Source organism: Brumimicrobium oceani (assembly GCF_003143775.1).
GTDB lineage: Bacteria > Bacteroidota > Bacteroidia > Flavobacteriales_D > Crocinitomicaceae > Brumimicrobium > Brumimicrobium oceani.
This window is the reverse complement of record NZ_QFRJ01000013.1, coordinates 57,672-99,458: the sequence shown is the minus strand read 5'-3', so window position 1 is coordinate 99,458 and position 41,787 is coordinate 57,672. Positions and strand designations below refer to the sequence as shown.

General features: G+C 35.7%; 33 protein-coding genes. 20 read left to right on the top strand and 13 right to left on the bottom strand.

Annotated features, from left to right (window positions below; translation table 11 throughout):
- Positions 1-137: 137 nt before the first annotated feature.
- The 4 genes from DIT68_RS13850 to xerA form a co-directional block, all read right to left on the bottom strand.
- Complete coding sequence (locus DIT68_RS13850) at positions 138-749, bottom strand: hypothetical protein (protein WP_109360414.1); 612 nt, start codon at positions 747-749, stop codon at positions 138-140.
- A 106-nt stretch (positions 750-855) separates the two neighbouring features.
- Complete coding sequence (locus DIT68_RS13845; RefSeq protein ID WP_199223427.1) at positions 856-3,573, bottom strand: ATP-dependent helicase; 2,718 nt, start codon at positions 3,571-3,573, stop codon at positions 856-858.
- A 111-nt stretch (positions 3,574-3,684) separates the two neighbouring features.
- Positions 3,685-4,929, bottom strand: coding sequence for a S28 family serine protease (locus tag DIT68_RS13840; RefSeq protein ID WP_158276195.1), 1,245 nt, complete (start codon positions 4,927-4,929; stop codon positions 3,685-3,687).
- 80 nt (positions 4,930-5,009) lie between these two features.
- Positions 5,010-6,158 (bottom strand): site-specific tyrosine recombinase/integron integrase, encoded by a 1,149-nt coding sequence (xerA, locus tag DIT68_RS13835; protein ID WP_109360412.1) that lies wholly within the window; start codon positions 6,156-6,158, stop codon positions 5,010-5,012.
- An 82-nt stretch (positions 6,159-6,240) separates the two neighbouring features.
- On the opposite strand from xerA, the gene DIT68_RS13830 reads away from it, so the two are divergent.
- The 4 genes from DIT68_RS13830 to nadD all read left to right on the top strand — a co-directional run bounded on the left by DIT68_RS13830 (position 6,241) and on the right by nadD (position 9,060).
- Positions 6,241-6,612, top strand: coding sequence for a hypothetical protein (locus tag DIT68_RS13830; RefSeq protein WP_109360411.1), 372 nt, complete (start codon positions 6,241-6,243; stop codon positions 6,610-6,612).
- 370 nt (positions 6,613-6,982) lie between these two features.
- A complete protein-coding gene (locus DIT68_RS13825) occupies positions 6,983-7,849 on the top strand; it encodes a YicC/YloC family endoribonuclease (protein WP_109360410.1) in 867 nt (288 codons plus the stop codon).
- 15 nt (positions 7,850-7,864) lie between these two features.
- On the top strand, positions 7,865-8,449 hold the full coding sequence (gene gmk, locus DIT68_RS13820) for a guanylate kinase (protein ID WP_109360409.1): 585 nt from the start codon (positions 7,865-7,867) through the stop codon (positions 8,447-8,449).
- Positions 8,446-9,060, top strand: coding sequence for a nicotinate (nicotinamide) nucleotide adenylyltransferase (gene nadD, locus DIT68_RS13815; protein WP_109360408.1), 615 nt, complete (start codon positions 8,446-8,448; stop codon positions 9,058-9,060). The genes gmk and nadD overlap by 4 nt, the downstream gene beginning before the upstream one ends.
- A gap of 543 nt (positions 9,061-9,603) precedes the next feature.
- Here nadD and DIT68_RS13810 read toward each other — a convergent pair.
- Entirely contained in the window at positions 9,604-12,867 is a 3,264-nt protein-coding gene (locus tag DIT68_RS13810; RefSeq protein WP_109360407.1) for a TraB/GumN family protein, read from the bottom strand.
- Positions 12,868-12,891: 24 nt separating this feature from the next.
- The gene (hutI, locus tag DIT68_RS13805) at positions 12,892-14,157 is read right to left on the bottom strand and encodes an imidazolonepropionase (protein ID WP_109360406.1); all 1,266 of its coding nucleotides are present in this window, start codon (positions 14,155-14,157) and stop codon (positions 12,892-12,894) included.
- A 228-nt stretch (positions 14,158-14,385) separates the two neighbouring features.
- On the opposite strand from hutI, the gene DIT68_RS13800 reads away from it, so the two are divergent.
- From DIT68_RS13800 to DIT68_RS13790, 3 genes are all read left to right on the top strand, one after another.
- On the top strand, positions 14,386-15,324 hold the full coding sequence (locus DIT68_RS13800) for a ribose-phosphate pyrophosphokinase (protein ID WP_109360405.1): 939 nt from the start codon (positions 14,386-14,388) through the stop codon (positions 15,322-15,324).
- Positions 15,325-15,337: 13 nt separating this feature from the next.
- On the top strand, positions 15,338-15,946 hold the full coding sequence (locus tag DIT68_RS13795; protein ID WP_109360404.1) for a 50S ribosomal protein L25: 609 nt from the start codon (positions 15,338-15,340) through the stop codon (positions 15,944-15,946).
- 455 nt (positions 15,947-16,401) lie between these two features.
- Entirely contained in the window at positions 16,402-19,737 is a 3,336-nt protein-coding gene (locus DIT68_RS13790) for a CotH kinase family protein (RefSeq protein ID WP_109360403.1), read from the top strand.
- Between the two features lie 448 nt (positions 19,738-20,185).
- On the opposite strand, the gene ahcY is transcribed toward DIT68_RS13790, so the two are convergent.
- Positions 20,186-21,496, bottom strand: a complete 1,311-nt coding sequence (gene ahcY, locus DIT68_RS13785; protein WP_109360402.1) for an adenosylhomocysteinase — start codon at positions 21,494-21,496, stop codon at positions 20,186-20,188.
- Between the two features lie 882 nt (positions 21,497-22,378).
- Between ahcY and nirK the strand changes: the two genes are divergently transcribed.
- Genes nirK through DIT68_RS13770 form a run of 3 tightly spaced genes read left to right on the top strand, consistent with a single transcriptional unit; the run spans position 22,379 to position 25,297 of the window.
- Positions 22,379-23,857, top strand: a complete 1,479-nt coding sequence (gene nirK, locus DIT68_RS13780) for a copper-containing nitrite reductase (protein ID WP_109360401.1) — start codon at positions 22,379-22,381, stop codon at positions 23,855-23,857.
- Between the two features lie 34 nt (positions 23,858-23,891).
- Entirely contained in the window at positions 23,892-24,659 is a 768-nt protein-coding gene (locus tag DIT68_RS13775) for a formylglycine-generating enzyme family protein (RefSeq protein WP_233244200.1), read from the top strand.
- Between the two features lie 5 nt (positions 24,660-24,664).
- Positions 24,665-25,297 carry an SCO family protein gene (locus tag DIT68_RS13770; RefSeq protein WP_109360400.1) on the top strand — a complete coding sequence of 211 codons (633 nt, stop codon included), beginning with the start codon at positions 24,665-24,667 and terminating at the stop codon, positions 25,295-25,297.
- 142 nt (positions 25,298-25,439) lie between these two features.
- Here the strand turns inward: DIT68_RS13770 and DIT68_RS13765 are convergent, their stop codons facing one another.
- Both DIT68_RS13765 and DIT68_RS16205 read right to left on the bottom strand, forming a co-directional pair.
- The gene (locus DIT68_RS13765; protein ID WP_109360399.1) at positions 25,440-27,116 is read right to left on the bottom strand and encodes a DUF6909 family protein; all 1,677 of its coding nucleotides are present in this window, start codon (positions 27,114-27,116) and stop codon (positions 25,440-25,442) included.
- Between the two features lie 106 nt (positions 27,117-27,222).
- Positions 27,223-27,408 carry a hypothetical protein gene (locus DIT68_RS16205; protein ID WP_146194230.1) on the bottom strand — a complete coding sequence of 62 codons (186 nt, stop codon included), beginning with the start codon at positions 27,406-27,408 and terminating at the stop codon, positions 27,223-27,225.
- Positions 27,409-27,805: 397 nt separating this feature from the next.
- On the opposite strand from DIT68_RS16205, the gene asnS reads away from it, so the two are divergent.
- From asnS to pyk, 8 genes are all read left to right on the top strand, one after another.
- Positions 27,806-29,245, top strand: a complete 1,440-nt coding sequence (asnS, locus tag DIT68_RS13755; RefSeq protein ID WP_109360397.1) for an asparagine--tRNA ligase — start codon at positions 27,806-27,808, stop codon at positions 29,243-29,245.
- 332 nt (positions 29,246-29,577) lie between these two features.
- Positions 29,578-31,023, top strand: coding sequence for an RNA polymerase factor sigma-54 (rpoN, locus tag DIT68_RS13750; protein ID WP_109360396.1), 1,446 nt, complete (start codon positions 29,578-29,580; stop codon positions 31,021-31,023).
- Positions 31,023-31,670, top strand: a complete 648-nt coding sequence (locus tag DIT68_RS13745) for a hypothetical protein (RefSeq protein WP_146194229.1) — start codon at positions 31,023-31,025, stop codon at positions 31,668-31,670. Before rpoN ends, DIT68_RS13745 begins: the two co-directional genes overlap by 1 nt.
- A 13-nt stretch (positions 31,671-31,683) precedes the next feature.
- Positions 31,684-32,484, top strand: coding sequence for a M48 family metalloprotease (locus DIT68_RS13740; protein WP_109360394.1), 801 nt, complete (start codon positions 31,684-31,686; stop codon positions 32,482-32,484).
- A 79-nt stretch (positions 32,485-32,563) separates the two neighbouring features.
- The gene (locus DIT68_RS13735; RefSeq protein WP_109360393.1) at positions 32,564-33,301 is read left to right on the top strand and encodes a cyclase family protein; all 738 of its coding nucleotides are present in this window, start codon (positions 32,564-32,566) and stop codon (positions 33,299-33,301) included.
- A gap of 150 nt (positions 33,302-33,451) precedes the next feature.
- A complete protein-coding gene (locus DIT68_RS13730) occupies positions 33,452-35,527 on the top strand; it encodes a hypothetical protein (RefSeq protein ID WP_146194228.1) in 2,076 nt (691 codons plus the stop codon).
- Positions 35,528-35,856: 329 nt separating this feature from the next.
- On the top strand, positions 35,857-36,276 hold the full coding sequence (locus DIT68_RS13725) for an IPExxxVDY family protein (RefSeq protein WP_109360391.1): 420 nt from the start codon (positions 35,857-35,859) through the stop codon (positions 36,274-36,276).
- A 45-nt stretch (positions 36,277-36,321) separates the two neighbouring features.
- Positions 36,322-37,740 (top strand): pyruvate kinase, encoded by a 1,419-nt coding sequence (pyk, locus tag DIT68_RS13720; protein ID WP_109360390.1) that lies wholly within the window; start codon positions 36,322-36,324, stop codon positions 37,738-37,740.
- A gap of 89 nt (positions 37,741-37,829) precedes the next feature.
- Here pyk and DIT68_RS13715 read toward each other — a convergent pair whose 3' ends face one another.
- Positions 37,830-38,330, bottom strand: a complete 501-nt coding sequence (locus tag DIT68_RS13715) for a hypothetical protein (RefSeq protein ID WP_146194227.1) — start codon at positions 38,328-38,330, stop codon at positions 37,830-37,832.
- A 159-nt stretch (positions 38,331-38,489) separates the two neighbouring features.
- Here DIT68_RS13715 and DIT68_RS13710 point away from each other — a divergent pair, with 159 nt between their 5' ends.
- Together DIT68_RS13710 and DIT68_RS13705 are read left to right on the top strand one after the other, a co-directional pair.
- Complete coding sequence (locus tag DIT68_RS13710) at positions 38,490-39,176, top strand: response regulator transcription factor (RefSeq protein WP_109360388.1); 687 nt, start codon at positions 38,490-38,492, stop codon at positions 39,174-39,176.
- Between the two features lie 189 nt (positions 39,177-39,365).
- A complete protein-coding gene (locus DIT68_RS13705; RefSeq protein ID WP_109360387.1) occupies positions 39,366-39,740 on the top strand; it encodes a hypothetical protein in 375 nt (124 codons plus the stop codon).
- Here DIT68_RS13705 and DIT68_RS13700 read toward each other — a convergent pair.
- Genes DIT68_RS13700 through DIT68_RS13690 form a run of 3 tightly spaced genes read right to left on the bottom strand, consistent with a single transcriptional unit; the run spans position 39,737 to position 41,640 of the window.
- Positions 39,737-39,985, bottom strand: coding sequence for a hypothetical protein (locus DIT68_RS13700; protein WP_109360386.1), 249 nt, complete (start codon positions 39,983-39,985; stop codon positions 39,737-39,739). The genes DIT68_RS13705 and DIT68_RS13700 overlap by 4 nt on opposite strands.
- A complete protein-coding gene (locus DIT68_RS13695; RefSeq protein ID WP_109360385.1) occupies positions 39,985-40,398 on the bottom strand; it encodes a SufE family protein in 414 nt (137 codons plus the stop codon). Before DIT68_RS13695 ends, DIT68_RS13700 begins: the two co-directional genes overlap by 1 nt.
- 27 nt (positions 40,399-40,425) lie before the next feature.
- Positions 40,426-41,640 carry an aminotransferase class V-fold PLP-dependent enzyme gene (locus DIT68_RS13690; protein ID WP_109360384.1) on the bottom strand — a complete coding sequence of 405 codons (1,215 nt, stop codon included), beginning with the start codon at positions 41,638-41,640 and terminating at the stop codon, positions 40,426-40,428.
- Positions 41,641-41,787: the final 147 nt, after the last annotated feature.

Below are 41,787 nucleotides of genomic sequence, written 5' to 3'. Positions count from 1 at the left end.
AATGCGTAGACCACCAAATCAAGCTTTCAAAAATAAGGTGTTAAATCGTTTTCCCCATAAGGAGAAACCGGATTCGTCAACAGGGTATTCAGCTTTGGCCTATCGGCAAGCCGAATACTTAGTTGTTAGCACACGTTTTATTTTTTTTTAAAATACTTTTTCTTATTGTGAGTATTTAAATATATGTAAAAAAGTTTTTTTCCTTTAATTAGAAAAGGTTGATTTTCAAAGTTTTCTGTATCTGCTATATTAACATTAAAATAAGTAATAATAATGTGGTTTTGATTTTCTTTATCTGCTTGATATTTTATTATTTTTTGATTTTCAACTCTTATTGAATCAATAGTATTTGTATTAAGGTCAATATAACCTAAAGTATCAGTATTTTTGTTTATAGTTTTACCATTTATATAAGCAGTAATTGAAGTGAAATAAGCAATGTTATTATTCAAGTCAGTCAGTGTAATTCTATAAGAATTTAGGTCCGTTTTTTTTTGTTTAATACTTATTATACTATCATAGCCAGCTTTTGGGAAAGTGTTTAGTCTTAAAGTATCATTCGATATATTCCAATTTCCTTTTGCAGTAATTAAATGATAACATTCGAAAGATTTATAATTGAAAATATTTCCTTCAACTAGTATCAGTTCTGAACCCCAAGGTGTATTATATGTTCCATTTAATCTACTTTGAGCAGTTAGAATACTTGCAAACAGTAGAAATATCAGTATAGGTATAATTTTTTTCAAGTTATGTGTGCTAACGGCCTAAAATAAGCAAATTAGCGCAAACCTTGAACCCTATCGGCGCTATTTTGTTTATTTGTTGTTGTGTTTAGTTTTTCATTCCGTTAAATTACTTTTCTTCTCCCGATACAAGCTTCTCATAAAAATACACCTGCATTTTGAAATCTTCAGGCCATTCTTCTTCAGCCCTTTTTGCGAAATCCCTGTGTTCGAATTCTATCATCTGATTTTTTGCTTCAAGTTGTTCTTCATAAACATGCTGTTGCATTGTGAAGTCAGAAGGCCATTCTTTTTTCGCGTACTTGTTTAACTTCTTATCAGACACGTTTTTCATGAAATTTTTTGATACTATATTCTTCTCATAGACATGCTTTTGCATTGTAAAATCTTCAGGCCAGTCTTTAATAGCAATATTCTTTACTTGCTTATCTTTAACGTTGTCCATGAATTTGAAATCTTCTAGCTGATTACTAAAAACATAGTCTTGCATTTCTTTGTCTTTAGGATATTCTTTTGAAGCAAACTGTCTTATTTGTGCTCTAATGTCTGATTCTATTGATTTAAAATCATTTTCTTTCTGAAGTGATTTGGCAAGATCTTCGGTCTCAGATATTTCACTATCAGATTTTTTAATTGTGACTTCTTCTGCGGTATCTTCAACAATATCTTCACTAGTTTTACTTTCAATTAGAGTCAACCCTTTGAATTCAAAATTTATTGGCTTTTTACTATCGATTAAGCTGAAATAGATTAGATATTCTCCTTTTTCACGATTCACTTCAATAACCTCTCCTTCATCCCATACTTTGTGTTCTATAATGTCCCCAACTTTAAATTCTTGATCAATCGGGATACCAGTTAATCGAGATGGCATTCTTAAGTGAGAGTCATCTACATCTTTTCGAAATTCACCTTTACGCACTAGAAAATTTTCATTGATTTCAAATAAAAATCTTGAAGGCTGCTTGTTCTGACCAGTGCTGAAATTATATCCTTCAGATTCAGTTAAGTAAAGAGCTTTTTCCGCTCTTGTAATTGCTACATATGTAAGTCTTCTTTCTTCTTCAATAGCTTTAGCTCTCCTTTCTTTAATTGACATTGCGCTTGGGAGAATACCTTCATTGAAGCCACACAAAAAGACAAAGGGGAACTCCAATCCTTTGGACGTATGGATAGTCATTAATTTGACTTTATCTCCCTGATCCTCTTCTAAGTCGACATCAGAATAAAGAGTGATCTCTTGAAGAAACTCATCAAGAGATATATCCTCATCTTCTGATTCAAATGCGATTATCGAGTTCTGCAATTCTATAAGGTTATCCAGACGATCAGTGTCTCCATCAGTTCTGAACAATTCAGTCAGGCCACTTTGATCAAGGATGATTTTTATTAGATCAGAGATTTTCTTCTTTGATCTTAATTTCTGGAATTCTTCAATTAAATCTATAAAATCTTTTGCTCCTTTCCGATTTAAGCCGTCTGATGCTATGTTTTTTTGGAGCGCAGAATATAATGATATGTTGTCATTTTCAGCAATCATAGAAACTTCTTCTATGAATTTTTTGCCAAGACCGCGACTTGGAGTGTTTATAATTCTTAGGAATGAAATGTCATCTTCAAATTCAACCATTCTTAAATAGGATAGAATGTCTTTAATCTCTTTCCTTTCAAAAAATCTAATTCCACCGAAAATTGTGTATGGAATGTTCTTTTTGACTAAGGCTTGTTCTATGCTTCTAGAAATATGATTTGCTCTATAAAGAATTGCGAAATCTGAGAAATTACAGACCTCTTTTGATACAAGTCTGGATATTTCTTCAGCAATCCAGTTACCTTCTTCACTTTCGTTTTTCGCGTGAAAATGGACTACCTCAACCCCTTGAGGGTTTTGAGTGAACATATCCTTATCAACTCTGACCTTATTATTCTTAATAATATGATTACCTAGTGTCAGGATATTAGGTGTTGAACGATAATTTTGATTCATTAAAATGGTCTTTGAACTTGGAAATTGTTGATTAAAGTCAACTAAAAATTCTGGCCTCGCTCCGCGCCATTCATAAATTGTTTGATCAGGGTCACCGACAACAAAGAGGTTTTTATGTGTTTCTGATAACATTGAAACTAGCCTGAATTGTTTTTCAGAACTATCCTGCATTTCATCAACTTGAATATAATGAAGTCTCTGCTTCCACTTTTCAAAAACTACTTTATCTGTCAGGAAAATATATAATGTAAAGTTGATTAAATCATCAAAATCTAAAGCGAAATTCCTTTGCTGTTTTTGCAGGTATCTATAGAAAATCTTATCAAGATCATTTTTTGGTTCTTTTTTGGTTGGATTAATAATATAATCCAAATATTCTTGAGAGCTTTTTCTTCTACTTATATGCCTCAATACTTGTTTGAAAGTAATCAGCTTTGAGGTGATTCCAAATTCGTTGTAAATGTCGCGAAGAATGGTTTTCTGATCTTCAACGTCCATAATCACAAAATTCTTCGGATAACCAATCTTATTAATATCTTCCCTCAGCACTCTCACGCAAAAGCCATGGTAAGTTGTAATATAACTCAAGTCATGTTGATCTCCTATTAACTTTTTTACTCGTAATCTCATTTCTCTAGAAGCCTTATTAGTAAAGGTTACGCAGAGAATATTTGAAGCACTGATACCAAGCGTCTCAACAATGTATGCGTATCGTGAAGTAAGGGCCTTAGTTTTACCTGAACCGGCACCTGCAATTACTCGGACATACCCTTCTGTAGAAGTTACAGCTTCCAATTGCTGTTCATTTAAGTTTTTTATGTGCTTCTCAATGGAATCCATTTTTGATATGTCGATTAATTAAACACAACGTTCTTCAGCTAAGCCTTCGAGCCGCTACCACGAATGTACGTAAAAGGCTTGAGGCTTAGGTGATGTTAGCTCCTGTTTTTACTATTCTATCCAATTAATAATTAATGACTTTATTTCGTCGTAAGTTGCCGAATCAATATAATAATTATATACTTCATTGTGATTCTTCCCTTCGAGAAGAAAGCTTTTGGCATTGACTCCTTCTAAAGGAACAATTCTATATTTTGAATAAGGGTCATTTCCACCTGAGATATAAATAACTCTATTTCCTTTTGTTATCGCCCACTTTTTAATCTGAGTCATTAGTTCATTTGAATAAGATATTTTAACACCTTCTATTGGATGCACTGGAGTTAGTTTTTCAAAATCAGATTCAAGTAAATTTGAAAATCTAGTAACAGGATAGCAGTAGTAACCTAATTCAGTCAATGCCTGAATATGATAAGAATTAATTCTAGTGAAAACTTCATCGGTCATAAACCAACCATTTAAGCTTTTTCTCATCTCGTTAAATAAACTTTTAGGATCATAAACGCTGAAATCGATCGTTTGGCATCCTTTACCATTCTGCCAGATTGAAAAAGGAATCTCTAAAACGGCAATTTCATAGATAGTTGTAAGCCCTAAATGATCGAAGCTTTTACCCCGCTGAATCAGGTAATCGTTAAGATATGGTATTATGTTGTCTTTTTCTTTCAATAAAAGTCGCTGAAAAGAATCTAGTTCATCTTTGCAGCCTTGATTGGAATTTAGACTATCAATAAAATTAAAAAAACTTGAATCACATTCTGAGGTTTTTACAGATGTTGAAAGCGCTATTGTAGCATCTATATCATCAGGATAGAAATATTTATATGATAGTGCTGTTAGCCCCCCTTTACTGACTCCAACACTAACCCAGCCATTTTGATAAATTTGAGAAAAAGCCATTTTGATACAATGTAAATCTGAAACAGAGTTCAACATATTCAAATGTTCGTAATTCATCTTTTTTGGTTTCGATTCCCCAAAATATCTATGCTCAACATATATCTGGTTGGCATCTAACGAATGGGTCCAATCACTTATTCTATTCGAAGAGGACACGTAACCATTTACATTTAAAACCATCGGTTTATCTATGCTCTTATGCGATAAATACATTTTTTGATAAAAAAAACCTTCTGAAGTATCAGAATGATTTACGGGTTGCCTAAACATGATTTCGAAACATTTTGAAAAACCATCTTTAGTACTTATCTCAGCTATTGCAATATTATCTATTTTACTTATTCTTTCCGTAATAGACGGCTGAGCTATTAAGTTCAAGCAGATAAATAGTGCCATTATAGTGGTTCTCAAAGTCGTCATATTATAATTGGAGCTAACAGGTCGATATACGCATTGCGCATATCCACCCTGTATTTTCAACTCAAATTTAATAATTCAATCGGACTTTTAATGTTTTTTAGATGATTTGTTGCTACTTGAGTATATATTTCCGTCGTTTTACTACTGCTGTGGCCCATTAAAGATTGAATATATCTTAAATCTGTTCCGTTTTCTAAAAGATGCGTCGCAAAGCTATGCCTTAAAATGTGTGGACTAACGCTTTTATTAATACCTGCTTTTTTGGCTGATTTATTAATAATACTCAAAACACTTGTTGCACTATATTTGTTGCCATTCTTACCTTCAAATAGATATTTTTTTGGTTTCCATTTCTTATAGTAAACCCTTAAATCTTTCAGCACATTTTCACTTAACATGGTTAATCTATCTTTGCCGCCTTTGCTATTTTTAATCAGGATAGTCATTCTTTTACTATCAATATCTTTTAATGTTAAGTTCAGTAGTTCCGATCTTCTTAATCCAGCAGAGTATAGTAAACTCACAATACACTTATGCTTGATGTTATTCGTGTTTAAAATAATTCCTTGAACCTCTTCTAAACTTATCACTTTTGGTAGAGGGTCTTTTTTTCTGGGTCTTTCTATACTATAGAATCGATTGGGCATTCCTTTCACTAATTCATAGTAGAACTTGATGCTATTGATCATTTGGTTGACATAACTATCAGAGTATCCTTTTTGAATAAGCTTTTGCAGATAACTTCTAATTTCTCTTTCATCAATTCTCATATAATCAGTTTCCTCATGTGCGTTAATGAATCTCTCAAAACAATTTACGTAAGTTTTTACTGTATTGTTCGCATAACATTTTAATTCTAGTTTTAGAAGATACTCCTCCGGGCAAACCTTATAGCCAGGTGCTACTTTCCGATTCCTAAACCATTCTACGTTTATGGGTTCGTTTTGATTAAAAACTCTTTTTTTACTAAAAAAGTAATTCCCATTTACCCAAGCTACTCCTTTAAATTTTTGGAATATGAGTTTGATGTTTAATTTGTTGTTGGGAATATAAGCCATACCAAACTCTTTGCTCCACTTGATGTTTGGCAATTCCTTTAATAGAGCCTGCACTACTTTATCAGACTGAAACTGTATTCCAATCTGCTTTTCCTCGTTAATCAAGAGGTTTTTTAAGGTTATCGATTTGTTGTTATTTGCTTTCATAGTGCGAAAATGGTTGATTTATAGTAGCTAAAGGAAAATAGCAGTATAATTATCCGTATATTATTCGTATAATTATACTATTATGAGAAAGTGCCTAAATTGTAAAGCCGAAGTTTTTGGTCGATCAGACAAGTTGTTTTGTGATGTTTATTGCAAATCTTCTTTTCAGTATAAAAAGAAAAAAGAAGAAGAGAAATCGCTCTTTGAAACTATTGATAAACAATTAAAACAGAATAGGAAGCTACTAAAATCATTCAATAAAGCTGGAAAAAGTACTGTTCGCAAAGAAAAACTTTTAGCTGAAGGATTTAATCCAAAATATTTTACCCACTATTGGAAAACCAAAAAAGGAACGGTTTATCTGTTTTGCTATGAATTCGGATTTCTTTCTATAACAGAAAACGGAAAGTCAAAATACGTTTTGGTGAAGTGGCAAGAGTATATGGGTGGTTGAAAAAACACAGCAATTACAATTTTAATAAGGCTTGCTTAAAATTGCTTTATCTATTCAATCAACAACTTTAATTAGCATTTAATCTTCTCGCATTAGGGATTACTCGTGACTTTCTATAAATGGAACTCGTGAATCTTTCGCATTAGGGATAGCAGCGGCATCCTCTGACGTTTGGGTCAGAGATATAGCGGATAGCCCGACCCAGACGTTTTTAAAAGCGAAGTGGTGAAAAACCGTCTGGGTAATGTCCAAATAAACAACTTTGAAAAACGCTTAAAGATTGTGTCCTATCCTCACCTCAAAAACTTTATTTCCCTACAAATCACCGCTAATTCCCTTCAAATTTCTACTTTTGCCAAAAGATTAAACTATGTTGCAATCAATGACAGGTTACGGAAAGGCATTTGGAACTTTTTTTAATAAGAAAGTTACCGTAGAAATGCGCTCTCTGAATAGTAAAGGAACAGATGTTCATTTGAAAATTCCAAATACTTATAAAGCGTATGAATTGCCCATTCGTAAAATGATTGGAAATGCGTTAGAACGCGGCAAAGTGGAGTGTTTAATTACCGAAGAAAGTATTGAAGGAAAGGCGAAAGTGAGTATCAATACGGATTTGGTGGTGGCTTATTACAGTGAAATGAAAGCTTTGGCGAATGAAGTAGGTGAGGAGTCAAAGGATTTTTTGACCACAATTATGCGCATGCCAGAAGTTTTACAAGCGCAAGAATCTGAAATTTCCGAAGAAGAGTGGCAGAAGCTTAAAGCCTTGATTGAAGAAGCATTGAAAAATATCACAACTTTTAGAGAAGAGGAAGGTCAATCTTTAATTACAGATTTTTCTTCGTCAATAAATGAGATTGAAAGATTGTTGCAAGAAGTTCCTAAATACGAACAAGTACGAATAGATATTATTCGTGAACGTATGCGAAAAGGCCTTGAAAAATTAACTGATGGAGTAGATGAAAATCGTTTTGAACAAGAATTGATATATTACATCGAAAAGCTAGACGTTTCTGAAGAAAAAACACGTTTGCAACATCATTTAGATTATTTCAGAACTACAATGAATGCATCTGGTGCGATGGGGAAAAAACTAGGATTTATTTCACAAGAAATGGGAAGAGAAATCAACACATTGGGAAGTAAAGCTTACCATGCAGATTTGCAAAAGATAGTAGTAGAAATGAAAGATTATCTTGAAAAAATAAAAGAACAAGTATTGAATACACTTTAATGCACATTAAAAGCAATGGAAAACAATCAACAACAAACCGGGAAATGCATTATTTTTTCAGCACCTTCTGGAGCTGGTAAAACAACGATTGTGCGTGCTTTATTGGCAAGAATGGACGAACTTGCTTTTTCTATTTCGGCTTGTTCTAGAGCCCCACGTGCAAATGAAATTCACAAAGAGGATTATTATTTTCTTGGAGTGGATTTGTTTAAGGAAGAAATCGCTGATGGTTCCTTTATTGAGTGGGAAGAAGTCTACAAAGATCATTTCTATGGAACCTTAAAACATGAAGTAGATCGACTTTGGGCAGAGAACAAAGTAGTGGTTTTTGATGTTGATGTTTATGGAGGAATTAATTTGAAGAAATACTTTGGCGATTCTGCTTTAAGTGTTTTCATTCAACCTCCATCAATTGAAGTGTTGGAAGAGCGATTGAGAAATCGTAAAACAGAGACAGAGGATAAAATTAAAACCCGTATGGAAAAAGCAGGTGAAGAGTTGTCAAAAAGTGTGCATTTCGATAAGGTGGTCGTTAATAATGACCTGGAATTGACCATAGCAGAAGTGGAAGGAATGATAAAAGAATACATTAAAGAATGAAAGTAGGATTGTACTTCGGAACCTTTAACCCTATACATATTGGACATTTAATTATTTCCAATTACATGGCGGATTATACTGATTTGGATGAGGTTTGGCTAGTGGTTTCGCCACAAAACCCTCTAAAAAAGAAGAAATCGCTGCTGGAAGATTATCACCGTTTGGCAATTGTTAGGGTAGCCATAGAAGACAACGACAATTTACGTGAAAGTGACATTGAATTTAAAATGCCACGTCCTTCCTACACTTCAGATACTTTAGCTTATTTGAAAGATAAACATCCTAAAAATGAATTTCATCTCATTATGGGAGAAGATAATTTAAGAACGCTCCACAAATGGAAAAACTTCGAAAATATCTTAGAAAACCATAAAATATTTGTTTACCCTAGGGTTTTAACGATTCAAGAAGAACAAGAGGTAGAACAAATTGGTTATTTGCCAGAAAATGAATTGCAAAACCACAAAAACATCATTATGTGCGACGATGCTCCAGTAATGAAAGTGAGTTCTAGTTTTATTCGCCAAGCCATTAAAGATAAGCACGATGTACGTTATTTATTGACTGCTCCTGTTCAGAAATATATCGAGGAAATGAATTTTTATAAATAATTTTTGATTGAAAACGTCAAATACTGCGTTATGCTTGTTTATAATTACATTCATCCCGACGTTATCAGTCGGGACTTTGAATTAGAACCTTCACAAGCCTTGTCTTTGACGTCTTCATTCCAAAAATGGGTTTTGGCCTTTTATTTAATGAAAAATTTAAAATGAAGAATGAAAAAATTGTAGGGCGTATATTAGGGCGTGCGTGCAGGGTTTGAAACTTTGTTGTTTTTTTGTCACAATAATATTTATGAATCATTGTTAGAAATACACCGAATTTATATTTGTAAAACGTAAACGTTTTTTCGCAACGTGAATATTTATCCATTGCGTATTGTTTCCCATAACGTAGAGCCACACGGCCGTGTGGCTCTACGTTATGGGAAACACGTTATGGGGAAACACATTATAAAAAATCCCGTTTCAAAAACACCACAAAAAAAATCCGTGAAAATCCGCGTTGCTTGCAGTTCTGCTGAGCTTGTCGATGCATCCGTTTTGCGGTGACTTGTCGAAGGCCCGCGTGCCATTACAGCGCAACCACCATCACCCCTCAATTTTCTTCACCAATTCCTCTTCAATTACCTTGGGTTGATATTCTTCGCTTCCGTAAATAAAAAAGGTATTGCTTCCAAATCCGCCGTAAGACGGTAAAAGCTTGTCTTTTGGGATTTCTCTGGCCATAAAATAAGTTTTGTCATTTTCCACTACTTTAAAAATGGCAAAGTTTACTTTTTCTTCTTTCACTGTAATCGTTCTGTTTTCTATGTAACTCAAAGATTTATCCTTATCAAAATAGGCGTCTTTATAGTGGTCAAAAGCGATGTAGCCAATCATTTCTTCGTAGCTTAGCAATTCAAAAACAGGAGTTTCAGATACCGCCATCACTTTCGAATAAGAAATAGCCACAGCCGCATCTTTTTTGATTAATCGCTTTTCTTTTCTCGATATTTTTTCTCCAATAATGGTTTTCCATGCAGCAATACTGCCTGTTTTATGATCGTTTTTTGTTTCGCCCCATTTCTTCAAAAGCCTAGAAAATTGAACTCTCGGAATTCCATGTTCATACATGATTTCGAAGTAGCGAAACGCCGCCCAAGGAGGTTGACTTTCTTTTAAAACAGCATTGCTGAACTGCTCACTGGTGAAATAATCTTGATAAAACTCAGTTTCCAATAGTTGGGGCAGCATAAAACTGAAATTCCACGACAAACTGTCTTCTAGTAATTCAGCGTAAGCAGGCCAAACTTGACTCAAGAAATCAGTGTCTGCATTCCTGGTCATCAATAATCTATACAAATCAATTTGTGCTGTTTCCTTATTTTTTGCTTCTTCTATCACGGATAAATAGCCTTCAGGATCTTGAGCTTCTTGTAAAGTGTATAATGTAGAAACCGTTAACAACTCCTTTTGTGCATGGCTACTTTCTTTCCAATAATTGATTACAGTTTTGTCTGACAAATTCCAGTTGTATGAAACAATTACGGCAGATAACAAAGCCCCTTGTTCGTCAAAGCTATTCCAAAATTGAGGTGACCAATCTAGCATTACTTTAAGAATGCTGTCATTTAAGTGACCATCAAAAATCAGATTTTCAACTGCCTCACCACCATTTACCATAATTTCATTTTTTAGCATAGGAATGTTCATTTCAGAAATTAAGTTTTGATTGTTTGCAGTGAATTTCATACTGTCTAGAAAAGCCAAATCCTCATATTGTACCTCGGCGGCTTTAGGATAAGTTAAGCTCGCAATTACAATCGTTTTTCCAACTAAAGTAGCTTTCCCTTTGAACAAGTTTTCAGTATCTGGGTAATAAAGGCTAAAATCTAAATGAGGTGTAGAGGAATTCAGCGTAAAAACCGAATCTATTTCATATGCGCCTCCATCAAGCGGCCATTGAAGTTGATCAATTAAAAGTGTTTTGATGTCCTTTTGCGAAAAAGCCCAAGAATTAAACTTCTTGATGAGCACATGATGAGAAATACCAGTTTCCACGTCTGTTGCAGAATATACTTTTATATCCCTGTAGTTTTGCTCATCATTTTTAACGGTATCTAACTGAAGGTTTTTTGTGGTGGATACGGTCTCAAAATCTGCGTTGCTTAAGCTTAGCTCTTCTTTTACTGCTGGAAATGCGTGCAAAGTATCAAAACTACTTAGAAAAAGTGCTCTTCGGGATTTGTCATTGCCTATGTATTCAATAAATTGAATCATGTTTCCCACTTGCCGAATTTTCCCGTAAACAGTATATCCGTTTAATTGAGCAGTGTAAGATTTTAAATGATATTTACCTATTTCACGTTTTTCTTCTTCAATTTTAACGCTGTCTGCAGGATATTTGCTCAAAATATATGTTCCAAATTCTTTATTTGTATAACTTATTGAATTGTCAGTCATTATACTTTCATGGGCATAGAGAAACTCACGAGCGTTAGGATTGTCCCACTTGGCTTCCCAAATATGATCGTATTCTAAAGTTCTTGTTTCTGAAAAATAATGTTTTGGAAATTTTAAATGCATGGTTTTCGATGTGCTCATCACATTTTCCGATAAGCTTTCGTCTGTTTTTCTGTTTAAAAATTGAAAGCCATTAAAAAAGCTAAGGTGTCGATTTGAATTCATAAAACGATATCCTCCCTCGGCCGAAAGATTGTAGAGTACATTTCCTTTCTTTATAATGCGCACCCATTTATCGTTGCCTTCATCAGACTTTAATAATCCTTGATAAGCTTTTATGTTGCCTATTAGTAAACTGTCGAAATGCGTAATTGTAAGGTTAGGGTTTGAAAAGTAATCCTTCAGGTGTTTTGTTAAATTAACTTCCACACCGTAATTGTAAATCGAAAGGGAATAGGTATTTCCTTGACCTAATTCTTGATATCGAATCAAGCGGTCGGCATTTCCCAATTCTTTTAATGCTGGTTTTCCGCCAAATTTTAATGAAACAGCATAACGTTCATCTTTATAATTGTATTGATTGCATTGCTGTAAGTCAATCTCTGCTTGCGATTTGTTTTTAGAGAATTCAGATTTAACAACTTTCAAAGTGTAGCCTTTTTGCCTAAGTAAAGGAACGATTCCTTGAGGACCCAATAAATGCGACGCCCCAACTGCTATAAAAGAAGACTTGTGTTGATGAATTAAAGTATCAATTCCCGCTGTCATTTTAATGTTGCGGTCAACAATTAGGTCTTTGTACAAATCGATGTATTCTAAGGTCGAATTGCGTGTGTACTTGTGTATATCGCTAGCATTTCCCTCTAGGTATTTTTGCTTTAGTTCTTCCCTAGAAATTAACTTAATATTCTTCTGGGCATTGGGATCTACTTCATTTAGCAGTCCAATTTTCATCTGATCTTCCAAGGTTTCAAGAGGGTGGAAGACTTTGTTACAGTTGTCTGCTACTTGTTTGAAGTACATATCAATAAACTGCGGCCTTCCTTCATCAGATCCATAGGCCGTATAAGTGACTTTGTCTGTTGCCCTTGCGGGCACTACCCATTGTAAAAGGTTCGATTTTTCATATCCCACATCAGGAACTACAGTGGATTCTTCTAACATGAAGTCGGTGATGTCTGTTTCTAGAATTACGGCTTCGGCATTCAGTAAAGCCGGATACAATTCATCAGGAAAATCGAAAACGTCACTATCATTACTGTGATAAGTACCAAATAAGTAGGCCTTAGCTTCAGAATCACCGCGCGTTATTTCCCAAAACAATTGATAGTTTGACCGATCAATATCCTTTTGCTGAGCTAAGGAATGAAAGGACAATAAGGCAATAAAGAAGATAAGGCTTTTACGCATAAATAGTTTGAATGAAAATACGAGTTAGTTTTTTAAATGACTATGAAAAATTTCACCATTCAAAATCACAGTTTCAATATTGTTTTCTCCAAAAGAATAAGGAATTCTAGCCAATGATGAAATTTGTTTCGTAATCATAATGTTTGCCTTTTTTCCTACTGTAATTGAACCATGTGTGTCGGAAATTCCCATGGCATAAGCAGTGTTTAATGTGGTGGCATTTAATGTTTCAAATGGCGTCATGTTCATTTTAGCGCAAGCTACAGAAGTTAAAAGCTGCATGTTTCCGCTTGGTGCCGACCCTGGATTAAAGTCAGAAGCCAAAGCCAGCGGTAAATCGGCGCAAATCACTTGTCTTGCTTTTCCATAAGGAATAGACAAAAAGAAAGAACAACCAGGTAAGAATGTTGGCATGGTATCACTTCCCTTCAGTGCTTTAATGTCGTCTTCGTTCAATTCTTCTAGGTGGTCTACAGATAAAGCGCCGTGTTCAACAGCTGCCTGAATTCCTCCCATGATAGAAAATTGATTTACGTGCACTTTTGGAACCAGATTATATTTTGCACCTTCCTTTAATAAGCGTGTCATTTGTGCAACAGTAAAGTAGTTGCGTTCACAAAAGCAATCGATATAATCTGCTAAACCCTCTTCAGCAATTTTAGGCAACATTTCATCGATCATCAATTTCATATAGCCTTCATGATTTTCTTTGTACTCCTTAGGAAAAGCATGTGCACCCAAAAAAGTAGCTTTTATTGCCATTGGCGAAGCGGCTTTCAGTCTTTTTATAACGCGCAACATTTTCAATTCCCCTTCAACAGAAAGTCCATATCCCGATTTTATTTCAATTGCTCCTGTTCCATATTCTGCTAAACCATGAATTCTTTCTAGCGCTTCTTCAAACAAAGTATCTTCGTCCATTTCTTGAAGTCGACCAGCAGAATTTAAAATTCCACCACCTTTCAATGCAATTTCTTCATAAGACAATCCTTTTATTCTGTCTTCGAATTCTTCTTCTCTTGTGGCAGCAAAAACAGCATGCGTATGCGAATCACAAAAAGTGGGTAAAACATATTTTCCTTCGGCATCAATAACCTCCAAGTCTCTCCAATCGGTAATCCCTCCCCAATCTTCCATTTTTCCAAAGGCAATAATTTCATCGTCCTCAAGCGCTAAAAAGGCATTTTCAATGAGGTCTCCATCGTCCATTTGACTCCCTTTTTTGTATTTTGGTAATTCATTACCTGCTTGAAATAATCCTTTGATGTTTTTGATCAATACTTTTGCCATTTCGCTGTGTTCTATTTTTATTACAGCTCAAATTTAAGGGAATGTGTGCTTATTCCAAATCTTTGACTGTGGATTAATTATTTAAAACTTAAAATTCTAAGATTTACAGACCAGAACCATGATTTTAAAGTCTGTGGAAGGACTCAAATAAAAGCTCATTCTATTTTTAAGATATGATGCTTAGACAATTTATTTATGTAACTTTGTGCCCTTGAAAACTATCAAGTGATGTCAAAAGAAGTAAAAATATTTGCCGGAAGAGCCACACAGAAGTTGGCGAAAGAAATAGCTGCAGAATTTGGAGCTCCCCTTGGAAAAGTGGATGTTGCCGAGTTTAGCGATGGTGAATTTCAGCCTTCATTCGAAGAAACGGTTCGTGGAAAAGATGTATTTATTGTTCAATCAACTACACCACCTTCAGATAATTTAATGGAATTGTTATTGATGGTAGACGCGGCGAAACGCGCTTCTGCGAGAAAAATAATTGCCGTTATTCCTTATTTTGGTTTGGCACGTCAGGATAGAAAAGATAAACCAAGAGTTGCTATTGGAGCAAAATTGGTAGCCAATATGTTGATGGCGGCCGGGGTGAGTCGTGTGATGACGATGGATTTACATGCCGACCAAATTCAAGGATTCTTTGAAGTTCCTGTAGATCATTTGTATGCATCAACGGTGTTCTTCCCAGAAATTCAAGAAATGGCAAAAAGCGGAAATGCCGTTATGGCTGCTCCAGATGTTGGAGGTGCAAAACGCGCTAACTCTTATGCTAAAAAGTTAGATTTAGGCCTTTGTATTTGTCACAAGCAAAGAAAAAAAGCCAATGTAATTTCTGAAATGACTGTAATTGGTGATGTAGTAGGAAAAGATGTTGTGCTAGTGGATGACATGATAGATACTGCTGGAACTTTAACCAGAGCCGCAGATTTATTGATGGAACAAGGTGCAAATAGTGTTCGTGCATATTGTACGCATGCTGTGCTTTCTGGTCCTGCTTATGACAGAATTGAAGCTTCTAAAATTACGGAATTGATTGTGACAGATACAATTCCTTTAAAGAAACAAAGCGATAAGATTCGTGTAGTTTCTGTTGCTGCCTTGTTTGGAGATATAATTCAAAAAATGGTGCACAACGAATCAATCAGTAAACATTTTATTATATCATAATTAAAACAAAAAGATGAAAATAGTACAATTGAGCGGTTCGCTTAGAGCGAACGTAGGAAAGAAGGCAACAAAAGCTGTTCGTAAGGAAGGCGGAGTTCCTTGTGTACTTTACGGATCAGGAGAGCAAACTTGCTTCTCTGTTCGTTCAGTAGATATGGAGAAATTAATTTTCTCTCCAGATGTATACCAAATTGAATTGGATATTGACGGAACAAAGAAAATGGCGATTATTCAAGCAAAACAAATGCACCCGCTTACAGATAAGCCAACGCATGTTGATTTCCTTGAATTAGCTGATGACAGACCAGTAAAAGTGGGTATTCCAATCCGTGTTACAGGTCGTTCTAAAGGTGTTATGAATGGTGGTCGTTTAATGACTATCTTCCGTACATTGAAAGTAGAAGGTTTACCAAAAGATCTTCCAGATTTCGTAGAAATCGACATTACACCTCTTCGTATTGGTCAGTCAATTCGCGTTAGAGATATCGAAATCCCAGGTGTTAAAACATTGGAAAATGAAAGTGCAGTTGTAGTTTCAGTGAAAATGTCTCGTGGTGCTGTTGATGTGGACGACGACGAAGAAGAGGGAGCAGAAGACGCTGCAGAAGCAACCGAAGAGTAAAAATAAAGAATACCATAAAATGTTTAGAAGCCCAGACGAAATTGTCTGGGCTTTTTTTATTGTGGAAATGGTGGGGGTAATAGTTCGATAGAGCTAGTCATTTAAATCGAAATAACCACTATTGTTTAACCCTATTTGTCTTTCTTGTATCAACAAATAAAAAACTCAATTTTTTATTTTCCGGAGGAACTGATATGATTTATTCCAGTTGATTTTCCGAGGACAATGCTTTTGATTATCAATACAGAATTTAAATTTCGCAGGGAAGAAAATTGGCTTTTATAATCTGCGACTTAAAAGGGTGGCGCTATTGTTTAATACTAATGTGTTGGGTTAAGTCGATCTCCCTTTATTTTCTGCAAATTATTTTTTTAATTCGGCTTATTATTTGTCTTATATTTGTAGCAACTAGGGCTTTGGGATAGCTCTGTATTGCTAAACAAATTTTATCAACCATGAAAATTGAAAATTACTTTAAACTTTACTTGTCTTTCTTTACCATTTTGTTTTTCTCGAGTCAAGTTGCTCTAGCTCAAGATGTTGCTATCAACGAAGTGATGAGCTCTAATAATACCGTAATCGATGATGAAGACGGCGATTATGAAGACTGGATAGAAATTTATAATTACGGAAGTTCTCCAGTTAACTTAGCTGGTTATGGTTTAACAGACGACCCTACAATTTTGAATAAATGGATTTTTCCAACTCAAACAATTCAACCAGGTGAATTTCTATTGGTTTGGGCATCTAACAAAGATAGAGCAGTTCAAGGTCAAGAGCTCCATACCAATTTTAAAATAAGCTCTGCTGGTGAACCTTTGGTTTTGTCGAATAGCTCTGGTAGTATTGTAGACCAAGTGGGTGCTACTGAATTGCAGCCAGACGTTTCTTATGGTCGACAGCCTAATGGAATTGGGACTTGGTTGTTTTTTTATACACCCACACCAGAAGCATCCAATACAGGAACTGGATTAACAGAATTATTACTTCCTCCAACTTTTTCACATGAGTCTGGCTTGTATACTTCTAGTTTCGATTTAACCCTGTCTCATGCCAATCCTAACGTTTCAATTATTTATACTTTGGATGGCTCTGAGCCAATGCCTAATAATTTAACAGGAACAGTTTATAATTATAAAAACGATTATCCTACTCAGGTAGGAAGTTCGCCTGGGCCTTTGCTTTCTGATAGTTTTACCTCTAATGCATATGTTTCCGCGATTAATATTTATGATCGTTCCAATGATCCAGAGGAGTTAGCTGCGAAAAATACATTTCAATTTGATCAATATGTTCCTATTAATTCAATAAGAAAAGCCACTGTAATTAGAGCAAAAGCTTTTCTAAATGGAATTGGATCTGCTACAATCTCCAAAACTTTCTTTGTTTGGAGTCAGGGAAATCCTTATGATATTCCTGTGATTTCTTTGCAGATTCAAGAAAATTATCTGTTTGATTATGATGATGGGATATATACGTCTGGGGTAGATTTTGATACATGGAGAGCAAATAACCCTGCAAATAATCAGTTTTATAGACCTGAATGGAACAACTATTGGCGCAGTGGTAGCCAGTGGGAATACCCTGTCAACGTTGAGCTGTTTGAGTCTACACCAACTTTACTGAATTCCATTACAAATTTAAATGCAGGTTTTAGAATTCACGGAAATAACTCAAGATCATTGGGGATTAAGAACTTAAGATTGTATGCAAGAAGTGATTACGATAATAACGACCTTTTTGAGCATGACTTGTTTGATAACACTATTCCGGGAACTCCTATGCCAAATAATGCTTTTAAACGAATATTGCTAAGGGGAAACGGAACAGGTGGTCCAGTTGCTTACGATGTTGTGTTCAATAAAGCAATGCAGCCCATTTATGATGGTGTAACGCGAATACAGCCTGCAATCCATTTTATTAATGGCGAATATTGGGGCTTAACGGCGTTAAGAGACAGGGTGGATGATAAGCATTTTGCCTTAAATTATGGATTAAATGACAATAATATTGCAATTGTTGATTGTAAGGGAGTAAATTGTGATTTGGATGAAGGGTTGAGCTCAGATTACTCTGATTTTATAGCAATGAGAGATTTTATTATCAACAACGATATGTCAAATCAAATGCTGTTTGACCAAGCTAGTGCTATGTTAGATATGTCCTCTTATATCGATCACATTGTATTGGAAATATATGCAGCGAATGATAGCTACGAAAGGAAGTTTTGGAAAGTTCGTACACCCGAAAATACTTCCTACGGAGATGGGAAATGGCGTGTTACTGTTCAAGATTTTGAAGCCTCAATGAAGAGTAATATCAATTGGTTGGATTATCATGCAGTGCTTACAGGTTCGCCGAATGAATTGTTTTTGGGGAATTTATTGGCAAATGAAGGGTTTAAAATTCAATTTGTAAACAGGTTTGCTGATGTTTTAAATACAGTTTTTACTCCTGAACATTTTAATAGCGTAGTAAATAAAGTATTTAACGAGGTCTCTCCTTATTTAACCGAAGATGCCAATAGATATCCAAAAATTGAATTTTTTGAATTACAAGAAAAGACTGATCTGCTAAATTGGGGGACAACAAGAGAAGCTATTCAACAAGATCAAATAAAAGACTATTTCTCATTTGCGAATGTTCTAGACTTTATCCTCAATGTTTCTGATGTTAATGCAGGTTATATAAACATTAGTACAATTGAGATTAAGGAGTCGACACCTGGAATCCCTCAAAATCCTTACCCTTGGACAGGTCAGTACTTTCAGGATGTTCCCGTGACTTTAAAAGCGATTGCTTTGCCGGGTTATACTTTCTCGCATTGGTCGGGTGATGTGACGGGAACAAACGCAGAGATTGAAATTATTCCAACGAGTAATATGAACATCCAGGCTAACTTCGATGCTGTAGTTGCTCCGCAAGAAGTTGTTTATTTCTGGTTGATGGACAGTGATTTACCTAATGATACACCAATGGAGAATTTAAGTGTTACTTACGCCAGTAACGGATTGGCTGCTATGCTTAACTACAATTCTTGTTTATCGGGATATCCTTTTACTATAAATGACCCAAATTGGAGAAAGGCTTCTTTAGAAAGAAAAAACGCTCCAACACCATTGAATTATTCATCAGAGTCCAACAATAACGTCTCTTATCCTAATTCAAATATGCGCGGAGTTCAAGTAAGACAACCCTTTAGAGCAGGGAATTTAGAGAACAACCTAGTTTTTGATGTTCCTACAATAGGTTTAGAAAACATTAGCTTCTCTCTTGCTATAATGTCTAATGGTGGAGCGGAAACCTTAATCGTTGACTATTGGGATGGTTCACAATGGATTGATGATGATTTGGTGAATGCTACCCAAGCAATTACTAGTGCTTATCAAGTATTGACATTTAATTTTTCGAATGTTGCTGTTGCAAATGATAATTTAAACTTTAAGATAAGATTGCGCTTTGATGGTCTGGATATGACGGTTGATAATAGCGATGAGGTAATTATGAACAACATCATCATGGCTGCATCGAAAATTTTATCCACAGAGAATTATGCGGATTTATCCACTGTTAACATTTATCCTAACCCTGCCCGCACTACTTTTAATGTAGCAGCCGACATTCCATTAGCGCGTGTTGAAGTCTATAATATTTATGGGCAAGTGGTACACAAAAGCCAACCGAATCAAAATACAACGGTAGTTGATATGCATACTTTCTCTCCTGGAGTGTATTTAGTGAAAGTAGTTACCAAGACTTCAGAAGAAACTTTAAGACTAATTAAAAGGTAGTTTAACAGGTTTACCACTTTAATAAAAGTAAAAAGCATCTTTCTATTGATTAGGAAGATGCTTTTTTTATGAATTTCTTTCAGTTGAATTGATCGATGGTAGTCTCTGGAAGCTAATGCTAAGGGTAGCAGTTTACAAACCGTCCTTACATTATCTTTTCTTGAGATGGGATTTGAAAAATGGAATGTTTAAATGCTCTATTTAATCCATCTTTTGCAATGATGAGTAGAAGGTAGCTAATGATTGGGATGATGATTACTCCCTTTGGTCATGAGATCGCTTCGCTAAGTTTACAAATCGCTGGTGCATTATCTTTACTTGAGATTGATTTCAAAAAAAAGAGTCCAAACAATTAAGTTTGGACTCTTTTCAATACACTGTAATTCTATTTATCAGTAGAATCTAGTTTCTGATTTAGAAAGCTCTTGAGCTTTATAAACAGAAAAGACTAGTAACGGTAGTGCTCTGGTTTATAAGGACCTTTCACATCTACTCCAATATAGTCAGCTTGTTCCTTAGAAAGCTCCTCTAATTCAGCTCCTACTTTTGAAAGGTGCAATTCAGCTACTTTTTCATCTAAGTGTTTTGGTAGCATATATACGTCGTTTTCGTACTTGTCAGAGTTCGACCATAATTCCATTTGCGCCAAAGTTTGATTCGCAAAAGAGTTAGACATTACGAATGAAGGGTGACCTGTAGCACAACCTAAGTTTACTAAACGTCCTTCAGCCAAAAGAATGATGTCTTTTCCGTCTAAGTCGTATAAATCAACTTGTGGTTTAATTTCATCTTTAGATGTTGCGTTTTGGTTTAACCAAGCCACATCGATTTCGTTGTCGAAGTGTCCTATGTTACAAACAATAACTTTGTCTTTCATCGCTTTAAAGTGACGTCCAACAACGATGTCTTTGTTTCCAGTTGTCGTAACAACGATATCAACATTTCCAACAACATTGTCTAATTTTCTAACTTCAAAACCGTCCATTGCAGCTTGTAGTGCACAAATTGGATCGATTTCAGTAACAATAACACGCGCTCCAGCACCTCTTAACGAAGCTGCTGAACCCTTTCCAACATCACCATAACCACAAACAACAGCCACTTTTCCAGCCATCATTGTATCTGTAGCACGACGAATAGCATCAACTAATGATTCTTTACATCCGTATTTGTTGTCAAATTTAGATTTTGTAACAGAGTCATTAACATTGATTGCTGGCATCACTAAAGTACCGGCTTTCTTTCTTTCGTATAAACGGTGAACTCCTGTAGTTGTTTCTTCAGAAAGTCCTTTAATGTCTTTTGTTAATTCAGGATAACGATCGAAAACCATATTTGTTAAGTCACCACCATCATCAAGAATCATATTTAAAGGCTGACCATCCTCAAAAGCAAATAATGTTTGCTCTATACACCAGTCAAATTCTTCTTCATTCATTCCCTTCCATGCAAAAACTGGGATTCCCGCTGCTGCAATTGCCGCTGCTGCGTGATCTTGCGTAGAGAATATATTACAAGAAGACCAAGTAACATCTGCACCTAATTCAACCAACGTTTCAATTAGAACTGCAGTTTGAATTGTCATGTGCAAACAACCTGCAATACGCGCTCCTTTTAGTGGTTTAGACGCACCAAATTCCTCACGTAAAGACATTAATCCTGGCATATCCGCCTCAGCAAGTCTTATTTCTTTTCTTCCATAATCTGCAAGGCTAATGTCTTTAACCTTGTATTTTAATTGTTCTTTTGCTTCGCTCATTTCTATATTTTTCTTAAATCGATTACAAAAGTAAGCAATTAAAAAGTGAATATCAAAATCATCTAGGTTTTAAAGTGACGCTTTGTATATATTGACCTTAATTAACATATTCATTTGAAAATGAATGTGAAATAAACAAGATTTGATGGTGTTTTTAATTTGTGATTTCTATGAAGTAGTTGATTTTTGTTGGTCTCGTCAACTATTAAAACTTTGTACTTTAATGCCTCTAAGTTTAGCTGATAGAAACTTGGTCAAGTGATACAAATTAGCTTTTATTTAAAATACTAATGGTTAGCATTTAATGGCTAGTTCTTTCATAAGAAGATAGCTTTATTCTTATCTAAACCTATGTGATTTTCAACTTAAGTTGGTTGATTAAAATTCGATGAGGATTATATTCATACCAATTGGACTAAGCTTGTTTCGTCATTTGGAAATACGCATTATTCAAGTAGAAATGAAATCAAGATAATCTGTATTAAGTTGCTTGTGTTTCCGTCCAGACACTAGTTTATCAATTTTGGGTAAAAAGACTTGATATGCTTAAATGTTGGTGAGCATTTTAATTTAAAAGTATTGTTTTTCAAAGCTTCCTTCTTATGGGTTTATATAGTAGAAAAGAATTTCTAGAAATAGAGAGCAGATAAGGCAAATAAATGGCATTGTGAAGTTCTTCTGTGCTATGCAAGCACCTTTCTTGTGATGTCATTATGGGACAAGTCAGTTGTGTTTTGTCATAAAAAGACCATTTTATCCGAAATTATGCGTTCCGTCAGTGAGAATCCTGATTTTTTACAGATTTTTAACTTTCTCCATAAATTCGTATTGTCATGCAAATGTCATTGGCTACTTTTACACTGTAATTTAAAACTAAATATTATGATTGATTCACAAATTAAATCAAAATTAAAGATGTTCGCATCCTTAACTCTCATTATAGGAGGGGCATCTTTATTTTCTTGTTCTGGAGGGGCAAACCAAGAGAGCGAAACAAGAAAGGTTAAAGCAGAGGATATTAAGGTTGTTTCTGAAATGAAAGCAGATTTAACTTCTCCACCATTTGTTCCAAAGTCTACTGCGAATAGAGCAGCTACTAAGCTTATCGTTGATATGGAGATTTTGGAAGAAACGGGAGAAATGGCAGATGGCGTTGAATACGTGTATTGGACATTTGGAGGTACAGTTCCAGGAAGTTTCATTAGAACAAAAGTTGGAGACGAAGTAGAATTCACTTTAAAAAACCACCCAGACAATAAATTGCCTCACAATATTGACCTTCACGCGGTAAACGGACCAGGTGGTGGAGCTGCATCTTCTTTTGTAGCGCCAGGACATGAGATTACTTTCTCATTTAAAACCTTAAACCCAGGTTTGTATGTATACCACTGTGCTACGGCACCTGTTGGAATGCACATTGCTAACGGAATGTATGGTTTAATTTTAGTTGAACCTGAAGAAGGATTGGCTCCAGTAGATAAGGAATACTACATAATGCAAGGAGACTTCTACACTAAAGGAGAATTTGGTGAGCAAGGTTTGCAAGCATTTGATATGCAGAAAGCAGTAGATGAAGATGCGGATTATGTGGTTTTCAATGGTAAAGTTGGTGGTTTAACTGGCGAAAATGAGTTGACAGCCAAAGTAGGTGAAACGGTGCGTCTTTTCGTAGGAAATGGTGGGCCAAATTTAGTGTCTTCTTTCCACGTTATTGGAGAGATATTCGACAGAGTTCATGTAGAAGGTGGAGATTTGATCAACGAAAATGTTCAAACTACATTGATTCCAGCAGGTGGAGCGGCAATTGTTGAGTTTAAAGTAGACGTGCCAGGAGAATTGGTGCTTGTTGACCACTCTATTTTTAGAGCATTCAATAAAGGTGCTTTAGGAATGATGAATGTAACTGGAGATGAAAAGAAAGATATATTTGCTGGAACTATTCAAGAAGGTATATATTTGCCAGAAGGAGGAACGATTCAATCGATGCCTGTGGATGAGAAAAAGGCGGATGAACCAACAGTGGAGTTGAGTAAAGCAGAAAAAATGGATTTAGGTAAAAAGCTTTATGGATCTACTTGTTTTGCATGTCACCAAGCAAACGGTGAAGGAATTGCAAATGCATTCCCGCCTTTAGCTAAAGCAGATTACTTAAATGATGATGTAAGTCGTGCAATAGAGATCGTTCTTAGAGGGAAATCTGGTGAAATCACTGTAAATGGTAAAACATACAATAGTGTAATGACAGCTCAAAACTTGAATGATAAAGAAGTTGCCGCTGTAATGACTTATGTTTACAACAGCTGGGGTAACAACGGAACAGTAGTTACCGAAGATATGGTAAAGAAAGTTCGAAATAAATAAAATAGTTTAATATTCACCTTAAAATTTTAAAGTCATGTTTTCCAAATTTGTTAATATAGTTTTCATCGTGTTTTTCTCTCTCACAAGCTATGGACAATTGGAGGGCATGGCTTTAATTCAAGGTGGTAGTTATATACCGCTTTACGGTACAGATTCAATGCCTGTTAAAGTTGCTGATTTTCATATTGATAAGTATCCTGTAACAAATGCAGAGTTCGTCAAATTCTTAGAGGAAAATCCAAAATGGAAAAAGGAAAATGTAATCGCCCTTTATGCCGACGGAAATTATTTGAGACATTTTAAAGATGACTCAAATTTAAAAGAAGGCGAACTTCAAAAAGCACCAATGACAAACGTTTCTTGGTTTGCAGCTAAGAAATACTGCGAATGTCAAGGCAAAAGATTACCAACACTCGATGAATGGGAATATGTTGGAATGGCAGACGAAAAAAAAGCAGATGCCCGAACAAAAGACGACTACAATAAATTTATTTTAAGTTGGTATGAAAAGCCAAACTCTTACAATCAAGAAGTAGGAAGTACTTTTAAAAATTATTGGGGAGTCTATGATATGCATGGATTAGTTTGGGAGTGGACCCATGATTTTAACTCGGTGTTAATTTCCGGAGAATCCAGAAAAGATGTGGATGGAGGCAATAGCCTTTTTTGTGGTGGAGCAGCTGTTGGATCATCCGATTTAATGAACTACGCAGCGTTTATGCGCTATGCCTTTAGAGGAAGTGTAAAAGCAAATTATTCAATTAGAACCCTAGGATTTAGATGTGCTAAATCTATAAAGTAATAGCCATGAAAAAATATTTGATATTAAGTTTAACAGCCTTCTTTTCTTTTGGAATATTGAACAGTTGTGCCGAAAAAGAAGCAGAAGAAACTCAGGTAGAAGAAGTAGAACTGAAAACCGAGAAAAAAGAGTTCACTGGAGAATTGCCAGAACTTTCAGTATATAATTTACCTTCCAACTGGACAAACCAAAATGGTGAAGACATTCAACTAGAAGATTTAAAAGGCGATATTGTAGTGGCTGTTATGATTTACACTACTTGTAAAGCTGCTTGTCCAAGATTGGTGGCAGATATTCGCAGGATTCATGAAAAAGTGAGCGACAAAGCCAACGAGCAAGTAAAATATGTGTTTGTGAGTATAGACCCGGAAGTAGACACACCTGAAAGAATGAAAGAATTTGCCAAAGAAAACGAGATGGATAACGACCAATGGGTTTTCTTAAGAGGCGATATTGAAGATACAAGAGAGTTTGCAGCTGTTTTAGCAGTTAGTTATAAACGTATCTCTACAATGGATTTCTCACATTCAAATATCATAAGTGTGTTTGATCAAGAAGGTGTTTTGGTACATCAAAAAGAAGGCTTGGGTGTAGATGATTCTGCTACTATAGAAGCAATTGAGGAATTGGCAATGTAGGGACGATTTGCAAATCGTCCGTACTACATTGCAAATCATCCGCACAAATTGCCAATCAAAAATCGGTGCAAAGAAATTTTGCAAATCATCCTTACCAAACCACATTAATAATTAAACACTAAACATTAATCATTAAAACCCCTTACGACTGTCGAACAATCTGTTTCAAAAACTTCTCCGTAATCAAATACGTTGGTTTCACGCCTGTCAATCCAAGTCCTCCAGAAGCTAGCGTACTTCCTGTTTCCAATGGGTTATCCGAGGCATAATAAGCGTACCTCACTTTAACATCTGGACTAATGCTGTTTCTAATTTGTGATGCCGCTTGAATAGCTTTTTGATAATGCGCACCTTCCATTTCTAGTCCTACAACTTTCCAGGTTGACTTTTTGAAATAGCTCAACATCTCTTTGTTTTGTAAAGAGGTTCCTAAAACGGTAATCATGTGACCATCGCTTGCTTCAATATCTTCTTTTTCGAAATCTTCTAGTGTTATTTCATTTTTAAAAGTATAATTGTCCGTCGTTCCTTCAAAAACGTGAGCTTGTGGAATCATCAAATCACCTTTATTTCCTTTTAGAATTCCAGCTTTCCCCATGATGGAAACAGAACTTACATTGAGCTTTACAGGGCCGTTTTTAGCTTTTTTATAGGGTTTCAACAATTCATCCATTGTTTCAAAAGCTTGTTCTCCAAAGGCGTAATCCATTACGATAATTACAGCATTTGTTTCGTCAATAACATCCGATAAATAGCTTTTGCTGAAGTCCATCTTTGATAAATCAAAAATCTGAACATCAATATTAGTCCCAGAAACATCTTTCAGATAAGTCATGCCTTGATTTTTGGCCAAATCACTAATTTGTTTTCTGTCTTTTGAATTTTCGGGCTGACTCAATCTTTCAAAAACTTCTCTTTTATTGAGCTCTTCTTTTTTGCTCGTTATCGTTTGTTTACTGAACAAATAATTCATTACACTGTGCATATTCGCACTAATAATGTGGACTGGACGTTCTAAAAGTTCTTGTTTTTCTAATTCTCGCTTAATTCGATTTGCCCATCTTTCTCCATGCATGTGGTGTCCCGTTCTCTCACGCAAAACAGGACTAAATAAGATTATTCTTTTGTTAATTTCTAGCACTTCATCAATGGCTAATTTCCCTAACCAATAAATTACTTTTAGCAGGCGGTGAGGCATTTCTTCAGTGGCAAGTGCCTTGTGAACCGCTAAAACTTCTTCAAAAGTCCTGCCTAAAATATTCGCTGAATGAAACATGGCTACTTCTAATTCATCATTAGAGATTTCATCTTGTAAAATGATTTTTTCGAATTTAAGCCATTCGCTGGTTAAAGTACCTTTTTCACTAATGACAGCACGATTTGCAATTTTGTGAGATTCAATAAAGAGGAATGTCAAGTGTGTCAGAATATCATAAATATCCGATCGACCACGTGTAATTTCAACATTCATTTGGTCTTTGTCAATTCTATAGCAATTTCTTCTTCTTTTAGGTGGAATGATAGATTTTATGTGAGATAATTGATAGCCTTCGTCGCCAGTCAAATTTATAATTGGACATTCTTCAATTCCATGAGGAAGTCTATCCAAAACATAAAGCAATCCGCTTAATTCCACTTTATCTTCGCCAATAGAGCCATAAATTTCAGGTTGTAAGGCAAGTAAGCCTTCTCGCAAAGTGCGTCCAGAAACGCCCATTGGTTTGTAAAATCCGCGGTTAAATAAATGGCGCATTGCAATGTAAATACGCTCTATGGCTTGTGTAGCTTCTTGGGCTTTGGTCAATTTTTTATCACTCATATATTATGTAATTATGTCTTGTCAATTTCAACAATTCTAACGAATATAGTAAAAAGGATGGATTTGTGGAGATTATGTTTTTGTTAAGAAGAAAAGATTATGCTTTTTATTCTAATCTTACATCATTAATATTATAGGAATACAATATCCTTTTCCAACTTGTCGGAAATTCTTTTTTAAGAATGTAAAGTCTACCATCATTTACTTCCCAATGGTATAAACCATGAATTCCGTTTAATAAAGGAACTTCTTTTGTTTCACCAGTTAAGTAATCGATTTCTAGAATTTTCACTCATTGATCACATGCTGATCATTCCCTCTTTTCCTTATTTCTACTATTCTGCTTGAAAGTCCTATCTTTTTTCTTTGATGTGTTTCAAGTGTATTAAAAGTATTTATAGAGTTAGCTAATCTAATAAAATTTTAAATGCTCTTGATTTGGTTTCTTGTTTTTCACCACTGGCGAATCTCTGTGTACCTCTGTGAAACCCCTCTTTTGTCTCTGTGTAAAAAAAAGTGGCACCGCCATAACAATGTATTTTGCACCAGAAGTTCTATAAAGTATGGCTTGTTTCTTATAGTAAATAGCTTTGCACACCTGTCTAGATTTTTCTTCCTCACAACCTTTATTAAAACTCCTGCGTATCTTCATGTAATTTTCTATTTTTGCAGAAGTCAAAATTATATCAATGAAACATACAAAAATAAAAGCGTTATTGGAAACGTCTGAAGTCGGCGAAAAAGTTATTGTAAAAGGTTGGGTGAGGGCTTTTCGAAGCAATCGTTTTATCCAGATTAATGATGGATCAACGATCAATAATATCCAAGCGGTAATTGAATATGAAAATTTTGATGAAGCAATCCTGAAAAAAATCAGTACTGCCGCAGCTGTTGAAGTGCAAGGAACTTTAATTGAATCTCAAGGAAAAGGACAATCAGTTGAAATAGCTGTTGAAAATGTTCAAATTCTTGGAGAAGCAAATCCAGATGAGGTTCAGAAAACAGTGATGCAGCCTAAAAAGCACAGTCTAGAGTTTTTAAGAGAACAAGCGCACTTGCGTTTCAGAACGAATACCTTTGGAGCAGTGTTTAGAATTCGTCATGGATTAACATTCGCAATTCATAAGTTCTTTAACGATAAAGGATATTACAATTTACATACTCCAATTTTAACTTCATCTGATGCAGAAGGGGCGGGTGAAATGTTCCACGTTACGAATTTCGACTTAAACAATGTTCCGAAAACAGAGGATGGAAAAGTAGATTACAGCAAAGATTTCTTCGATAAACCAGTAAATTTAACTGTTTCTGGTCAGTTGGAGGCTGAATTAGGAGCCTTAGCTTTGGGGCAAGTATATACATTTGGACCGACATTTAGAGCAGAAAATTCAAATACTTCTCGTCACTTGGCAGAATTTTGGATGATTGAACCAGAAGTTGCTTTTAATGACTTGAAAGACAACATGGATTTAACGGAAGAATTTTTGAAATATCTATCCAATTACATTTTAGATCACTACGCCGACGATCTTCAGTTTTTGAATGACCGTGATGCACAAGAGCAAAAAGCGAAGCCGGAAAAAGACAGAAATCCATTAACTTTAATTGAAAGATTACAGTTTGTAGCCAATAATGATTTCAAGAGAATTACATACACAGAAGCAATAGAAATTTTAAGGAATTCTAAACCATTCAAGAAGAAGAAATTCAAATATGACGTAGACTGGGGCGTAGATTTACACTCTGAGCACGAACGTTATTTGGTTGAGAAAGAATTCAATTGTCCGGTAATTATTACAGATTACCCTGCTGAGATTAAGGCGTTCTACATGCGTCAAAACGACGATGGAAAAACCGTTGCAGCAATGGATGTTTTATTCCCTGGAATTGGAGAAATTGTTGGTGGTTCACAACGTGAAGAGCGTATGGATGTCTTAAAGAAGAAATGCGCTGATTTCAACATCGACGAGAAAGAAGTTTGGTGGTATTTAGACTCACGTAAATTCGGAACAGTTCCGCACGCAGGATTCGGTTTAGGATTCGAAAGGATGGTGATGTTTGCTACCGGAATGACCAATATTAGAGATGTAATTCCTTTCCCAAGAACGCCGGGTAACGCTGATTTTTAGGTTAAAGAGGACGCAGAGCTGCGCAAAGGAGCGGAGTTTCGCAGAGGAAAAAGAGAAGGTTTTATATTCGCCATATTCCCCCCCGCCCCCCCAATGTAGAGCCACACGGCCGTGTGGCTCTACATTGGGGGGGCGGGGAATCATTGTGAAAACCCTCTTTTTCTCTCTGTGTAAAAACAAAACGTGGCATCGCCACAACCCCAAACCGCCAAATATTTTTAAATTTACCTGCACAGAGTAATTTGAGTTAGTTTGCTAAACTTTTTTAGTAATAAAAACATTGAATTGGTTAATTATATTTATCTTAAGCCTGAAAAACAATAACAACAACTATGGCACTTAAACAGTCATTTTCCCAAAAGATGGAGCAAAAGCTCTCCCCTCAACAAATTCAATTGATGAAGTTATTGCAGGTGCCAACAATGGAGTTGGATCAGCGCATTAAGGAAGAATTAGAGGTAAATCCTGCACTTGAAGAAGGTAAAGAAGAAGAGGAAGACGAGTTTGAGCAGGAAGAGTATGAGGAGGAAATAGGCGAGGATGAGAGAGATTTTGATATCGATGAATATCTCACAGACGACGAGCCAGCTTATAAAACAAGTGTTTCTAATAAAAGCAAAGACGACGAAGAAAAGTCAATGCCACTCTCTTCCGGTAAAACATTCCAGGAGTTAATGTTGAGTCAGCTAAACATGCAAAAACTAACCGAGAAAGAGGTGCTTATAGCAACTTATTTGATCGGGAGTTTAGATGATGCTGGCTATTTAGAACGTGATTTAGAATCAATTGTTGATGATTTAGCTTTTTCTCAAAATGTAATGACTACCGAAGATGAATTAGAGGGCGTATTGCATTATGTTCAAGAGTTAGATCCTCCGGGAGTGGGTGCTAGAGACCTGCAAGAATGTTTGATTCTTCAGATGGAGAGAAGACAAGATGGTGACATTACGCGTTATACAGCCTTGAAAATTTTGGAAGACCATTTTGATGAATTCGTTAAAAAACATTACAAAAAAATCACCGCTAAAATGGAGATTTCTGAGGAGGATTTAAAAGATGCTGTTCACGAAATTATTCGTTTAAATCCAAAGCCAGGAGGTTCACTCAAAAGCTCTTCAAAGTCGCTTCAACAAGTCGTTCCAGATTTTCAAATAGTGGATGAAGATGGGAAACTCGTTTTGTCTCTAAACGGCAGAAACGCACCAGAACTAAAAGTAAGTCAGGGCTATAAAAAAATGTTGCAAAACTATTCGGAAGGGGCCAAACTGCAGAAAAAAGATAAGGAAGCACTTACTTTTGTGAAGAGTAAATTGGATTCAGCCAAATGGTTCATAGACGCAATTCAGCAACGTCAAAATACTTTGTTTTCTACCATGACCGCAATAATGAATTACCAAAAGGATTATTTCTTGACAGGGGACGACACAGAATTACGCCCAATGATTTTAAAGGATATAGCGGAAATTGTAGATCTTGATATTTCAACTATTTCTAGAGTAGCCAATTCAAAATATGTGCAAACACAATATGGAACTTTTTCATTAAAGCATTTTTTCTCTGAATCTCTTTCAACAGATTCAGGTGAGGAAGTTTCTACCAGAGAAGTAAAGCAAATTCTTCTTGAAGCCGTGGAGGACGAGCATAAACGCAAACCTTTAACAGATGAGAAGTTAGCCAGCTTACTCAAAGAAAAAGGGTATAATATTGCCCGAAGAACTGTTGCTAAGTATAGAGAACAATTAAATATTCCTGTAGCTAGACTGAGAAAAGAACTCTAATGAAACAAATTTCAACGCTTCTTTCATGGGTTTTTTTACCCTTGTTTACGCCAATTTATGGGTTGCTCATTGTATTGTATTTACCAGTTCAATCAAGCTCGTTTGTGGCTAGTGAATCGCTGTATATGTTAGATCCAGCAGTGAAATTTTTGTTCCTTTTGCTCTTTTTAGTTTTTATCGTTATGGCTCCTGGGCTATCCTTAGTGGTTTTGCGACTCAATAAGACCATTACCTCCTTACAAATGGAGAGTAGGGAAGAGCGCTTAACCCCCATAGCCATCATGACCTTTTACTGTTTGGTATTGTATCTTTTTTTAATGTTTCAAGCAGAAAACGCAATGATACCTTCTGTTATAAAAGCAATGGTAGTTGGTGGGGCGCTAGGGGCAGGAACTGCTTATTTTATCACAAAAAAAATTAAAATAAGCTTGCATGGAATGGGGATGGGATCGCTTTTTGGTTTCGTATATATGTTCTCATTGCCCTTAGAGCAAGCGCCTATTGCTATGTTAATCACAGTGCTGTTGGCGGGTGGGATAGTTTTAGCGGGTCGTTTGTTTCTAAAAGCTCATACCTTGAAAGAAGTGGGTTTGGGCTATTTATTAGGATTTGCATCACAAGTTATTTGTATTTATTTTTACCCTTAAAAATTAACAAACTATGAGAAAAGTATTCAGTGTTACTATTTTATTAAGCACCTTAATGATGTTTACAGGTTGTGGACTATTTCAAGGAGGGATAAAAAACTTCAACCTTTTTACCATTCAAGATGATAGAGAGTTAGGAAAGCAAGTAGCAGCTGAAATTGATAGCAACCCACAAGAATATCCAGTTTTGGATAGTGCTAGAAATCCTGTGCCGTACAAGTTTATTTATGACATGAGGAATAAAATACTGAACTCAGGAAATGTAACCAATAAAGATGAATTCGCTTGGCGGGTTCGAATCATTAAGGATGATAAAACGAAAAATGCCTTTTGTACGCCAGGAGGTTATATTTATGTTTACACAGGATTGATAAAATACTTAGATTCTGAAGAACAGTTGGCAGGAGTTCTAGCTCATGAAATAGGTCACGCAGATTTACGTCATTCAACACGTCAGATGACTAAATTGTACGGGGTGGATGTCTTGTTAAGTATAATAGCTGGTGATCGTGCTTTAGTTAAAGATTTAACAGCGAGTATTATTAGTTTGAAATTCTCAAGAACTCATGAGACAGAGGCGGACAAGGCTTCGGTTACCTATTTGTGTCCAACAGATTATGATGCCGCAGGTGGAGCTAAGTTTTTCGAGAAAATAGAGGCAGAAGGAGGAGCAACACAACCAGAATGGTTAAGCACGCACCCAAGCCCTTCTAATAGAATAGAATATTTCTATAATCAAGCCACAGAGCAAGGTTGTACAGGGAAAGAAAGATACGAGGCGCGTTATGCGTCATTCGTAAGATCACTTCCTTAGGTCAGCAACTTCCGCGCGGTGCATGCTTCAAGGTTTTCTATTCAAAACTAAAAAAATCATATTGAGAAAATAAAAACACATGATCCTATCCACAGAAAATGGTAAGAAAATTGATTTGACGAAAGGAATAGATTTGTCAATTCCCTTATCAAACGATGAAAATAATCCGCTGGCTTGGTATGTGAAAGCTCCACGCTTTGAACCTGTAATGGAAGATGGTTGGATAGGTGAAGTGAAAAAAGGTGGAGCGGTTAATTTCAGAAATATCTTTTTTAACCCGCATGGACATGGAACGCATACTGAATGTTTGGGGCACATAACTCCAGAGATTTATTCGGTAAATAAACATTTAAAGCAATACTTCTTTAAAACAGCGGTGATTAGCGTTTCTCCAGAAAAAAGAGGCGAGGATAGCGTAATTGCTTTAAAACAACTGGAAGAATTGAAACGTTATGAAACCGTTGAAGCATTGGTCATCAGGACTTTGCCTAATACGAAGGAGAAAAAATCGAAAAACTATTCGTCTACCAATCCGCCGTATATCCTTATTGAATGCCTAGAAATCATCAATCAGTTAAATGTAAAGCACTTACTCATTGATCTGCCAAGTGTAGATAAAGAGTCAGACAATGGAGAGTTGGCTTTTCATCATGGCTTTTGGGAGGTGCCGAAGAATCCAAGATTTGATAGGACCATCACGGAAATGATTTTTGTACCTGAGGAAGTAAAAGATGGAGAGTATCTGTTGAATCTTCAAGTGGCTCCTTTCGAAAATGATGCTGCACCTAGCAGACCAGTCCTATTTAAGCTGCACTAATCACCCAGAGGTAGTATTTGTATTAACTTAATTTCATTATCTTTCAGCAACTAAAACAGCATTATGCGCCGTATCATTTTTTTATTCTTTCTATTTCCAATTTTTTCTTTCGGACAAAATAAATCACTGGGAAAAATTGATTTCAAGTTCATGAACCAAGAGAGAACTGAAGTAGCTAAAAATGCCAGATTAGAGTTAGGTTTGGACCTGCCAGACTCAATTCTTCAATTGATTCAATATTACATGGCTGGAAATCCGAATCAAAGGAAAGGCTTGAACCCGTTTGTGAGTTGGGATATAGATGTTCAGGCACATTTTGAACATACCAGCAGTAAAGCACAATTTTCTGCCATAGGTTTTTGGTTTACGGATATCCGACGAAATCAAAAAGCGAATAAATGGGATCAATTAAAAACCGATCATCAATTCAGAATTCGTTATGCTCCAGACCAACTGGGCGGATGGAGTGTTTATTTAACTGCGGCAATTAAGGGCGTTCCGCTTTACATTTCGGATACCTTAGATTTTACTGTAATCGATTCTAAGCAAATGGGCTTTGTTACGCTAAACGATTCTACTCAATATCTTGAGCGAGAAGGAAGAATGATTATGCCCACTGGTGTTAACCTTCCTTTTCCCAGTAATAAAAATAATTTGTTCTATAGTTTAGATAAAAAAGAAACGCTGGATTTAGCAGCTTGGGAAGAGTATGCTAACTTGGTAAAAGAATATGTGAGAAATGGTGGTGAGTACTTTCGTTTTTTCATGCATCCCAGTGCCACAGAAATAGAGTTTGAAGAAGTAGGTTTTTATCAAGATAGACAAAATCAAGCTTGGGAGATGGATCAACTTTTGTCATTTTGTGAAGAGAACAATACATTGATTCAGTTTAATTTGATGTACCACACCTATTTCATGAAGTTAGGTGATTATAATCAATTCAGGTATGACTTTACAGATAATTGGCACGACCCAAAAGCTTGGCCATACAAAGATCCAAATGTTCCTTCGGGCTATTCCGTTTTCTTGAAAAGCAATACGCCATCCGATATGTTTTTAAAAGAGGAGGCCATGCGTTATTTAAAACAAAGAACACGCTATGTTATGGCCAGATGGGGGTATTCTAACAGTCTTTCTGCTATTGAATTGCTCTGTGAACCTTGGCATATTGATGAACATACCCACAACAACGAAGCACCTTACGATGATCTTACTGCGGCAGGAGATACTGCAAGAAAAGCAGTTTTCGAATACCACAAGCAAATAGCGAGTTACATTAAGGATTCAATCCAGTATACTCAACACTTATTGGCGGGTGTAGGACGATTTCCAGTTGGTAGATCTGCAATATATTCTCATTTTACCAGTGAAACACCCGGTTTTATTGATAGTACATGGTACTTAGATGATCTTGATTTTATATCAATTTCGTATTATTCAAGAAGCCCAGAAAAATTGATTCATTCCAAGTCTAGCGCAAATAATGTATATGGAAGTGAAGAAAACTCAATGGCGGCTACAATTCAAAGATTGAAGAGAACCTATGATAAGCCAGTTCTTTTTGGTGAGTCAGACCATGGAGATGCTTCGCATGAATGTTCAGATTATCAGGGGCACAAAATTGACCTCATGCGTTATCCTTTTACGGGCGCTATCGGTCATTTTATATGGGCTGGTTTTACCCGTTCAGATAATTTTGACAATAATATTCGGGTGAGAGATGAAACGGATGCATGGCCGTATGCCATAAATGCAAAAGATTATTTTAATAGCGACGATTTTATTGAGGTAGCATTGGATAAGTCTGCATTGGGCCGAGAAAAAAGTAAATTTAAATCTTCAGAAAAGGAGATTGTCGAGCATCAGTATATTATCGGAAGAAAGGAAGATGTCGCTGTGGGATATGTTTACAACAGAACTTTCAATATCAGAACCGCAGGGTCAAGACGAGGAGTGGATATTTCTGACACTCCATGCATGAAAATAAATGAAGATCTTTCTACTCCGATAGAGATTTCATGGCGTCCCAACCGATTGAAAGTAGAAGGCTTAAAATCCTTGAGCAACTACCGTGTTTTGTTCTACGATTACTCCGGAAAATCCCTTTTAACAGAGGCGAAAATTCGCTCTTCCTTGTTTGGGAAATTAAAACTCACCCATCCATTACTTGTTCCTGAAAAATCAAAAACCCCTTTATTGTGGTACAGAATTGAGAAATTGAATTAATGGAAGATGCCTTTCCGTTACCAGTAAATATATCAAATCCATGATTAAGGTGAATAAGCCCTTAACCGATAAGATTCTTCGCAATATTCTATGTCCAACCCATTGAAAAAAGACAATCAATTCAGGATGAAATTAAGCTAGGGTTCTCTTGACTATAGTTGAGAATTAAGATTTTCAACCAGGGTAGAATCCGACCAAGTTAAAGAGAGTGCTTTTTATTTTAGTATATTGAACAGCTGGTAAAGTTCCCGATAAGTATTTAATGAAAATTTAATATGGAGTATCAATCAAAATTTCTTAGATTTGAGCTCTTGTAGATTATTCTTTTTATGGCGAAATATACCTTAAGTTTAGAAGATGATTTTGATTTTGATATCATAGGTTTATGCAGTCATCAAGGAGATTACAGGGTTTGCTGGTCAATAAATGAGAAGATCGGTTTAAAGCTCAAAAAATCTATTGAACCTTTTATGGTTTCAGGGAAAAATGGTGCGATAAACTCATCTCATTCACTGTATGAGTGGTTTGATGAAGAGGATAATGTAATCTACTATTTTATACAGAATAAAAATCAAGGGAAATATTTGGTCCCAGAGAAATCACAAATTGATTTCTTTTTGGTGATTAAAGACGCGGGAGTTGTAGATATTGATAAGTTGATGTTACAACTCAAAAATATACCGAGTATTTTAACCGCATTTAGTTTTGATCCTTACGATTTAAAATCAGCCAATAAGTTTATATTTTAAATCGAAGGGAATAAAATACTCAATAAAGAATAAAATAATATAGAAATGAAAAGAACAAAAATTGTAGCTACGTTAGGTCCTGCCTCATCTTCAAAAAAAGTTTTGAGAGGAATGATGGAAGCGGGGATGAATGTTGCAAGGATCAATTTTTCACACGGTAAATACGAAGATCACGAAAAAGTAATCAATATTATTCGTGAGCTTAACCTAGAAACAGGTTTAAATATTGCCATATTAGCCGATTTACAAGGTCCGAAAATTCGTACACGTGAAATGGAAAACAATGGCGTAGAATTGATTCCAGGTGAAAGTGTTGAGATTGTAACCGATGAAGGTGTTTTGGGAACAAGTAAAAAGTTCTCAATTAATTACACACAACTTGCGCAAGACATCAACAGTGGAGAACGCATCCGCTTAGACGATGGTAAACTAGAGCTAGAAGTCGTTTCAACAGATGGAAAAGTAATTCAAGCCGTGGTAACGCACGGAGGAATCTTGTCTTCTAACAAAGGAGTGAACTTGCCAAATACTGTTATTTCCTTGCCTTCTTTAACGGAGAAAGATACAGAAGATTTGCAATTTGCGATGGATCACAACGTGGATTGGATCGGATTGTCTTTTGTTCGTTCTGCCAGAGATATTATTGAATTAAAGCACATCATCAGTAAGCACCACAATAAAGCAAAAATTGTAGCGAAGATTGAAAAGCCAGAAGCCATTAAAGATATTGATGGTATAATTCGCGAAACGGATGCCATTATGGTTGCACGTGGAGATTTGGGGGTAGAAATCCCGATGGAGGATGTGCCATTGGTTCAAAAAATGCTGATTAAAAAGTGTTATTTGCATGCAAAGCCAATTATTGTAGCAACGCAAATGATGGAAAGTATGATTGAAGACTATACACCAACACGTGCAGAGGTAAATGATGTGGCCAATGCTGTTTTGGATGGAACGGATGCTGTTATGCTGTCAGGTGAAACCTCTATTGGTAGGCATCCTATCACGGTTATTCAAGCAATGGATAAAATTGTTCGTAAGATTGAAGACTCAGATTTGATTTACTACAAGGAAGAAGTTCCCGAGAAAAATCAGGAGCGTTTCATTTCAGACTCGATTTGTTTTAACGCTACACGTTTAGGAAATAGGGTTAACGCAAAGGCAATTGTAACCATGACTTTTTCAGGGTATACAGCGTATAAAATCGCTTCTCAGCGTCCAAAGTCTCAGATTTTTGTGTTTACAAGTAACCGTGAGATTTTAACGCAATTGAATTTGGTTTGGGGTGTTAGAGCTATTTATTACGACAAAATGGTAAGTACGGATCACACGATCGCTGACATCAAATACATACTGAAAGATAAAGGTTTAATTAAGGAAGGTGAATTGGTCATCAACGTAGCCTCAATGCCAATAGAAGCAAAAGGGAAATCAAATATGTTGAGGTTGAGTTATGTGGAATAAATCTACGACATCAACTTAGGATTTAGATATGAAAAAAACGCCCAGTAAATTAAAATTTATTGGGCGTTTTTTATTGTGAACTAAAACCATTAGTTAAGTATATATCTAATCGCTAGTGCAGAGTTCCATCCAAATCCTCTGCTGTTAATGACACCAACGCTTGGCCCTGCCTCTAAAGAAACCCCAACAGGAATTCCAGTATTTGGCCCGAAATTAAAGTCCAAACCAATAACGGCGTCAGCACCTAAAAAGAATCCACTGTCATAATAATCATTATTATTCCAATAATGATCATTGCTCCATGCTCCCAAAGTTCCTCCAAGTCCAACATACCAATCTAGACCGCCGGTCCAACCTGTTTCTTGTTGCCACTCATAGAGCAACTGCCCAGCAAGATGATGCGATCCACCACCAAAAGTCATATCTAATGCACTACCGCTTCCTATAAAAGTTTTGAAGTTAACACCTGCACCACCAAAAGGACCTCCTCCCGGGCTTAAGGCTTTAACACCTATTCCAGAACCGTAAGTCTGTGCATAGGAAAAAGTAGTTAACATAATAAGACTTGTAAATAGCAATAATTTTTTCATAAAACTTTTTAATGATTAATATATGCTAATATAGGGATAGTAGAATAATTAGGATGGGGTGATTTCCCGTTAAATTCATAAAAATCCGTAAAATGCTTGGTTGCTGCTCCCAAATTAATGTTTGAGAATCCTTATCTTTGTACAAACAACTACAATTCCATGAAAGGTGTATTGATTTTAGATGACGAGGAGGAAATTCGTGAATTATTAGAATATAATTTAACCAAACATGGTTTTAAATGCTACTTGGCGAGTGATGGAAAAGAGGGTTTGGAAGTATTGGCGCAAGAAAAAGATAACATCAACCTTGTTTTATTGGACGTGATGATGCCAATTATGGATGGAATTGAAGTATGCGAAATCATAAGAAAAAATCCAAACTATGATAGTATATTAATTTGTTTCTTAACCGCAAGAAATGAAGACTATAGTCAGGTGGCGGGCTTAGATGCAGGAGCTGATGACTATATTGCCAAACCGCTTAAGCCAAAAGTGCTCATAAGTCGAATAAACGCTTTGTTAAGAAGAAATAATGGACGATTTAGAGCAGAAAAATCAGGGAAATCAGACTTGATTGTGGACCGAAATAAGTACGAGATTCTACTAAAGGGAGAAAGTATTCATTTACCCAGAAAAGAATTCGAGTTACTGGCCTTGTTGGCTTCTAAACCCGGAGATGTATTCGATAGAGAGTCTATCTTAAGCTCTGTTTGGGGCGTAGATATCGTAGTGGGAGATAGAACGATTGATGTTCACATCAGAAAATTACGTGAGAAAATAGGCGCTCATTATATTCAAACTGTGAAAGGAGTTGGTTATAAGTATATTGATGAAAAAACAGATTGAGGATTTAATTTTAAACTTCGAAAATAATTTTACTTTTTTATTGTTCTTCTCTTTTATTAATTACTTCCTTTTGGCTGATGTTTATTTTTCATTTTATTCCGCTGTTTTAGTTTGATATTAATAAGAAGTCATTATTTTTGTGCCTCATTTTGTCCGCCACAAATAAAGGCTTTTTTAACCGTTTAAAGAATGAAAATAGAAATCATATACGTTATCGAAGACAACAAGTTTGGTAAAGCCATCACTGAATGGGCTGAGGATAAACGTATACAAGTGGTTCCAACCAACCAAAAGAAAGACGATTTAAGTGAATTGGTGGATGGGGTAGTTTTGTTCCATGAAAACCATAACTTCTCTAAAGACGATAATGAAATGCAAGAGGAGATGAGTAGCAGCAATATCGCTGTTCATAAAGTAGATATTAACGGGACTTTAGCAGCTACAAACTCAAATTTCAACATGTGGTTAGACAGAAATAGACCACAATCTTTATTGATTTTAGGAGACGATGAAGTCGCTAAAAACGGTAATCTTGAAAGCTTTTTAAAAGGAATCGAAAACTAGTAACATTCGTCGGTTTTCTCAATTACCTTCAAAATTTTTCTTGGCTGTTCCTTGTACTTGGTTTTAATAGAATCCATTTTTTCAATACATTCTATATGTTTACTATCATCGTAACGCGATGCACTGATGCAATCACAATAATCCGACATTAAAGCATCGAGTTCTGGGTCTTCACAGCTGTTTAAAAGTGTGGAGAATAAAACAGTAAACAACAAGTAACCAAAGGCTTTTATTCCCCTTTTCATTATTTTACAGCTTTTAATGCGTTCAACTTCATGTCTTTTACCATACTAACCAATCCGTTTGAGCGGGTAGGGGATAAATGTTCTTGAAGTCCGATTTCCTTAATAAATTTGAACTCAGATCTTGCCACATCTTCAGGAGATTCATCGTTTACTACACGAATCAGTAACGCGATTATGCCTTTTGTTATAATAGCATCTGAATCTGCTGTGAAATTCATTTTATTGTCAATGCATTCTGCATTTAGCCAAACCTGAGACTGACATCCTTTTATTAGTCGGTCTTCTGTTTTATATTGTTCTTCAATTAATGGTAGCTCTTTACCCAGTTCAATGATGTACTCATATTTGTCCATCCAGTCCTCATAAATAGCAAACTCATCAATTATTTCTTGTTCTTTTTCTTTAATGCTCATGGTTCTAAAATTAATAATTTTCAGAGATTAGTCTTGAAGTATAGGAATTATTCTGTTTAAAGCAGCAATGAATAAATCAATCTCCTCTTTGGTGTTGTAAAGTGCAAAAGAAGCACGAATGGTTCCAGGAATTCCAAATTGATCCATAATGGGCTGTGTACAGTGGTGTCCAGTTCTTACCGCAATTCCCATTTTATCCAATAAAGTTCCTACATCATAAGGGTGTAAGCCATCAATCAAAAAAGAAATTACACTCGTTTTCTCTTCCGCTTCACCATAAAATTGAATGCCTTCTATTTTTGATAATTCTTCAGTAGCATAATTCAGTAATTCCTGCTCATGCTTGAGAACATCTTCCATATTTAGCGAATTCAAAAACTCGAAAGCAGTTCCTAGACCAATTCCTCCAGCAATATTGGGTGTTCCTGCCTCAAATTTATGCGGGAGTTCATTATAAGTAGTTTTCTCCAGAGTAACTTCCTTAATCATGTCTCCTCCTCCCTGGTAGGGTGGCATTTGATTTAAAATTTCTTCTTTTCCATATAAAACACCAATTCCAGTTGGACCAAATAATTTATGTCCAGAAAAGGCATAAAAGTCACAACCTAAATCCTGTACGTTTACTTTTATATGTTGAATACTTTGAGCACCATCAATCAAAACTTTAGCTCCTACAGCATGCGCTTTTTCAATGATGTGTTCAACGTTGTTTACCGTTCCTAAAGCATTGGAGATATGCGTTACCGCAACCAACTTTGTTTTTTCAGAAAGTAGAGTGTCATAAACATCCAGTTCTAATTCACCTTTTTCGTTCATCGGAATAACCCGTAATTTGCAGCCTTTTCGCTCACAAAGCATTTGCCATGGAACAATGTTAGAATGGTGCTCCATCGCCGATATGATAACTTCATCATCTGCATTCAAGAGTTCACCAAAAGAAAAGGCAACCAAATTAATGCTATCCGTTGTTCCTTTCGTAAATAGAATCTCGTGACTCTGCTTTGCGCCTAAATATTCTTGAATTGTATTTCTTGCATTTTCATAAGCGGTTGTCGCTTCCTGACTCAAAGTGTGAACACCTCTGTGGATATTCGCATTCTCTTTTGAATAGTAATCATTAACGCGTTGAATAACAGATAAAGGCTTTTGTGTTGTGGCCCCATTGTCAAAATAAACTAAAGGTTTCCCATGAATTTTCTCCTCTAAAATTGGGAACTGAGAACGAATTGCTTTAATATTCATAGCTATAAATTTGATTACACACAAAGGTACAAAGCTATATTCAGAAAGTTGACTTTTCGCTCTGATATTCTGTTAAGAGATACTTATATGTGACATTAGTTTTTGTTTTGGGCGTGCCCCAAAGAATTCTTTACTTTAGTCTTTAGG

Coding starts and splice junctions, on each gene's coding strand:
- DIT68_RS13845 (WP_199223427.1), bottom strand. CDS start 3,573: ATGGATTCCATTGAGAAGCACATAAAAAACTTAAATGAACAGCAATTG.
- DIT68_RS13840 (WP_158276195.1), bottom strand. CDS start 4,929: ATGGCACTATTTATCTGCTTGAACTTAATAGCTCAGCCGTCTATTACG.
- xerA (WP_109360412.1), bottom strand. CDS start 6,158: ATGAAAGCAAATAACAACAAATCGATAACCTTAAAAAACCTCTTGATT.
- DIT68_RS13830 (WP_109360411.1), top strand. CDS start 6,241: ATGAGAAAGTGCCTAAATTGTAAAGCCGAAGTTTTTGGTCGATCAGAC.
- DIT68_RS13825 (WP_109360410.1), top strand. CDS start 6,983: ATGTTGCAATCAATGACAGGTTACGGAAAGGCATTTGGAACTTTTTTT.
- gmk (WP_109360409.1), top strand. CDS start 7,865: ATGGAAAACAATCAACAACAAACCGGGAAATGCATTATTTTTTCAGCA.
- nadD (WP_109360408.1), top strand. CDS start 8,446: ATGAAAGTAGGATTGTACTTCGGAACCTTTAACCCTATACATATTGGA.
- DIT68_RS13810 (WP_109360407.1), bottom strand. CDS start 12,867: ATGCGTAAAAGCCTTATCTTCTTTATTGCCTTATTGTCCTTTCATTCC.
- hutI (WP_109360406.1), bottom strand. CDS start 14,157: ATGGCAAAAGTATTGATCAAAAACATCAAAGGATTATTTCAAGCAGGT.
- DIT68_RS13800 (WP_109360405.1), top strand. CDS start 14,386: ATGTCAAAAGAAGTAAAAATATTTGCCGGAAGAGCCACACAGAAGTTG.
- DIT68_RS13795 (WP_109360404.1), top strand. CDS start 15,338: ATGAAAATAGTACAATTGAGCGGTTCGCTTAGAGCGAACGTAGGAAAG.
- DIT68_RS13790 (WP_109360403.1), top strand. CDS start 16,402: ATGAAAATTGAAAATTACTTTAAACTTTACTTGTCTTTCTTTACCATT.
- ahcY (WP_109360402.1), bottom strand. CDS start 21,496: ATGAGCGAAGCAAAAGAACAATTAAAATACAAGGTTAAAGACATTAGC.
- nirK (WP_109360401.1), top strand. CDS start 22,379: ATGATTGATTCACAAATTAAATCAAAATTAAAGATGTTCGCATCCTTA.
- DIT68_RS13775 (WP_233244200.1), top strand. CDS start 23,892: ATGTTTTCCAAATTTGTTAATATAGTTTTCATCGTGTTTTTCTCTCTC.
- DIT68_RS13770 (WP_109360400.1), top strand. CDS start 24,665: ATGAAAAAATATTTGATATTAAGTTTAACAGCCTTCTTTTCTTTTGGA.
- DIT68_RS13765 (WP_109360399.1), bottom strand. CDS start 27,116: ATGAGTGATAAAAAATTGACCAAAGCCCAAGAAGCTACACAAGCCATA.
- asnS (WP_109360397.1), top strand. CDS start 27,806: ATGAAACATACAAAAATAAAAGCGTTATTGGAAACGTCTGAAGTCGGC.
- rpoN (WP_109360396.1), top strand. CDS start 29,578: ATGGCACTTAAACAGTCATTTTCCCAAAAGATGGAGCAAAAGCTCTCC.
- DIT68_RS13745 (WP_146194229.1), top strand. CDS start 31,023: ATGAAACAAATTTCAACGCTTCTTTCATGGGTTTTTTTACCCTTGTTT.
- DIT68_RS13740 (WP_109360394.1), top strand. CDS start 31,684: ATGAGAAAAGTATTCAGTGTTACTATTTTATTAAGCACCTTAATGATG.
- DIT68_RS13735 (WP_109360393.1), top strand. CDS start 32,564: ATGATCCTATCCACAGAAAATGGTAAGAAAATTGATTTGACGAAAGGA.
- DIT68_RS13730 (WP_146194228.1), top strand. CDS start 33,452: ATGAACCAAGAGAGAACTGAAGTAGCTAAAAATGCCAGATTAGAGTTA.
- DIT68_RS13725 (WP_109360391.1), top strand. CDS start 35,857: ATGGCGAAATATACCTTAAGTTTAGAAGATGATTTTGATTTTGATATC.
- pyk (WP_109360390.1), top strand. CDS start 36,322: ATGAAAAGAACAAAAATTGTAGCTACGTTAGGTCCTGCCTCATCTTCA.
- DIT68_RS13715 (WP_146194227.1), bottom strand. CDS start 38,330: ATGAAAAAATTATTGCTATTTACAAGTCTTATTATGTTAACTACTTTT.
- DIT68_RS13710 (WP_109360388.1), top strand. CDS start 38,490: ATGAAAGGTGTATTGATTTTAGATGACGAGGAGGAAATTCGTGAATTA.
- DIT68_RS13705 (WP_109360387.1), top strand. CDS start 39,366: ATGAAAATAGAAATCATATACGTTATCGAAGACAACAAGTTTGGTAAA.
- DIT68_RS13700 (WP_109360386.1), bottom strand. CDS start 39,985: ATGAAAAGGGGAATAAAAGCCTTTGGTTACTTGTTGTTTACTGTTTTA.
- DIT68_RS13695 (WP_109360385.1), bottom strand. CDS start 40,398: ATGAGCATTAAAGAAAAAGAACAAGAAATAATTGATGAGTTTGCTATT.
- DIT68_RS13690 (WP_109360384.1), bottom strand. CDS start 41,640: ATGAATATTAAAGCAATTCGTTCTCAGTTCCCAATTTTAGAGGAGAAA.